The sequence below is a fragment of the Enterobacter sp. JS8-1 genome, from assembly GCF_049187015.1.
Lineage (GTDB): Bacteria > Pseudomonadota > Gammaproteobacteria > Enterobacterales > Enterobacteriaceae > Enterobacter > Enterobacter mori.
In genome coordinates, this window is the sequence record NZ_CP185805.1 from 2108745 (window position 1) to 2164723 (window position 55979).

59 protein-coding genes (1 of these 59 only partly in view) are annotated in these 55979 nt (G+C 55.0%); 24 read left to right on the top strand and 35 right to left on the bottom strand.

Features of this window, described 5'->3' with window-relative positions; genetic code table 11:
• Window positions 1-13: 13 nt before the first annotated feature.
• Window positions 14-1069 carry an SDR family oxidoreductase gene (locus tag ACOQH0_RS10035; protein ID WP_421512145.1) on the top strand — a complete coding sequence of 352 codons (1056 nt, stop codon included), beginning with the start codon at window positions 14-16 and terminating at the stop codon, window positions 1067-1069.
• A gap of 76 nt (window positions 1070-1145) precedes the next feature.
• Window positions 1146-1592: a hypothetical protein gene (locus ACOQH0_RS10040; RefSeq protein ID WP_421512146.1), complete on the top strand. Its 447-nt coding sequence runs from the start codon at window positions 1146-1148 to the stop codon at window positions 1590-1592.
• A gap of 66 nt (window positions 1593-1658) precedes the next feature.
• Here ACOQH0_RS10040 and ACOQH0_RS10045 read toward each other — a convergent pair whose 3' ends face one another.
• Window positions 1659-2639 (bottom strand): NAD(P)H-dependent flavin oxidoreductase, encoded by a 981-nt coding sequence (locus tag ACOQH0_RS10045; RefSeq protein WP_421512147.1) that lies wholly within the window; start codon window positions 2637-2639, stop codon window positions 1659-1661.
• A 135-nt stretch (window positions 2640-2774) separates the two neighbouring features.
• Between ACOQH0_RS10045 and ACOQH0_RS10050 the strand changes: the two genes are divergently transcribed.
• Entirely contained in the window at window positions 2775-3659 is an 885-nt protein-coding gene (locus ACOQH0_RS10050; RefSeq protein ID WP_420986473.1) for a LysR family transcriptional regulator, read from the top strand.
• On the opposite strand, the gene ACOQH0_RS10055 is transcribed toward ACOQH0_RS10050, so the two are convergent.
• Window positions 3631-5085 (bottom strand): PLP-dependent aminotransferase family protein, encoded by a 1455-nt coding sequence (locus ACOQH0_RS10055; protein WP_421512148.1) that lies wholly within the window; start codon window positions 5083-5085, stop codon window positions 3631-3633. The genes ACOQH0_RS10050 and ACOQH0_RS10055 overlap by 29 nt on opposite strands.
• A gap of 96 nt (window positions 5086-5181) precedes the next feature.
• Between ACOQH0_RS10055 and ACOQH0_RS10060 the strand changes: the two genes are divergently transcribed.
• Window positions 5182-5949: an arylamine N-acetyltransferase family protein gene (locus ACOQH0_RS10060; protein ID WP_421512149.1), complete on the top strand. Its 768-nt coding sequence runs from the start codon at window positions 5182-5184 to the stop codon at window positions 5947-5949.
• Window positions 5950-6007: 58 nt separating this feature from the next.
• On the opposite strand, the gene yajD is transcribed toward ACOQH0_RS10060, so the two are convergent.
• Window positions 6008-6355, bottom strand: coding sequence for an HNH nuclease YajD (gene yajD, locus ACOQH0_RS10065; protein WP_006808895.1), 348 nt, complete (start codon window positions 6353-6355; stop codon window positions 6008-6010).
• 178 nt (window positions 6356-6533) lie between these two features.
• Between yajD and ACOQH0_RS10070 the strand changes: the two genes are divergently transcribed.
• Window positions 6534-7556 carry an LLM class flavin-dependent oxidoreductase gene (locus ACOQH0_RS10070; protein WP_010430534.1) on the top strand — a complete coding sequence of 341 codons (1023 nt, stop codon included), beginning with the start codon at window positions 6534-6536 and terminating at the stop codon, window positions 7554-7556.
• A gap of 63 nt (window positions 7557-7619) precedes the next feature.
• Here the strand turns inward: ACOQH0_RS10070 and ACOQH0_RS10075 are convergent, their stop codons facing one another.
• Window positions 7620-8654 (bottom strand): AI-2E family transporter, encoded by a 1035-nt coding sequence (locus tag ACOQH0_RS10075; RefSeq protein WP_100166815.1) that lies wholly within the window; start codon window positions 8652-8654, stop codon window positions 7620-7622.
• 132 nt (window positions 8655-8786) lie between these two features.
• On the opposite strand from ACOQH0_RS10075, the gene ACOQH0_RS10080 reads away from it, so the two are divergent.
• The 3 genes from ACOQH0_RS10080 (at window position 8787) to mdtI (ending at window position 9753) form a co-directional block, all read left to right on the top strand.
• Entirely contained in the window at window positions 8787-8957 is a 171-nt protein-coding gene (locus tag ACOQH0_RS10080) for a hypothetical protein (RefSeq protein WP_085928911.1), read from the top strand.
• 117 nt (window positions 8958-9074) lie between these two features.
• A complete protein-coding gene (gene mdtJ, locus ACOQH0_RS10085; protein WP_010430538.1) occupies window positions 9075-9437 on the top strand; it encodes a multidrug/spermidine efflux SMR transporter subunit MdtJ in 363 nt (120 codons plus the stop codon).
• The gene (mdtI, locus tag ACOQH0_RS10090) at window positions 9424-9753 is read left to right on the top strand and encodes a multidrug/spermidine efflux SMR transporter subunit MdtI (protein ID WP_010430539.1); all 330 of its coding nucleotides are present in this window, start codon (window positions 9424-9426) and stop codon (window positions 9751-9753) included. Before mdtJ ends, mdtI begins: the two co-directional genes overlap by 14 nt.
• Window positions 9754-9799: 46 nt before the next feature.
• On the opposite strand, the gene ACOQH0_RS10095 is transcribed toward mdtI, so the two are convergent.
• From ACOQH0_RS10095 to puuD, 8 genes are all read right to left on the bottom strand, one after another.
• Window positions 9800-10621 carry a trypsin-like serine peptidase gene (locus ACOQH0_RS10095; RefSeq protein ID WP_420986481.1) on the bottom strand — a complete coding sequence of 274 codons (822 nt, stop codon included), beginning with the start codon at window positions 10619-10621 and terminating at the stop codon, window positions 9800-9802.
• Window positions 10622-10895: 274 nt separating this feature from the next.
• Window positions 10896-11216, bottom strand: a complete 321-nt coding sequence (gene asr, locus ACOQH0_RS10100) for an acid resistance repetitive basic protein Asr (RefSeq protein WP_029485059.1) — start codon at window positions 11214-11216, stop codon at window positions 10896-10898.
• A 146-nt stretch (window positions 11217-11362) separates the two neighbouring features.
• Window positions 11363-12850 carry a carboxypeptidase M32 gene (locus ACOQH0_RS10105; protein WP_421512150.1) on the bottom strand — a complete coding sequence of 496 codons (1488 nt, stop codon included), beginning with the start codon at window positions 12848-12850 and terminating at the stop codon, window positions 11363-11365.
• Window positions 12851-13000: 150 nt separating this feature from the next.
• Window positions 13001-14272 carry a 4-aminobutyrate transaminase gene (puuE, locus tag ACOQH0_RS10110; RefSeq protein WP_421512151.1) on the bottom strand — a complete coding sequence of 424 codons (1272 nt, stop codon included), beginning with the start codon at window positions 14270-14272 and terminating at the stop codon, window positions 13001-13003.
• A 25-nt stretch (window positions 14273-14297) separates the two neighbouring features.
• A complete protein-coding gene (locus ACOQH0_RS10115) occupies window positions 14298-15578 on the bottom strand; it encodes an NAD(P)/FAD-dependent oxidoreductase (protein ID WP_421512152.1) in 1281 nt (426 codons plus the stop codon).
• Window positions 15575-17068 (bottom strand): aldehyde dehydrogenase PuuC, encoded by a 1494-nt coding sequence (puuC, locus tag ACOQH0_RS10120; RefSeq protein WP_421512153.1) that lies wholly within the window; start codon window positions 17066-17068, stop codon window positions 15575-15577. Before puuC ends, ACOQH0_RS10115 begins: the two co-directional genes overlap by 4 nt.
• A gap of 157 nt (window positions 17069-17225) precedes the next feature.
• Entirely contained in the window at window positions 17226-17783 is a 558-nt protein-coding gene (gene puuR / locus ACOQH0_RS10125; RefSeq protein WP_013096835.1) for an HTH-type transcriptional regulator PuuR, read from the bottom strand.
• A 25-nt stretch (window positions 17784-17808) separates the two neighbouring features.
• A complete protein-coding gene (gene puuD / locus ACOQH0_RS10130) occupies window positions 17809-18573 on the bottom strand; it encodes a gamma-glutamyl-gamma-aminobutyrate hydrolase (protein WP_215230991.1) in 765 nt (254 codons plus the stop codon).
• A 213-nt stretch (window positions 18574-18786) separates the two neighbouring features.
• On the opposite strand from puuD, the gene ACOQH0_RS10135 reads away from it, so the two are divergent.
• The 3 genes from ACOQH0_RS10135 (at window position 18787) to ACOQH0_RS10145 (ending at window position 21953) form a co-directional block, all read left to right on the top strand.
• Entirely contained in the window at window positions 18787-20205 is a 1419-nt protein-coding gene (locus tag ACOQH0_RS10135; RefSeq protein WP_215230992.1) for a glutamine synthetase family protein, read from the top strand.
• Window positions 20206-20386: 181 nt separating this feature from the next.
• Window positions 20387-20572, top strand: a complete 186-nt coding sequence (locus ACOQH0_RS10140; protein ID WP_421512340.1) for a hypothetical protein — start codon at window positions 20387-20389, stop codon at window positions 20570-20572.
• On the top strand, window positions 20562-21953 hold the full coding sequence (locus ACOQH0_RS10145; RefSeq protein ID WP_421512154.1) for an APC family permease: 1392 nt from the start codon (window positions 20562-20564) through the stop codon (window positions 21951-21953). Before ACOQH0_RS10140 ends, ACOQH0_RS10145 begins: the two co-directional genes overlap by 11 nt.
• A gap of 75 nt (window positions 21954-22028) precedes the next feature.
• On the opposite strand, the gene ACOQH0_RS10150 is transcribed toward ACOQH0_RS10145, so the two are convergent.
• On the bottom strand, window positions 22029-23282 hold the full coding sequence (locus tag ACOQH0_RS10150) for an MFS transporter (protein WP_421512155.1): 1254 nt from the start codon (window positions 23280-23282) through the stop codon (window positions 22029-22031).
• Window positions 23283-23403: 121 nt separating this feature from the next.
• Here ACOQH0_RS10150 and ACOQH0_RS10155 point away from each other — a divergent pair, with 121 nt between their 5' ends.
• The 3 genes from ACOQH0_RS10155 (at window position 23404) to bioD (ending at window position 26477) form a co-directional block, all read left to right on the top strand.
• Window positions 23404-24309 carry a LysR family transcriptional regulator gene (locus ACOQH0_RS10155; protein ID WP_010430552.1) on the top strand — a complete coding sequence of 302 codons (906 nt, stop codon included), beginning with the start codon at window positions 23404-23406 and terminating at the stop codon, window positions 24307-24309.
• A gap of 121 nt (window positions 24310-24430) precedes the next feature.
• Entirely contained in the window at window positions 24431-25651 is a 1221-nt protein-coding gene (gene mlc / locus ACOQH0_RS10160; protein WP_421512156.1) for a sugar metabolism global transcriptional regulator Mlc, read from the top strand.
• 130 nt (window positions 25652-25781) lie between these two features.
• Window positions 25782-26477, top strand: coding sequence for a dethiobiotin synthase (bioD, locus tag ACOQH0_RS10165; protein WP_042714599.1), 696 nt, complete (start codon window positions 25782-25784; stop codon window positions 26475-26477).
• Here the strand turns inward: bioD and clcB are convergent.
• The 9 genes from clcB to ACOQH0_RS10210 all read right to left on the bottom strand — a co-directional run bounded on the left by clcB (window position 26412) and on the right by ACOQH0_RS10210 (window position 35496).
• The gene (gene clcB, locus ACOQH0_RS10170; RefSeq protein ID WP_421512157.1) at window positions 26412-27722 is read right to left on the bottom strand and encodes a voltage-gated ClC-type chloride channel ClcB; all 1311 of its coding nucleotides are present in this window, start codon (window positions 27720-27722) and stop codon (window positions 26412-26414) included. The genes bioD and clcB overlap by 66 nt on opposite strands.
• Window positions 27723-27824: 102 nt before the next feature.
• Entirely contained in the window at window positions 27825-28973 is a 1149-nt protein-coding gene (gene osmV / locus ACOQH0_RS10175; protein ID WP_100166800.1) for an osmoprotectant ABC transporter ATP-binding protein OsmV, read from the bottom strand.
• Window positions 28973-29620 (bottom strand): osmoprotectant ABC transporter permease OsmW, encoded by a 648-nt coding sequence (gene osmW / locus ACOQH0_RS10180; RefSeq protein WP_006808875.1) that lies wholly within the window; start codon window positions 29618-29620, stop codon window positions 28973-28975. The genes osmV and osmW overlap by 1 nt, the downstream gene beginning before the upstream one ends.
• Before the next feature lie 8 nt (window positions 29621-29628).
• Complete coding sequence (gene osmX, locus ACOQH0_RS10185) at window positions 29629-30528, bottom strand: glycine betaine ABC transporter substrate-binding protein (RefSeq protein ID WP_237847686.1); 900 nt, start codon at window positions 30526-30528, stop codon at window positions 29629-29631.
• An 18-nt stretch (window positions 30529-30546) separates the two neighbouring features.
• Window positions 30547-31257, bottom strand: a complete 711-nt coding sequence (gene osmY, locus ACOQH0_RS10190) for an osmoprotectant ABC transporter permease OsmY (RefSeq protein ID WP_042718248.1) — start codon at window positions 31255-31257, stop codon at window positions 30547-30549.
• Between the two features lie 270 nt (window positions 31258-31527).
• Window positions 31528-32271 carry a YoaK family protein gene (locus ACOQH0_RS10195; RefSeq protein WP_214605248.1) on the bottom strand — a complete coding sequence of 248 codons (744 nt, stop codon included), beginning with the start codon at window positions 32269-32271 and terminating at the stop codon, window positions 31528-31530.
• A 155-nt stretch (window positions 32272-32426) separates the two neighbouring features.
• A complete protein-coding gene (locus tag ACOQH0_RS10200; protein WP_148399416.1) occupies window positions 32427-33050 on the bottom strand; it encodes a glutathione S-transferase family protein in 624 nt (207 codons plus the stop codon).
• A gap of 72 nt (window positions 33051-33122) precedes the next feature.
• Entirely contained in the window at window positions 33123-34319 is a 1197-nt protein-coding gene (locus ACOQH0_RS10205; protein WP_421512341.1) for an MFS transporter, read from the bottom strand.
• A 49-nt stretch (window positions 34320-34368) separates the two neighbouring features.
• Window positions 34369-35496, bottom strand: coding sequence for an alpha/beta hydrolase (locus ACOQH0_RS10210; RefSeq protein WP_421512158.1), 1128 nt, complete (start codon window positions 35494-35496; stop codon window positions 34369-34371).
• A gap of 114 nt (window positions 35497-35610) precedes the next feature.
• On the opposite strand from ACOQH0_RS10210, the gene ACOQH0_RS10215 reads away from it, so the two are divergent.
• Window positions 35611-36495 carry a LysR family transcriptional regulator gene (locus ACOQH0_RS10215; RefSeq protein ID WP_421512342.1) on the top strand — a complete coding sequence of 295 codons (885 nt, stop codon included), beginning with the start codon at window positions 35611-35613 and terminating at the stop codon, window positions 36493-36495.
• Between the two features lie 43 nt (window positions 36496-36538).
• On the opposite strand, the gene ACOQH0_RS10220 is transcribed toward ACOQH0_RS10215, so the two are convergent.
• Window positions 36539-36697, bottom strand: a complete 159-nt coding sequence (locus tag ACOQH0_RS10220; protein WP_213329513.1) for a YnfU family zinc-binding protein — start codon at window positions 36695-36697, stop codon at window positions 36539-36541.
• A gap of 207 nt (window positions 36698-36904) precedes the next feature.
• A complete protein-coding gene (gene cspE, locus ACOQH0_RS10225) occupies window positions 36905-37117 on the bottom strand; it encodes a transcription antiterminator/RNA stability regulator CspE (RefSeq protein ID WP_010430585.1) in 213 nt (70 codons plus the stop codon).
• 708 nt (window positions 37118-37825) lie between these two features.
• Here cspE and ACOQH0_RS10230 point away from each other — a divergent pair.
• Complete coding sequence (locus ACOQH0_RS10230; protein ID WP_421512159.1) at window positions 37826-38281, top strand: hypothetical protein; 456 nt, start codon at window positions 37826-37828, stop codon at window positions 38279-38281.
• Window positions 38282-38334: 53 nt separating this feature from the next.
• Here the strand turns inward: ACOQH0_RS10230 and ACOQH0_RS10235 are convergent, their stop codons facing one another.
• From ACOQH0_RS10235 to ACOQH0_RS10255, 5 genes are all read right to left on the bottom strand, one after another.
• Complete coding sequence (locus tag ACOQH0_RS10235) at window positions 38335-38736, bottom strand: YybH family protein (RefSeq protein WP_421512160.1); 402 nt, start codon at window positions 38734-38736, stop codon at window positions 38335-38337.
• Window positions 38737-39042: 306 nt separating this feature from the next.
• The gene (locus tag ACOQH0_RS10240) at window positions 39043-39909 is read right to left on the bottom strand and encodes a DUF2971 domain-containing protein (protein WP_421512161.1); all 867 of its coding nucleotides are present in this window, start codon (window positions 39907-39909) and stop codon (window positions 39043-39045) included.
• Between the two features lie 348 nt (window positions 39910-40257).
• A complete protein-coding gene (locus tag ACOQH0_RS10245; RefSeq protein WP_010430596.1) occupies window positions 40258-40473 on the bottom strand; it encodes a DUF6500 family protein in 216 nt (71 codons plus the stop codon).
• Between the two features lie 95 nt (window positions 40474-40568).
• Window positions 40569-40886 carry a YebG family protein gene (locus ACOQH0_RS10250; RefSeq protein ID WP_421512162.1) on the bottom strand — a complete coding sequence of 106 codons (318 nt, stop codon included), beginning with the start codon at window positions 40884-40886 and terminating at the stop codon, window positions 40569-40571.
• Window positions 40887-40956: 70 nt separating this feature from the next.
• Complete coding sequence (locus ACOQH0_RS10255) at window positions 40957-41310, bottom strand: helix-turn-helix domain-containing protein (RefSeq protein WP_029485062.1); 354 nt, start codon at window positions 41308-41310, stop codon at window positions 40957-40959.
• A 337-nt stretch (window positions 41311-41647) separates the two neighbouring features.
• On the opposite strand from ACOQH0_RS10255, the gene ACOQH0_RS10260 reads away from it, so the two are divergent.
• Both ACOQH0_RS10260 and oqxB read left to right on the top strand, forming a co-directional pair.
• Window positions 41648-42823 carry an efflux RND transporter periplasmic adaptor subunit gene (locus tag ACOQH0_RS10260; RefSeq protein ID WP_421512163.1) on the top strand — a complete coding sequence of 392 codons (1176 nt, stop codon included), beginning with the start codon at window positions 41648-41650 and terminating at the stop codon, window positions 42821-42823.
• 24 nt (window positions 42824-42847) lie between these two features.
• Window positions 42848-46003, top strand: coding sequence for a multidrug efflux RND transporter permease subunit OqxB (gene oqxB / locus ACOQH0_RS10265; RefSeq protein WP_421512164.1), 3156 nt, complete (start codon window positions 42848-42850; stop codon window positions 46001-46003).
• A 64-nt stretch (window positions 46004-46067) separates the two neighbouring features.
• Here oqxB and ACOQH0_RS10270 read toward each other — a convergent pair whose 3' ends face one another.
• From ACOQH0_RS10270 to ACOQH0_RS10280, 3 genes are all read right to left on the bottom strand, one after another.
• Window positions 46068-46547, bottom strand: a complete 480-nt coding sequence (locus ACOQH0_RS10270) for an RrF2 family transcriptional regulator (RefSeq protein WP_010430601.1) — start codon at window positions 46545-46547, stop codon at window positions 46068-46070.
• A 137-nt stretch (window positions 46548-46684) separates the two neighbouring features.
• Window positions 46685-48073: a sensor histidine kinase gene (locus ACOQH0_RS10275; protein WP_421512165.1), complete on the bottom strand. Its 1389-nt coding sequence runs from the start codon at window positions 48071-48073 to the stop codon at window positions 46685-46687.
• Window positions 48073-48750 carry a response regulator gene (locus ACOQH0_RS10280; protein WP_421512166.1) on the bottom strand — a complete coding sequence of 226 codons (678 nt, stop codon included), beginning with the start codon at window positions 48748-48750 and terminating at the stop codon, window positions 48073-48075. Before ACOQH0_RS10280 ends, ACOQH0_RS10275 begins: the two co-directional genes overlap by 1 nt.
• A 202-nt stretch (window positions 48751-48952) precedes the next feature.
• Between ACOQH0_RS10280 and ACOQH0_RS10285 the strand changes: the two genes are divergently transcribed.
• Entirely contained in the window at window positions 48953-49789 is an 837-nt protein-coding gene (locus tag ACOQH0_RS10285) for a MipA/OmpV family protein (protein WP_421512167.1), read from the top strand.
• A gap of 355 nt (window positions 49790-50144) precedes the next feature.
• Here ACOQH0_RS10285 and ACOQH0_RS10290 read toward each other — a convergent pair whose 3' ends face one another.
• Together ACOQH0_RS10290 and ACOQH0_RS10295 are read right to left on the bottom strand one after the other, a co-directional pair.
• The gene (locus tag ACOQH0_RS10290) at window positions 50145-50738 is read right to left on the bottom strand and encodes a lysogenic conversion protein (protein ID WP_421512168.1); all 594 of its coding nucleotides are present in this window, start codon (window positions 50736-50738) and stop codon (window positions 50145-50147) included.
• Between the two features lie 396 nt (window positions 50739-51134).
• The gene (locus ACOQH0_RS10295; RefSeq protein WP_421512169.1) at window positions 51135-51725 is read right to left on the bottom strand and encodes a TetR/AcrR family transcriptional regulator; all 591 of its coding nucleotides are present in this window, start codon (window positions 51723-51725) and stop codon (window positions 51135-51137) included.
• A 140-nt stretch (window positions 51726-51865) separates the two neighbouring features.
• Here ACOQH0_RS10295 and ACOQH0_RS10300 point away from each other — a divergent pair, with 140 nt between their 5' ends.
• From ACOQH0_RS10300 to ACOQH0_RS10320, 5 genes are all read left to right on the top strand, one after another.
• Window positions 51866-52261, top strand: coding sequence for a RidA family protein (locus ACOQH0_RS10300; protein WP_010430630.1), 396 nt, complete (start codon window positions 51866-51868; stop codon window positions 52259-52261).
• A gap of 525 nt (window positions 52262-52786) precedes the next feature.
• The gene (locus ACOQH0_RS10305) at window positions 52787-53371 is read left to right on the top strand and encodes a TetR/AcrR family transcriptional regulator (protein ID WP_348556228.1); all 585 of its coding nucleotides are present in this window, start codon (window positions 52787-52789) and stop codon (window positions 53369-53371) included.
• A 190-nt stretch (window positions 53372-53561) separates the two neighbouring features.
• Window positions 53562-54134 (top strand): DUF308 domain-containing protein, encoded by a 573-nt coding sequence (locus tag ACOQH0_RS10310; RefSeq protein ID WP_421512170.1) that lies wholly within the window; start codon window positions 53562-53564, stop codon window positions 54132-54134.
• A 72-nt stretch (window positions 54135-54206) separates the two neighbouring features.
• Window positions 54207-55262 (top strand): catalase family peroxidase, encoded by a 1056-nt coding sequence (locus ACOQH0_RS10315; RefSeq protein ID WP_421512171.1) that lies wholly within the window; start codon window positions 54207-54209, stop codon window positions 55260-55262.
• Window positions 55259-55798: a cytochrome b gene (locus tag ACOQH0_RS10320; protein ID WP_330751750.1), complete on the top strand. Its 540-nt coding sequence runs from the start codon at window positions 55259-55261 to the stop codon at window positions 55796-55798. The genes ACOQH0_RS10315 and ACOQH0_RS10320 overlap by 4 nt, the downstream gene beginning before the upstream one ends.
• Before the next feature lie 2 nt (window positions 55799-55800).
• On the opposite strand, the gene ACOQH0_RS10325 is transcribed toward ACOQH0_RS10320, so the two are convergent.
• Window positions 55801-55979, bottom strand: the 3' portion of a protein-coding gene (locus ACOQH0_RS10325) for a LysR family transcriptional regulator (RefSeq protein ID WP_042714671.1). Its footprint extends 691 nt past the window's final position; only the last 179 of its 870 coding nucleotides appear in the window; the start codon falls outside the window, past its right edge — the gene reads right to left on this strand; the stop codon is at window positions 55801-55803.

A 55979-nucleotide genomic window follows, 5' to 3' on the forward strand; every position in this document is an offset into this window, starting at 1 on the left:
CCGGAGAAACACCATGAATAAGATGCAGGAACACAATGTCGCCCTGGTCGCGGGTGCCAGCGGCATTGTCGGCAGACAGCTGGTCAACACGCTTCTGCACCATCAGTGGAAGGTGATCGGCCTTAGCCGCCATGCCGAGTCTCATCCTGACGGCATCCCCCTGGTGAACGTCGATTTACTGGATGCGCAGGACACTGCACGGGCGCTGCACGCCCTGAACGGTGTCACCCACATTTTTTACAGCGCCTGGGCGAACGCGGCGAACTGGACAGACATGGTTGAGCCGAACGTCACCATGCTGCGTAATCTGGTCAACACCCTCGAAAAAACGGCACCGCTACAGACGGTAAGCCTGATGCAGGGGTACAAAGTCTATGGTGCGCATCTTGGGCCGTTTAAAACCCCGGCGCGGGAAAGCGATCCCGGCGTACCGGGTGCCGAATTTAACGCCGCGCAGCTCACGTGGCTCAGCCAGTTTCAGCGGGGAAAACGCTGGCACTGGAATGCCATCAGGCCGGGCGTGGTGGGGAGTGCGGTACCGGGCAATGCCATGAATCTTGCGCTGAGCATCGCCCTCTACGCCTCCCTGTGCAAGGCGCTGGATTTACCGCTGCGTTTTCCCGGTTCGGAACAGACCTGGCACAGCATCGTTGATCATACCGACGCCGGGCTGCTGGCCGAGGTAACGCTGTGGGCCGCCACGTCACCCGAGGCACAGAATCAGGCATTCAACGTGAACAATGGCGATATCTGGCGCTGGAGCGAGCTGTGGCCGCGTATCGCACGCTGGTTTGAACTGGACTCTGCGCCGCCGGTAAGATTGTCATTTCATCAGCTGTTTAACGATTATCGCGGCGTATGGCGCGAGCTTGCCGGAGAGCGGCTGGTGGAAGCGGATATTATGCAACTGAGCGACGGACAGTTTGCCGATTTTGTCTTTAGCTGGAATTACGACATGTTTGGGGACGGGAGCAAGCTGCGCAGGGCGGGCTTTACGCAAATGCAGGCGACCGATGAGATGTTTTTCCGCCTGTTCGCGCAGCTGAGAGCCGCGCGGATTATTCCCTGACTGTAAGGGTTGTTGTCATCAACGATCGGCGCGTTATACTCACGCGTTGATAAAAAAATATGGCGGGGGCAGGGATATGCACGAGAGTTTAAAAATACTATCAGTCGCGCTGCCCCTCATTGCGTTTTTCATTCTGTTAAGCTTTTTTGTCAGACGCATTCGCCAGGCAAAACGGATCATTTCAGATCGTAACGGGATGAAAAAGATTTCTGCCAACCCCTCACTATTTGGCGGTAATGCAGGTAAAACCTGGTTTTATGATGACCTGTTTTTATATGAAGTTAAAAAAAACGCCACCCGTAAGATCGCACTGGCTGATATCATTAAAATCGGGCCGGGAAATACCGAGATAAATAGCAGAAGGGTCTGGATTGTTATTTACCGTGATGGTGCTAATGAAAAGCAGGTGCAATTTTATAACAATCTCACCCTCTGGAATCACAACTTCACGGCTTTTCTGGCTGCGGTGAAAACTGCCAATCCTGACGCTGTCGTTAAAGAACGCGCAATCCTCAATTTGTGAAAAACAACCGCAGACGGTGTGCGGACGCCGCTCTTGTGCAGCGTCCATAGCATCAGAGTTAAGGGCTTACTCAACCGTTAACGCATTGACAATCTCGGCCACGCTTTTCACGCTGCGGATGTTACCAATCCCCGTGCCGAGCGCGATATAGCCTTCATCGGTATTGCCTTCGAGCATGCCAAGACGCAGGCCCCGTAATCCACCCATCGCCTTGCCCAGCGTTTCGTTGCTTGCGCCTGCTTTATCCATCGCCGCCAGTTTTTCCGCCAGCTTGCCGGGCAGAGAGCGGTAGTAATGGGGTACGGTGCGAAAAAGCAGCAAGTCGAGACCGTTGGCGGCAACAATTTTCTCTTTGACGCTCTGCGGCACGCGGCTTTCTTCCGTGCTGATAAAGACCGAACCGGCAAACACGCCTTCCGCACCCAATGCATGCGCCGCTCTGGCGGTGCGATTATCGGTAATGCCGCCCGCGGCCATCACCGGGATGTGCTTCACGGCATCGGCAATCAGCGGCACGATGGAAAAGGTGCCAAGCGCTGTTGCGGGTAAGGTCCCGCCCTCATCAAAACCGGTGGCGACAATAATGTCTGCTCCCGCATCTTCTGCGAGGCGGGTGTTCTCCGGCGTGGGGTTGATATCGCGATAGATAATGGCGATACCCGCCTCTTTTAACTCGCTGAACAGCGCCGGAATAATGCTGCCTTCCCCATAGCCCGTATACACCACAACCCTGACGCCTTCTTCTTTCACCACCTGAAGGATCGGCCCTGTCCAGACGTCGTTAACGGCGGTGGGGATCAGGTTCACGCCAAAGGGTTTCTCGGTCAGCCGTTTGGTTTTACGAATCTCCTCGCGCATTTTTTCGGCGGTCTCTTCCGGCGTGGAAACTGCGGTGTCCGCGGTTAAACCGGCATTGGGTCCCAGCACGCCGAGCCCGCCAGCATTGCTGACTGCGGCAACTAAACGGGCATCAGTGAGCCAGGATAACGGCCCCTGAATAACAGGTTTTTCGATCCCCAGGATCTGACAGATACGATTATTTTTCATAGCGGGTTCTCCCTCTCGTTTGAATGGAGGAGAGTGTAGGGCGAAGAATTGTTAGGAAAAATAGCCAAAAAGATTCATCACTGTTATAAAATTAATAACAATAATTTTATCCTGCTCGCGGCAAGAGCGTCCCTTATGAACATAAACCTCTTTGAATCTATTCGAATTTTTATTGAAATTGTCGAGTCGGGGAGCTTGTCCAGGGCTGCGGAAAATCTGCAGATCCATCGGCCGGCGGTCACCAAAGCGTTACAGCTTCTGGAGCAGCACAGCGGCACGCGTTTGCTGCAGCGAACAACGCGTCGGATTAGCCTGACGCCGGATGGCGATGCGTTTTATCGCCGGAGTAAACCCCTGCTGGCGCAGGCGGACGAATTGCTGGAGTCGTTTGGCGCTGACCGGGCAATACACGGCCAGCTGCGTGTGGATATGCCCATCGCTTTTGCGGTGCTGAAGGTGATACCGAACCTGCCTGATTTTTATCGGCAGCATCCTGAGATCGACATCATTCTGAGCAGCTCCGATCGCCGCCGGGATATGCTGCGGGACGGTCTTGACTGCGTGCTGCGGGTGGGCGAACTGGACGACGGCGACTATATCGCACGAAAAGTGGGGAACATCAAAATTACGACCTGTGCCAGTCCGGCCTGGCTGGCACAACACGGCACGCCAGAAACGCTGGATGATTTACACCAACATCAGGCCATCAACTGGGTGAATAACAACAGCAGACAAATCCATCCGTGGACGTTTACGACGCCAGAAGGCATCGCGGAGATCACTCTACCCGGTAAGCTTGTCGTGGATAACTCCGAGGCCTACATCGCAGCAGGTCTGGCCGGGCTGGGGTTAATGCAGGGGATGAATCTCTTTCTCCAGCCTTACATTGACCGCGGTCTTCTGGTTGAAGTTCTACCAGAGCATCGCTCTCCGGACCGCAAACTGTCGCTTCTCTACCCGCACCGCCACCTCTCCCGCAAGGTGCGGGTCTTTACCGAGTGGCTGGAGAGTCTGGTGTGAAAGCAGCCAGTTCATGACACAGCGCGCCAATCTGTTCCACGGCGTTCAGCAGGCGGGGCGAGGGGTCGTTTGCGCAGTTCAGCCGCAGAAAGTGCGTTAACTCTGCGCCAGGGGAAAACAGGGGGCCAGGGCTGACGCCAATGCCCAGCGCCAGCGCGCGACGATGCACCTCCAGCGTGTTGACCTGCTGAGGCAACTCTACCCATAGCAGGAAGCCGGCAGCGGGTACGCTAACGCGCGTACCGGGAGGGAAGCTGGCTTTGACTCGTGCGACGACGGCTAAAACACCCTCTGCGACCCGGCGCTTTAGCCGCCGCAGGTGGCGATCGTAGTCGCCGCTTGCCAGCATCTCGCTCGCCGCGGCTTCCAGCAGCGGGGCACCCGCCCAGTCTCCGGCCATGCGGGCCTGTAAAACCTGCAAATGGTAGCGTCCTGGCGCAATCCAGCCGATTCGCCAGCCCGGCGCAAGCGTTTTAGACAGCGAGCTGCAGTAAATCACATTCCCGCTCTGGTCGAATGCCTTACAGGCCGGAGGTCGCTGCCCGTCACCGACCAGATCACCGTAAACATCGTCCTCAATTAAAGGAATTTCTGCCTCTTCAAGCAGGGCAACCAGTTCCTGCTTGCGCGCGACGGGCATGCTGGCACCCAGCGGGTTTTGCACAGTGGGCGAGGCCAGAACGGCTGCGGGCCGGTGGCAGCGAATGGCGTCCGCCAGCGGTTCCAGCAGCAGACCTTCGACAGGATCGGTGGGGATCGCTAAAGCCTTCAGGCCTAAATCCTCCAGCAGCAGGAGCGTGCCAAAATAAGCGGGCTGCTCAATCGCCACGACATCACCCGGCTGACACACGGCCCGAAGGGCCAGACGCAGCGCCTGCGTTGCGCCTGCGGTGATAATGAGATCGTCTGCGCCGAAACGGGCTCCCCATTGCGCAGAACGCGCGGCAATCCTGGTGCGCAAATCAACCCTTCCCGGAGGCAGGCTATAGCTCTGCCCATGCGCGTCCAGACGACGACTCGCAGAGTGCAACGCCCGCTGTAGCGCATCTCCTGGCAGCCACGCGGGATCGGGCAGGGCGGCGCCCAGCGGAACCAGACGGGCTTCTGCACTGCTGAACAGCGACCGGGCCACGGCCGACAGGGTGACAGGCACCGGACCTGGCGGGAAACGGGAAGTCTCCACGCGCGGAGGGAGGCTGGTCTGGCGGATGTAATAACCTGAACGCGGACGCGCAACGATCAGCCCTTCAGCCTCCAGGCAGCGAAGGGCCTCCAGCGCCGTCGGAAGGCTAACGTGCTCGCGTTCGGCCAGTTTACGCGCGGAGATCATCCTGTCACCGGCGCGCAGCGCGCCAGACGTCAGCGTGAGGCGCAGCATCTCGGCAATTCGACGATAGTGTGGGGACGACTGGGACGGGGCAGACATGGGTATCTGTTCAGGCTAATTTTCGATAAAACTGACTATACAGCCAATGATGTGCGCCATCTATAGTGTCCGACATGTTCAGGACAAGGAGGCATTATGCACAGCGAAAACTTCAACATTTCCACCTATTTCAAACGCATAAACTATACCGGACCGGCGGGTGCCGATACGGTCACTCTGCATGCTCTTATGCGTCATCAGCTCTTTTCAGTCCCGTTTGAAAATCTGGATGTACAGGCGGGCAAAGTTGTCTCTCTGGTGCCAGACGACATTGCCGATAAGGTGCTAACGCAGGGGCGCGGCGGCTACTGCTATGAGGTGAACGGGCTTTTTGCCATGGCGCTGGAGGCGTTAGGGATACCTTACCGTTTTGTGGCGGCGCGCCCGATGTTCTACCCCGCGCGGCGGCCGAAAACCCATATGGCGCTCATCGCTGAGGTGGAGAGCCGACAGTGGCTTTGCGACCTCGGGTTCGGCAGCTACGGCATTCGCGCGCCGATGGCGCTGGACACGCTTGATGTGGAAATCACGCAGGATTTCGACACGTTCCGACTGAGCCGCAGCGCGGAGGGCGAGTACCTGCTTCAGGCGAAGGTGGAGGGGGAATGGGCTAATCAATACGGCTTTGATCTCACGCCTCAGGAATGGATTGATTTCGTCCCGTCCAACTACCTTAACTCCACGCACCCGGAGGCGATCTTTGTGCAGAAGCGGGTGGTGGTGCAGCACAGCCCCGAAGGACGCCAGATTTTACTGGGCGATATGCTGAAAACCATCACGGCGAACGGCACTGAAACGCGGCAGCTGGCGGAGGAGGAAATCCGCCATGTCCTGAAAGACCGTTTTGCGCTGAAAGTCGCGTAAAACAGAAGGGGGTCTGTGCCCCCTGAGTCACGCGAACGACAGGTATGGCAGCGAAGCGTTACTTCTTCTTGTTCATCATCGCTTTTAAATCGGCAAACGGGTTAAACGTGGCGACGCCCACGTCTTTTTGCGCGTCTTCACCGGCCACGACGGTAGTACCGTACTGATCCGCTTCGGTGTATTTTGAGTGCTCATGGTCATGGCAAAACAGGCACAACAGCTCCCAGTTGCTGCCATCTTCCGGGTTATTAGTATGGTCGTGATCGATATGGTGAACCGTCAGTTCTCGCAGGTTGGAATAGACAAACTCGCGCGAGCAGCGTCCGCAGACCCATGGGTAGATTTTTAAAGCTTTTTCGCGATAGCCGCTTTCCAGCCGCGCGTAGTTTTTGGGGATCAAAGCCATTGCTGGTTTTACCTGCCATGAAAAGAGAGGGAAATATTATATCCCATTATGGCGCGTAATGACGCACTGCTCAATTCTGTCAATTTATTTGAATCACTCCGTTAAATAAACGCCATTTATTCTCACCTGGTAATGCGTAAAGTAGGTACAACGCAAAGCATTATCAGGACACAGAGTCATGAAAAAGATCGGGTTTTTATCCTTTGGTCACTGGACGCCGTCGCCGCAGTCCGGTACGCGCTCGGCGGCAGACACGCTGCTGCAGTCGATCGATTTGGCCGTGGCGGCCGAAGAGCTGGGAGCAGACGGTGCCTATTTCCGCGTACACCACTTTGCCCGCCAGCTGAGCTCACCGTTCCCCTTACTGGCGGCGATAGGTGCAAAAACCAAACGTATTGAAATCGGTACGGGCGTGATCGACATGCGCTATGAGAACCCGATGTATATGGCGGAGGACGCGGGGGCAGCGGATCTCATTTCCGGCGGTCGTTTACAGCTTGGCATCAGCCGCGGTTCCCCGGAGCAGGTCATTGATGGCTGGCGTCATTTTGGCTATGTCCCGCAGGAAGGGGAAGACGAATCGGATATGGCGCGCCGTCATACCGAGGTGCTGCTCGAGGTGCTGCGCGGAGAAGGATTTGCAAAACCGAATCCACAACCGATGTTCCCAAACCCGCCAGGGTTATTGCGTCTGGAGCCGCATTCCGAAGGCTTGCGGGACCGTATCTGGTGGGGCGCGGGGTCGAATGCGACCGCGGTATGGGCCGCTACCCTCGGAATGAATTTGCAAAGCTCCACGCTGAAAGACGATGAAACCGGCGAGCCGTTTCATATTCAGCAGGCAAAACAGATCCGCGCGTATCGGCAGGCCTGGGCCGACGCGGGGCATACCCGTCAGCCACGCGTGTCGGTCAGCCGCAGCATTTTTGCCCTGATGGATGACCGCGATCGGATGTATTTCGGTTCAAGCCGCAATGAGAGCGATAGTGTCGGTTATCTTGATGAAAAAACGCGCGCTATTTTTGGTCGCAGCTATGCCGCAGAGCCTGACGCGCTGATCGAACAGTTGAAAAAGGATGAGGCCATCGCCGAGGCGGATACGCTCTTGCTGACCGTGCCGAACCAGCTGGGCGTGGACTATAACGCACATGTTATTGAGTCCATTCTGAAGCATGTCGCACCGGAAATGGGCTGGAGATGATGTCCCGGGCACTCTGGATCGCCGATTCGGCGATCCAGAGTCTGGTGCAGGGCGATGGAGGGGCTAGCGATGATCCATATCGCTTAGCAGCACGGCGATGCTTTGCCCGCCCGCCGTTTGCTCCAGCCCAATCTTCACGATGATCGTCAGTGGAACAGAAAGCAGCATACCCACGGGACCCAGCAGCCAGCCCCAGAATATCAGGGACAGGAACACCACCAGCGTGGAAAGCCCCAGCCCGCGGCCCATCATGCGTGGTTCAAGAATGTTCCCGAACACCAGGTTGATCGCCAGATAACCCGCTAACAGAACCAGCGCATCATAAAGCCCACTGAACACCAGCGCCTGAAGAATAGGGGGGATCGCCGCCAGCACGGAACCAATGTTAGGAATGTAGTTGAGGGCAAAAGCCAGCAATCCCCAGACGAAAGCAAAGCGGACATCCAGCGCGACGAGCATCCCCCAGACCACCAGGCCAGTCACCAGGCTGATGGCGGTTTTCAGCACCAGATAGCGTGAAACGCTGTCCAGCGCGCGCTGAATCGCCCCCATACCTTCTACCGGACGAACCATGATTTGCTGCAGCTTTGCGGGCAGTTGCGGCACTTCCAGCAGCATAAACACGACCGTCAAAAACAGCAGGAAAATGGATGTCATAGCGTTAGAGAGTTGCGCCAGCAGGCTGGTAACGAGGGTCATGGCGGCATTCGGATCGATATACTTCAGCAGTTCCTCAACCGAGACCTCAATACCTGCCCGCTGCAGCCAGGGCTCGAGTTGCAGGAGCGGGATCGCCAGCGACGAACGGTATTTTGGTAGCGTACGCGCCAGCTCGTTCAACGATGTCCCGAGATAGGCTACCAGTAGCACCATGACAACGATGATAATGCTGATGAGCAGCGTGATCGCCAGCACGCGGGGAACGCGTAGCCGCACCAGGCGCTGTACCAGCGGGTTCAGGATCACCGCAATAAAAAGCGCCAGAATAAATGGCACAATGATGTCGGCTGCAAAACGAACGCCGGTCAATATGATTACCAGCATGCCCAGCATAATGACAATCTTCAGCCCGTTCAGGGTAATGATGGGTTTAGCCATGGAAGTTCCTGAATAATGTTTTATTTATAATAGATGCATTATCCGAGTAAAAAAACTAACCAAAATCAAACGGAATGGGTAAAGAAATGAAAAGACTTTGAGTAAAACCCTGGCTTATGGTACAAATCTAGCGTGTTCAACTACCGAGGACAATTTTCATCCGCAAAGACGAGAAGCAACAACGCGGATAATTGTAATTTTATGGACAATTTGTTCAGGACGTATTTTTCAACAAACACCGCTGTATTCTCCACTTCCTTCTGCCTTCTGTCTGGTGAGCAACACTGGCGCAACGCGCTGTAGTCACGTCTTCTGCCTGAGCTGGCGCCCTGCGCTTAGCTGTCTGATCTCATTTAATATTTTTTGGTTTGCTGTCCAACGCGAGCCACGATGGATTATATTCTCAAGCAGGAGAAGAACATGTTTTACTGGATTTTATTAGCCCTGGCTATTATCGCTGAAATTACCGGCACCCTGTCGATGAAATGGGCAAGCGTGAGCGATGGTAATACCGGTTTTATTTTAATGCTGGTGATGATTACCCTTTCCTATATTTTCCTCTCATTTGCGGTAAAAAAAATCGCGCTGGGTGTCGCGTATGCCCTGTGGGAAGGTATCGGTATTTTATTGATCACGCTGTTCAGCGTCATGATATTTGACGAAACCTTGTCGACAATGAAAATTGCCGGATTAACCACGCTGGTGGTAGGTATCGTGCTGATTAAATCGGGTACACGTAAACCGACGAAACAGCAGAAGGAGCAGGCTCATGCAGCAGTTTGAATGGATCCACGCGGCCTGGCTGGCGCTGGCCATCGTGCTGGAAATCGTGGCTAACGTCTTTTTGAAATTCTCTGACGGTTTTCGCCGTAAGTTTTATGGCCTGATGTCCATTGCCGCCGTGCTGGGGGCATTTAGCGCCCTGTCGCAGGCGGTAAAAGGGATCGACCTTTCTGTGGCCTATGCGCTGTGGGGTGGCTTCGGTATCGCCGCCACCCTGGCAGCAGGCTGGATCCTGTTCGGTCAGCGTTTGAATCACAAAGGCTGGATCGGCCTAGTTCTGCTGCTCGCAGGCATGATTATGATAAAACTCGCCTGATGTCAGTTTCGACATCCTCTTCAGGCAGCGATATTCGCTGCCTTTTTTATTGCTGCGCGAGCGCTTCCAGCTTGTCGCGAAAACCGGTAACCGACAGGGCACGGTTATCGGCGCGCCATCTGTCTTTGGCGGATGGGGCAGAGCTTTGAACACCGATCAACTGCCAGCCATTTTCGGTTTTCAACATCAGCGGTGACCCGCTGTCACCCGGTAGCGTATCGCACTGATGCGAGAGCACGCTGCTTTGCGCCCAGCCAGTGACCGTGCAGTCTGTATGTGTGTAGAGAGAATCAAGATGATCGACCGGGTAGCCGGATTGCGTCACTTTTCGGTCGACGGCTTTCAGTGCCGCCGTCAGCGCGGCTTTGTCACCGTCGAATAAGGGCAGGGGTGTGATACCCGATGGCGGATAACGCAGAACAATTAGCCCAAAATCCCAGGATGCGGCGGCAGGGGGAACAATCCAGCCCTCACCATCCGGTTTTAAGCGTTTACCCAGAGAGGGATCAACCCGTCCTTCAATGCCGTGGATCTCATAGCGCCAGACCCCTTTTTGCGACACAAAGCGCAGGGCGATAGCTTTATCCGGTTTACCGGCTGGCGGCATGAGAAGGCAATGACCGGCCGTCAGTGCCAGTTGAGGCGTAATTAATGTTGCGGTACATAAGTTACCGCTGGCCGTTTCCAGTTGTCCTATGGCATCCCAGGGGGCCTGCGTCGGATCTGTAACCCGCGTGCGGTCATCATGACCAAAAAAAAGGGTCTTGACCTCTTTGGCGCTGATAGCGTCTTCATCACCATCGTCCGCATGTAAGAATCCTGAAAAAAGACCAAACGTTCCCAGTAACAACACAACAGATTTACGCATATCACACTCTGGTGGGTAATTATGATTATTAAAAGTGAACCCTATGAAAATACTATAGACGGGACAGCGCGAAAGTGGGAGTAAAATCAGCGTGCTACAATCAGGAAAGATAAAACTGGCTTGCGATGAGCGCGCATAAAATAAGCAAGATAAGAATGAGCTCAAACCGATAGCGCCGCAGCATACGCCCTCCGGATAAAAAAACGGCGCGGAACTGGTCGGTTCAGCGCCGGTTTACCAACGTGCCCCGAAGGGCACGGTTTAGCTTGTACTCTTACGCAGCTGGCTGTGCAGCTGGTTTAGCAGCTTCGTGTTTTACTGCTTTTTTGTGATGCTTTTTAGCCGCCTGCGCTTTCTGCTCTACAGCAGGTTTAGTCGCTTTTTTGTGGTGCTTTTTAGCGGCCTGGGCTTTCTGCTCTGCAGCAGGTTTTGCTGCTTTGTGATGTTTCTTATGGTGAACCGCTTTGGCTGGCGCAGCGGTGGTGGTTGCAGCTGGAGCCGCAGCAGGTGTTGCGGTCGCGGTAGTTTCAGCAGCAAATGCAGCAGAAGACAGACCCATAGCAGCGGCAACAACCAGAGCTAATACTTTTTTCATTTTCATACCCTCGAATTTGGTTTTTCATTTAACCCCACTGCGGGGCCGTTGAAAGAACTATATCCCTGTAAACTCGGGGTTTCCGTGAGTGATTGGTATCGGCGTGTAACCGTTTGTACATTGCCGGGGTTCCCCGGCAATGTCGATTACAAATAGCGTGACGTCAGGTGCTCGCGGAAGTAGCGGATATTCAGATCTTCCCCCGTCGCCTGGGTAATCAGCTGAGAGGTGCTAAACCGGCTGCCGTGCTGCCAGACGTTCTGGCGTAGCCAGTCGAACAGCGCTGAGAAATCGCCGTTAGCAATAGACGCTTGCAGACCCGGAAGCGCCGTTTTCGCGGCGTGGAAGAGCTGCGCAGCGTACATCGCACCCAGCGTGTACGACGGGAAATACCCAAAGCCGCCGTCGGTCCAGTGGATATCCTGCATACAACCGTTACGATAGTTATCTTTGGTCGATAGCCCAAGCCAGGCCTGCATTTTCTCATCCCACAGCGCCGGAATGTCGTCTACCTCAATGTCGCCGTTGATCAACGCGCGTTCAATTTCATAGCGCAGCACCACGTGCGCCGGGTAGCTCACTTCGTCCGCATCCACGCGGATATAGCCCGGCTTCACGCGCTGGTTCCAGGCGATAAAGTTCTCTTCGCTGAACGCAGCCTGACTGCCAAAGCGGGCGTGAACGGCAGGGAGTAGATGCTTCAGGAAGGCCTCGCTACGCCCGAGCTGCATCTCAAAGAACAGGCTCTGAGATTCGTGGATTGCCGTTGAGCGCGCCAGCGCCACGGGCTGTCCGGCCCAGGCGCGCGGCAGGTTTTGTTCGTAGCGCGCATGTCCGGTTTCGTGGATCACGCCAAACAGCGCGCTCAGCAGCTCGTCCTCGTCGTAGCGCGTGGTGATACGCACGTCTTCTGGCACGCCGCCGCAGAACGGGTGGGCGCTCACGTCCAGACGACCGCCGTTAAAATCGAAGCCGAGCATCTTCATGGCTTCCAGACCCAGCTCACGCTGTGTCGCTGTCGGGGAAGGGCCCTGCGGCGGAACGAACGACCGCTGAGCCTGTTTTTCCACGACGTTTGCCAGGAGGTCCGGCAGCCAGGATTTCATGTCGCCGAACAGCACGTCCAGACGCGCGCTCGTCATGTCGGGTTCAAAAATATCGAGCAGCGCGTCGTAGGGCGAACACCCTTTGGCGTCGGCGCGCAGGCGGGCCTCTTCGCGGCTCAGTTTCACCACCTCTTTCAGGTTGGCGGAAAACCCTTCCCAGTCGTTGGCGGGGCGCTGAGTACGCCACGCGTGCTCGCATTTGCTGCCTGCCAGCGATTTGGCTTCCACCAGCGATTCAGGCAGCAATGTTGCTTGTTGATAATGGCGCGTCATTTCACGCAGGTTGGCCTGTTCGACATCATTCAGGTCTTCGCTTGCCGCGGCAGCCAGCCAGTCACCCACTTTTTTATCGGTCAGGATCTGGTGTTGCAGGACGCTCATCTCCGCCAGCGCTTCACCGCGCGCGGCGCTGCCGCCCGGCGGCATCATGGTGAACATGTCCCAGCTGGCGATGGAGGAGAGGTGGGAGAAGCGGGAGAGACGCTGGAAGGTTTTCACAAGTGACTGATAGGCTGATGTTTTTTGCAATTCTTATTTCCTCTTGCCAGGGATGTGTTTCAGGGAGCATACAATGAAACAGACCAAATTCCCCAACATTTCCCACGCGGAGGAAATCTATGCAGACCTCCACCGTTGAAACCGTCGCCGGCATTCCGGCAGACGGTTTTCAGAGGGCGCTTAGGCCTTATCGCGCATAACCTGTTGCAGGATCGCCAGCGCCTGAGTGAACTGGGCATCCGGAATGGTCAGCGGATAAAGGAAGCGGATCACGTTGCCGTACTGGCCGCAGATCAACAACAGCAGGCCCCGGGCGAGCGCCTTTTGCTGGATCGCCTGCGCGATGGCGGCCGAAGGTTCGCGGCTCTCGGGATCAAAAAACTCCGCTGCAATCATCGATCCTCTTCCCCTTATCGCCACGAGCGCAGGAAAACTGCCCTGAATCTCCTCCAGCGCGGCTGTCAGTCGTTCGCCCAGATGACGGGCGCGCGCGCACAGTGACTCGTTGTCGATAATATTCAGCACCGCGTGCGCGGCGGCCACCGCAAGCGGGTTACCTGCATAGGTTCCCCCCAGACCGCCGGGAGCCGGCGCGTCCATGATCCCGGCGCGGCCTACCACGCCGGACAGCGGCATTCCGCCTGCCAGGCTTTTAGCCATCGTCATCAGGTCGGGCTTGTCCGCGTAGTGTTCCATGGCAAACAGTTTACCCGTACGGGCGAAGCCGCTCTGGACTTCGTCGGCAATCATCACGATCCCGTGCTCATCGCAGATACGGCGGATGGCGGCCACCAGCTCTGGCGGGGCGACGTTGAATCCACCTTCACCCTGAATGGGTTCAAAAATAATCGCCGCCACCTGTTTCGCCTCAATATCAGCTTTGAACAGGCGCTCAATCGCCGTGATGGCGTCCTGCGTTGTGATGCCGTGCAGCTCGGAGGGATACGGCACGTGATACACCGATCCCGGGAAGGGACCAAATCCCAGCTTATAGGGCGCGACCTTGCCGGTTAACGCCATGGTCATATAGGTTCGGCCGTGAAAGCCTCCCCCGAAGGCGATCACACCCGGTCTGCCGGTGTGGGCACGGGCGATTTTAAGGGCATTTTCCACCGCTTCCGCGCCCGTTGTGAAGAACGCCGTTTTGGCCGGGCTCTGCACCGGGGCCAGCTCGTTAAGCTTTTCGGCTAATGAAACGTAGCTTTCATACGGCACAATCTGGTAGGCCGTGTGGGTGAACTGGTGAAGCTGTTTTTCCACTGCGGCCACCAGTTCAGGATGACGATGGCCGGTATTCAGTACCGCGATCCCGGCGGCGAAATCAATATAGTCGTTGCCTTCCACGTCGGTAAGCGTGGCATTCTCCGCCGTGCGGGCAAAGAAATCACACATTACGCCTACGCCGCGCGGGGTGGCAGAAAGTCTGCGCTGATGAAATTCCTGGTTACTCATGTCAGATACCCTTTTGTCGAAACGATCATACGCCAAGACGATCGCGCAGGCTGTAATACGCCGCGCCCATCGCCGTGAATGGAATCCGCAGGCTGCGACCGCCCGGGAAGGGGTAGTGCGGGAGTTTGGCAAACGCATCAAAGCGCTCAGCGTCACCGCGCAACAGTTCAGAGATCAGCCGTCCGGCCAGGTGGGTGCAGGTCACGCCGTGGCCGCTGTAGCCCTGCATGTAATAGATGTTTTTATCCAGACGACCAAACTGTGGCATACGCGACAGGGTCAGCAGGAAGTTGCCCGTCCAGCGGTAGTCGATTTTGACGCCTGCCAGCTGAGGGAAGGTTTGCAGCAGCTTTGGCATCACCAGGCGCTCGACATCGTCCGGATCGCGCGCGCCGTAGACTACGCCACCGCCGTACAGCAGGCGGTTGTCGGCGGTGAGACGGTAGTAATCCAGCAGGTAGTTACAATCTTCCACGCAGTAGTTATTGGGGATCAGCGAGCGGGCTACCTCCTCCGGCAGCGGGGCGGTGGTCACCACCTGGGTGCCGCAGGGCATGCTGCGTTTTGCCAGGTCCGGTTCTATCTTGTCGCCCAGATAGGCATTCCCGGCGACGATCACGTAGCGGGCCGTCACCTGGCCATGCTGCGTGCTCACCACGGCCGGGCTGGTGTGCTGAATGGCGGTCACCGGGGACTGTTCATACACCCGCCCGCCGTTCAGGCGAATGGCGTCCGCTTCGCCGATTGCCAGGTTCAGCGGATGAATGTGCCCCCCGCTGCGGTCCAGCAGCGCGCCGGTATAGCGATCGCTGTCGACTTCCCGGCGGATGGCATTGGCGTCCAGCAGCTCCAGCTGCGTGTTGCCGTAGCGTTCCCAGTTGGCTTTTTGCTCCTCCAGCGTCTCCAGCTGCTTATGGTTTAACGCCACAAACAGCCCGCCGGGGCGATAGTCGCACTGGATCTGATAGCGCTGGATACGCTCCCGGATGATTTCCCCGCCTTCAAACATCATGCTCCCGAGGACTCTGGCAGCGTCGGGTCCGTAGTTTTTCTCAATCACATCGATATCGCGGCTGTAGGAGTTAACCAGCTGGCCGCCGTTGCGTCCGCTGGCGCCGAAACCGATGCGCGCCCCTTCAAGGAGCACCACATCGTAGCCCATTTCGGCGAGATGCAGCGCGGATGAGAGGCCGGTATAGCCGCCGCCCACCACGCACACGTCACAGCTGATCGACTCGTTAAGCGTCGGGAAAGGTTCATAAGCGTTCGCGCTGGCCGCGTAGTAGCTGGTGGTATGTTCGGTCATGATTGAGGCTCCAGGGCAATCCAGATGGTTTTCAGTTCAGTAAATTTTTCCAGCGCGTGCAGGGACTTATCTCGGCCGTTACCGCTCTGCTTATAGCCGCCAAAGGGTACGGTCATATCACCGTCGTTATAGTTATTGACGAAGACCGAGCCTGCTTTCAGGCGGCGGCTCATGCGGTGCGCGCGGGAGAGATCGCGTGTCCATACCGCTGCGCCAAGCCCATATTCACTGTCGTTGGCCAGCGTTAAGGCTTCCTCTTCGGTTTTAAAGCGGGTGACGACCAGCACCGGGCCGAAAATCTCCTCCCGGCACAGCGGGGAGGCTGGGTCGATGTCGACAAAAATGGTTGGACCGACTGCGGAAGGCCATAGCTGTTCCCGCCCGTCCAGCAGCAGCGTACCTTTCCGGGTTCCCTCGCGAATGAACGTGTGGACGGTATCGGCGTGCGCAGCGTCGATGAGCATTCCCATCGTGCTGTCGGGGTCGAGCGGATCGCCCGGCTGCCATTGACGGGCCTGCGCTTTCAGCTTTGCCAGGACGTCATCGGCGATGCTGTCTTCGAGCAGCAGGCGGGTACCGGCGATACAGACTTGCCCCTGGTTATAGAAAATCCCGGCGGCGGTCGCGCTCACGGCCTTGTCCAGGTCCGGACAGTCGGCAAAGATAATGTTGGCGCTTTTGCCGCCTGCCTCCAGCCAGACGCGCTTCATGTTGCTTTCACCCGCGTCCTTCAACAGCTGCTTGCCGGTACGGGTAGAGCCGGTAAACGTCAGCACCTCGACCTCCGGATGCAGTGCCAGCGCCTGGCCCGCTTCGTGGCCGTAACCGCTTATCACATTCAGCACGCCGTCCGGCAGGCCCGCCTCTTTCGCCAGCCCGGCCAGCCGCAGGGCGGTGAGCGGCGATTTCTCCGACGGTTTCAATACCACGCTATTGCCCGCGATCAGCGCCGGGCCCAGCTTCCAGCAGGCCAGCAGCAGTGGGAAGTTCCAGGGGACGATGGCCGCGACAACCCCGATCGGCTCGCGCACGATCATTGCCAGCTCGTCCGGACCCGTAGGCGCCACTTCGCCGTAGACTTTATCCGCCGCTTCGGCGTACCAGCGAATGGCGCGCGCCGCGCCGGGAATATCGTCGCGCAGGCTGTGGCGGATGGGTTTACCGGTGTCCAGCGTTTCCAGTAAGGCCAGCTCTTCGACGTGGCGTTCCATCAAATCGGCGAGCTTATTTAGCACGGCCTTGCGCTGCGCCGGAGACGCCTGCGACCAGTCACCGCGCTCAAATACCTCACGCGCGGCCTGAACCGCACGGTCCACGTCCGCCTGCTTGCCCCGGGCCACGTTCGCCAGCGTCTGTTGGGTTGCGGGATTGACGGTTTCAAACGTGGCATTATCGGCGGCGTTACAATAGGCACCGTTAATAAATAGCCGGGTCTCAATGGCGCTGTTTTTTGCTTTATCCTGCCAGTAAGTCAGGTGCTGAAAATGCATATTCACTCCTTTCTTTCGCAATCAGATAAATAAAGGCATGGCCGTTTCAGGCAATACGAAGCCGTGAGGCATCCCGGGAATTAACCCGTTGAATGCCGACATTGATCGTTTTTATTTGTCCCGGCGTAAGCGCGCTTACGCCGGGACCGAGTGGTAATTAGAACGTGGTAGGGGTGTGGGCACTGATAATGCGGCAGATGCCTGCCGAGGTGTTGCTGAAGCTGTGCGGTATGCCGGTATTGATGGCATAGCTCTGCCCCGCAACCAGGTGATAAGGCTGGCCATTAATGGTCAGCACTATTTCACCTTCCAGTATCGTACCTATCTCCTCACCTTGGTGTTTGATCCTCTCTCCGGTCGTGGTTCCAGGCTGGTAAGTTTCAAAAATCATCGCCAGCGTACGGTTCGGATTTCCGTTATGAACCAGCTTCATCGAAACCCCCTGACTGCCTATTTCGATAAGGTCTTCCTGATTAATAACCACCTGCGGTTCATCAGGTTTTTCCGGTTCCGAAAAGAATTCCGAGAGCGACAGCCCATAGACTTTCAGCAGCTTTTGCAGCGTACTGATGGCAGGACTGACTTTGTCCTGTTCAATGGTGCTGATGGCACTGTGTGTTAACCCAGACAGTTCGGCGGCACGCCGCTGCGAGAGACCCAGTTGCTGGCGGATCTCAGACAGACGTTTCCCTGGCGCCAGTCCGTCATCGCTCATAGTTGCATTTCCTTTACGGTAGTGGTCAAAGCCGTTGCTTCTCGGCAACGTGGCTTTGACAGGCGGTGATAAAACCTTCAAACAACATACGTGACAGGGCGTACTCGCTGCTGTTCCATTCGGGGTGCCATTGCACGCCGAGGGCGAAAGGGTGGTCATGAACGCTGACCGCTTCGACCAGCCCGTCCGTCGAACGGGCCTCCACGCGGAGCCGTGGTCCTAACGTTCGTGCACCTTGCCCGTGTAACGAGTTTACCCAAAATGTGTTACAGCCTGGTATTAATTGAGACAGCAGTCCTCCCTCCTGAACCTGAACCTCATGAGACGGGGCGTATTGTAGCTCAACCGGCAGTTCAGGATCTTCCCGGTGCTCAAGCAGGTCGTTCTGCTCGAACAGGCGACGATACAGCGTCCCTCCCGTTGCAACAACCAGTTCCTGCAGCCCCCGGCAGATGGCGAAAATGGGGATGCGCCTTTCGAGCGCGGCGGCAATCAGCGCCATGCTCAGAAGATCTCGCCCGGGATCGGCGTTAGGCTCATCGCCGTTTTCACCATACAGGTGCGGCTGCACGTTACTTGGGCTGCCCGGCAGGTAAATCCCGTCCAGGGTTGGCAGCAGAGCGGTAAGTAGCTCTGGCTCTGCCACCGCATGCGGTAAGGCAATAGGTAAGCCCCCCGCGTTAACAATGGCATTCAGGTACTTTTCTTGCAGGGTCTGGGTCTCATGACCCTTAAGCCTGTTTCTACACATCACCACGCCAATAACTGGCTTGTTCATTATATTTTCCATGATCGCCCTCACAAAGTGGACTAAATTTAGGCCATTCTCGCCTGTTAAACGGCCTTTTCGTTCAATATTTTCTCAATCTAGCAACGGGATCTGCCTTTTGCAAACTTAATTTAACATTTGACAAACAATTTGTTTGCATACAGATTCGATAGGGTGGACATTATATTTTACAGTCCAGAGCAGCGAACGCAAATCCAAAAACGGTGGTAAATCATGGAAACCAATATCGTAGAAGTTGAGAACTTTGTGCAGCACACGGATGAGAGGCGGGGCAGCGCCTTTACGCAGGAAGTGAAGCGCTATTTAGAAAAGTATCCTGACACCCAGTTTATTGATGTCCTCCTGACCGACCTGAACGGCTGTTTTCGCGGCAAACGCATCCCGGTTGCCGGACTGAACAAGCTTGAAAAAGGCTGCTATTTCCCGGCATCGGTTTTCGCCATGGACATTTTGGGTAACGTAGTGGAAGAGGCGGGCCTGGGGCAGGAGCTCGGCGAGCCGGATTGTATCTGCGTGCCGGTGCCGGGCACCCTGACGCCGTCCGCCGCCGACCCGGAATACATTGGTCAGGTGCAGCTCACCATGGTCGATGAAGATGGCGCTCCCTTTGACGTTGAGCCGCGGAACGTACTCAACCGACTCTGGCAGCAGCTACGCCAGCGCGGTCTGTTCCCCGTGGTAGCGGTAGAGCTGGAGTTCTATTTACTTGACCGTAAACGCGATGCCGAAGGCTATCTGCAGCCACCCTGCGCGCCGGGCACAGACGTTCGTAACACGCAGAGTCAGGTCTACTCGGTTGATAACCTGAACCATTTTGCTGACGTACTGAATGACATTGACGAGCTGGCGCAGCTGCAGTTGATCCCCGCAGACGGGGCAGTGGCTGAGGCCTCCCCGGGCCAGTTTGAGATTAACCTGCACCATACGGAAAACGTGCTTGATGCCTGCGATGATGCGCTGGCGCTAAAACGTCTCGTCAGGCAGATGGCGGAAAAACATAAGATGCACGCCACGTTTATGGCAAAGCCGTATGAAGAGCATGCGGGCAGCGGGATGCATATCCACATCAGCATGCAAAACAACAGAGGCGAAAACGTGCTCGCAGACGCCAGCGGCGAGGATTCCGCGCTGCTGAAACGCGCGTTGGCCGGGATGATCGATCTGATGCCGGCGTCCATGGCGCTGCTGGCACCGAACGTTAACTCCTACCGCCGTTTCCAGCCGGGGATGTACGTGCCGACGCAAGCGTCATGGGGACACAATAATCGCACGGTTGCCCTGCGTATCCCCTGCGGCGATCGCCATAACCATCGGGTCGAGTACCGGGTGGCGGGAGCAGACGCGAATCCGTATCTGGTGATGGCGGCGATTTTTGCCGGCATTTTACATGGGCTGGATAACGATTTACCCCTGCAGGAAGAAGTGGAAGGCAATGGTCTGGAGCAGGATGGACTGCCATTCCCGATTCGCCAGAGCGATGCGCTGTGGGAATTTATGCAAAACGATCATCTTCGCGAGCGGCTGGGCGAGCGTTTCTGCCACGTCTATCACGCCTGCAAACATGATGAATTACTGCAGTTTGAACGCCTGATTACCGAAACTGAAATTGAGTGGATGCTGAAAAACGCCTGATAACGTGCCCCGGTAAGGGGCCGCTTTGTTTCATCGCATACGTATCACCCAACGGCCTGCGCGGAGCCTGGCCTAACTGTTCGCTGGCATGCCAGCTATCTCCCGGGAGTCGCGTTATGGAGCGCAGGCGGCACAGGGATTTTCTTAACGACACTGTGTGACGAGGTAGGAAATGATGCAGATGTTCAACTATCCGCAGGGCGAAGGGGGCCAGTCAGGCTCCTGCTGTGAGTGCGAGCCAGAGACGGTGCACTGGTACGAAAGCGTGTGTTCTTTACAACTTCCCCCTTTGCTAAGCAGGTTTGCGTTAAGGTCAACGCAAGTGCAAACCACGGTAAGCATGGGGGGGACGGTTTATGGCGACTAACACCTCTCTTGACTCGCCGGGCATGGCCGGAAGAACCCGGCTGCGCAGCTCCCTCAAGCTCTGGCAGGTCGTTATGATGGGGTTGGCTTACCTCACCCCCATGACCGTGTTTGATACCTTCGGCATTGTGTCCGGTATCAGCAATGGCCACGTGCCCGCCTCGTATCTCCTGGCGCTGGCTGGCGTCATGTTTACCGCCATTAGCTACGGCAAACTGGTGCGACAGTTCCCGGAAGCGGGCTCTGCATACACCTACACGCAGAAATCGATCGGACCCCACCTGGGTTTTATGGTCGGCTGGTCATCGCTGCTGGACTATCTCTTCCTGCCGATGATCAACGTGCTGCTGGCGAAGATCTACCTTTCCGCGTTGTTCCCTGAAGTCCCGCCGTGGGTCTGGGTGGTGGGGTTTGTGACGATCATGACGCTGGCGAACCTGAAGAGTGTTAACCTCGTCGCCAACTTTAACACCCTGTTTGTGCTGGTGCAGGTCGCCATCATGGTGGTGTTTGTCATACTCGTGGTGCATGGCCTGCACAAGGGGGAGGGCGTCGGCACGGTTTGGTCGCTCCAGCCGTTTATCAGCGAGAACGCACACCTGCTCCCTATTATTACCGGCGCGACTATCGTTTGCTTCTCTTTCCTCGGCTTTGACGCGGTCACCACGCTGTCGGAAGAGACGCCAAACGCGGCGCGAGTTATTCCCAAAGCCATTTTCCTGACCGCACTGTATGGCGGGCTGATATTCATTGTTGCCTCGTTTTTCATGCAGCTCTTTTTCCCGACAATCGCGCGCTTTAAGAACCCGGACGCCGCGCTGCCGGAAATTGCGCTGTACGTGGGCGGCAAACTCTTCCAGTCGGTGTTTCTGTGTACCACGTTTGTGAATACGCTCGCTTCAGGCCTGGCCTCGCACGCCAGCGTCTCACGCTTGTTGTATGTGATGGGGCGTGACAACGTCTTTCCGGAGCGGGTGTTTGGCTACGTGCATCCGAAATGGCGTACTCCGGCCCTGAATGTCATTATGGTAGGGATAGTGGCGCTGTCGGCCCTGTACTTTGATCTCGTGACCGCGACGGCGTTGATCAACTTTGGCGCGCTGGTGGCGTTTACGTTTGTTAATCTCTCGGTGTACAACCATTTTTGGCGGCGTAAGGGGTTGAACAAAACGTGGAAAGATCGGCTCCACTATTTCCTGCTGCCAATCATTGGTGCCGTAACGGTCGGCGTGCTGTGGATAAATCTCGAAGCGACGTCCCTGACGCTTGGCCTCATCTGGGCAGCGCTGGGGATCCTTTACCTGACATGGCTAACGCGCCGTTTCCGAAAACCGCCTCCGCAGTTTAAAGCCGGTAAGATAGAGCAGGCCTGGGATTCCTGAACGTGAAACGGCACCAGTACGCTGGTGCCGTTTATCTGGAGCGCTCGTCTTACCGGGCATCAGCCCGCAAGCTTATTATCTCAAACGCTTGTGAAGACTTGCCCCCACCAGCAGCGCCGCGCACAGCATCAGCGCGATAAACCCGCCCACGCCGTTCCAGCCGTAGTTGTGCCAGAACACGCCGCCGAGCGTCCCGGCAATGCTTGATCCCAGGTAATAGCTAAACAGATACAGCGACGACGCCTGGCCCTTTGCACGACGGGCGCGCGGGCCAATCCAGCTGCTGGCGACCGAGTGGGCGGCGAAAAAGCCTGCAGAGAAGAGCAGCATTCCGGCAAAAATCAGCCACAGAGAGGAGAAGAGCGTCAGCAGAAGGCCGACCAGCATCACCGTCGTGAAGAACAACATCACCGGGCCACGACCGTAGCGTGCGGTCATCGCTCCGGCTTTTGGCGAACTCCAGGTACCGGTGAGGTATGCCACGGAAAGCAGGCCGACCACCGCCTGGCTGAGATGCCACGGAGAAAGCATCAGGCGATAGCCAATGTAGTTAAACAGCGTGACAAACGAACCCATCAGCAGAAAACCCATCAGGAACAGGCGCGGCAGCCCTTTATCACGCCAGTGCAGGCGGAAGTTGATAAACAGCGTTTTGGGGCGCAGGGACGCCGGGCGGAAGTGACGTGATTCCGGCAGAATTTTCCAGAACATCAGCGCAGAGGCGAGCGCAAAGCAACCAATCACCGCCAGCGCAATGCGCCAGTTAAAGAAATCCGTAAACACCCCGCTCAGCAGGCGTCCGCTCATCCCACCGATGGAGTTCCCGCTGATGTACAGCCCCATAGAGAAAGCGACAAAGCTCGGGTGGATCTCCTCGCTGAGATAGGTCATCCCGACCGCAGCCACGCCGCTCAGCGATAACCCGATCAGCGCACGCATTATCAGGATACCGTGCCAGCTGGTCATCATCGTCGAAAGCAGCGTACAGACGGAGGCCAGCATCAGTGCGGTGACCATGACCTGCTTGCGACCAATCGCATCTGAGAGCGGCCCGGTGAACAGCAGACCGACCGCCAGCATCCCGGTGGAGAGAGAAAGCGAAATACTGCTGCTGGCAGGCGACACGCCAAACTCGTGGGACAGCACGGGCAGGATCGGCTGAACGCAATAGAGCAGGGCAAAGGTTGCGAGACCCGCTGAGAAAAGCGCCAGCGTGACGCGCATAAACTGAGGGGTACCACGTTTAATAAACTGCACCGGCTGAGATGCTGCAGGTAAATCATCAATATCATTTGCCGGAGTGATATCAATGGTAGTTGTACGGCTCACACATGTTCCTTGCTTAAACATCCCCGTGATTTCTGGTGACGGGTATGACCACAAGATCAGAGTAGGAAAATGTAAATATTCTGTCTAATATATTAATAATCTCAAATGATACTTTAAAAATATGAATATCGAACTGCGTCATTTACGCTACTTCGTGGCGGTAGCGGAGGAGCTGCATTTTGGCCGCGCGGCGGCGAGGCTGAACATCTCTCAGCCACCGCTCAGCCAGCAAATTCAGATCCTCGAACAGCAGGTTGGGGCGCGTCTGCTGGCACGTACGAACCGTAGCGTGAGCCTGACCGCCGCGGGCAAGCAGTTCCTGGCCGACAGCAGGCAAATTCTGAGCATGGTGGATGACGCCGCTGCCAGGGCGGAGCGGCTGTATCTGGGGGAGACCGGCGAACTGCGGATCGGCTTTACCTCGTCGGCGCCCTTTATCAGCGCTGTCTCAGAAACCCTCTCATCGTTCCGCCGCCATTTTCCGGACGTGCATATTCAGACCCGCGAAATAAACACCCGCGAGCAAATTTCGCCGCTCAACGAGGGGGCGCTCGACCTGGGGCTGATGCGTAATACCGCACTACCGGATACGCTGGCGTGGCAGGTGATCCTGCGCGAACCCCTGATGGCGATGATCCCGCAGGATCACCCTCTGGCGTCGCAAGCTTCCGTGACGCTGGCAGAGCTGGCAAAAGAGCCCTTTGTCTTTTTTGACCCTCAGGTCGGCACCGGTCTGTATGACGATATTTTGGGCCTGATGCGTCGCCACGATCTCGCCCCGGTTATTACTCAGGAAGTGGGAGAGGCCATGACTATTATTGGTCTGGTTGCCGCCGGGCTTGGGGTTTCTATTCTCCCGGCGTCCTTTAAGCGGGTACAATTGCAGGAAATGCGCTGGGTGGCCATTGCCGAAAAAGAGGCGGTTTCCGAGATGTGGCTGGTCTGGTCAAAACATCGCGAACAGAGTCAGGCGGCGCAGCGGTTTAAAAAGCAGCTCATTACAGCCTCGGCAGGGCGATATTTATAGGGAAACTGGGGTAAAAATGTGCGGTAAATCACATGGCTAAGTAAATATTTGACGACGCCTGGTGAAGTGCTTCACCATAGCCAACAGTTTATTTCGAAGCTCGAAAATAAGGGAGTACGAGGTGGTTGCTGATAGCCAGCCAGGGCATATTGATCAGATTAAGCAGACCAATGCAGGCGCAGTGTATCGCCTGATTGATCAGCTCGGTCCGGTTTCGCGTATCGATCTTTCGCGCCTGGCACAACTGGCACCCGCCAGTATCACCAAGATAGTCCGCGAAATGCTGGAAGCCCACCTGGTCCAGGAGACGGAAATACAGGAGCCGGGCAGCCGTGGACGTCCTGCTGTCGGGCTGGTGGTAGAAACGGAAGCATGGCACTACCTGTCACTGCGCATCAGCCGGGGGGAGATCTTCCTTGCGCTGCGCGATCTCAGCAGCAAGCTGGTGGTGGAAGACCGGCTGGAGCTCCCGCTCGATGCGGAACAACCGCTTCTTGACGCCATTCTGGCCCATATCGATCACTTCTTTATTCGTCATCAGCAGCGGCTTGAACGGTTAACGGCGATTGCTATCACCATGCCGGGTATCATTGATACCGAGAATGGCATCGTGCACCGCATGCCGTTTTATGACAATGTCAAAGAGATGCCGCTGGGTGAGGTGCTGAAAAACCATACCGGCGTGCCCGTCTATATTCAGCATGATATCAGCGCCTGGACCATGGCGGAGGCGCTGTTTGGCGCATCTCGCGGCGCGCGCGACGTTATTCAGGTGGTGATTGATCACAACGTGGGGGCGGGGGTGATTACCGACGGTCGCCTGCTGCACGCCGGAAGCAGCAGCCTGGTGGAAATCGGTCACACGCAGGTCGACCCGTACGGTAAACGCTGCTACTGCGGTAACCACGGCTGCCTGGAGACCATTGCCAGCGTCGAAAGCGTGCTGGAGCTGGCGCAGGTGAGGCTCAGCCAGTCGATGAGCTCTTCGCTTCACGGCCAGCCGCTTACCGTGGATTCTCTCTGCGCTGCAGCCCGACAGGGGGATTTACTGGCGAAAGATATCATCACGGGCGTCGGTAACAACGTGGGCCGCATTCTCGCCATTATGGTCAATCTGTTTAACCCACAAAAAATTCTGATTGGTTCACCGCTCAGCCAGGCGGCGGATATTCTCTTTCCGGCGATTTCTGCCTGCATCAACCAGCAGTCGCTTCCTGCATACAGCAAAAACATCGTGGTCGAAAGCACCCAGTTTTCGAACCAGGGAACCATGGCCGGTGCCGCGCTGGTGAAAGATGCGATGTATAACGGCTCTTTACTGATCCGTTTGTTGCAGGGTTAACTCTTTTCCATAGATGTAAGAAATATTGCGCTATCTCAAGCCGGGTAGCGCACGCATCCCGTAGACTTCCCCCACTGAATTATTTACCTGGTTTATATTTTCGAAGCATACCCAAGAGGTGGAATGAGTCATGCTTAAGCGTTTCTTTGTTACTGGTACTGATACCTCTGTCGGCAAGACTGTCGTATCCCGCGCATTGCTGCAGTCTCTGGCAGCCAGCGGTAAACGCGTGGCAGGGTACAAACCGGTCGCAAAAGGCAGTAAAGAGACGCCAGACGGATTGCGTAATAAAGACGCCCTGGTGCTGCAAAGCGTTTCGTCCATTGAATTACCTTATCACGCGGTAAATCCTATCGCGCTGAGCGAGGATGAGAGCAGCGTGGCGCACAGCGGCCTGATCAACTACAGCCTGCTTTCCGACGGTCTGGCGAGCCTGAGCGAGAAAGTTGACCACGTTGTGGTTGAAGGTACCGGCGGCTGGCGCAGCCTGATGAATGATTTACGCCCGCTTTCCGAGTGGGTGGTGCAGGAACAGCTGCCCGTGGTGATGGTGGTCGGCATTCAGGAAGGGTGCATCAACCATGCCCTCCTGACGGCACAGGCCATTGCCAATGACGGCCTGCCGCTGGTGGGCTGGGTGGCTAACCGTATTAATCCGGGGCTTGCGCACTACGCTGAAATCATTGATGTGCTGAGCAAAAAACTCCCCGGGCCTTTAGTGGGTGAATTGCCCTACCTGCCGCGCGCCGAGCAGCGCGAATTAGCGCAGTACATCGACCTCTCTGCTTTCAGCAGTATGGGGTCCGTAGACAGAGTCGTGGCGTAACGTCCTCGACAGTACCGACGCGACGACGCACGCGACCAGCAAGCCGGGCAGTAAAAAATACTGCCCGGTCATTTCACAGACCATCAGTGCCGACATAATCGGCGCATGCGTCGTGGCAGCCAGCAGCGTTGCCATACCTGCCAGCCCCAGCAAAATTGCCGTCTCAGCGCCTGGAAACCACAGCGCGGATAGCTGCGCAAACAGCATTCCTGTCGCCATGCCGACAAATAACGTCGGTGTGAACACCCCGCCGGGCGCGCCCGAGCCGCTGCTTGCCAGTACCGCCAGCAATTTACAGATAAACACGCCTGCAATCACCGACAGCAACGGCGGGGCGAGAAGAAAAGCCTGAACCACACTGTAGCCATTCCCCCACACCTTCGGCGTCAGCAGCGACAGCAGCCCGACGATCAGCCCGCCCAGCGCCAGCTGCCACGGCGGCGAAAGCTTAAGGCGCAGAAACAGAGCGTGGCTGTAGGACATCAGCCACATCAGCAGCGGACCGCACAGCCCGGCCAGCAGTCCCATGCCGACAATCAGGGAATAATCCACAGCCGTAAGGCTCTCGCTGAGGTGGACCTGATAAAGGGTGTTTGCGCTGGGGCTGAGCAGGCGGGTCGTAAGCAGCGCGACCACTGCAGCAATCACCACCGGGCCGAGCGAGGCCAGCATCAGCGTGCCAAACAGGATCTCAGCGATGAACAGGCTTCCGGCTAAGGGGGCGTGGTAGGCGCTGGCCATCCCGGCGGCGGCCCCGCAGGCAATCCACAATTTCCATTCTGATTTAGGGGTAAAGCGCCGGGCGAACAGGGAAGCCGCGAGGGCGGCAAGCAGGATCATCGCCCCTTCACGCCCGATGGCGCTGCCGCTGGCGACCACCAGCAAAGAAGCGAGTGATTTCACCAGGCTGGCACCGTAATCAAACTGTCCGTCTTCAGTTTCCAGCGCTTCCATATAATCGGTTGGCGCGTGAGGCCGTTGCGCGGTAAACCGTTGCCATCCCCAGAGCAGCAGCCCAGCAGCCAGACCGCCCAGCGCGGGCGTCAGCACCCGTCGCCAGGGCGATAATGCGGCGGCGGCGTTCACCAGGCTGCCGCTGTCGTTGCTTAGAAACAGCCACTCCAGCAGATACATGCTGTGGCGGAATACCGCAACGGCCAGCGCGGCCAACACGCCGGTGACGGTGGCAATCAGTAATCGGCGAAACATCGCGCGAATGTCGGGGTAGGCGTGAAGACGTTGCATGGGTCGCGAGTCAACGGGAAAGATACAATATTGTGGCGGGAAATCGTGGGGTTAGCAAAAGGTATGCGTGCGAAAAAGCCGGGCGATGCCCGGCCTGAAAGATTAACTCTCACTATGAATATTCAGCGCCCGGCGCGTACGCCCTGAACTCAGGTACTCGGCAATATAGTCCTGAGAAATCTCGCCGTTGTAGCGCCCGTCCTCATCCACAATCGGCATCCAGCTGGTATTGCTCTCATACAGACGTGAAAGCACCACGCGCAGGTTGTCTTCCGCTTTGCCGGTCATGCGGAACGGATGCAGGATGTCGCCGCAGGTACCGCTGGCGTTACGCGCTTCTCGACGCTTCACAAAGCCCAGCGGTTTGCCGTGCTCATCGACCACGGTAATCGCGCGAATGTCATTATCATCCATGGTTGAAAAGGCTTCGGGAAGCGGGGTAGAACCCCGCACCGTAATGGTCGGCTGCTGGTCGGTCACGTCTCCTGCGGATACCAGCAGCAGACGCTTCAGCGTACGGTCCTGACCGACAAACGAGCCGACAAACTCATTCGCCGGTTTCGCCAGCAGTTCATCCGGGCTGGCGCACTGCACGATTTTCCCCTGACGGAACACCGCAATGCGGTCACCGAGCTTCAGGGCTTCGTCGATATCGTGGCTCACCAGCATGACGGTTTTTTTCAGCTTGCGCTGCATCTCCAGGAACTGGTTCTGGATCACCTCGCGGTTGATCGGGTCCACCGCGCCGAAGGGTTCATCCATCAGCAGCACCGGAGGATCAGCCGCCAGGGCGCGGATCACGCCGATACGCTGCTGCTGGCCGCCGGACATCTCGCGCGGGTAGCGGTTGAGGAACTTATGCGGATCCATCGCCACCATATCCATCAGCTCTTCGGCGCGGGTTTTGCAGCGCGCTTTATCCCAGCCCAGCATGCGCGGCACGACGGTGATGTTCTCTTCGATGGTCATGTTCGGAAACAGGCCAATCTGCTGGATCACGTAGCCAATGTTGCGGCGCAGGGTGACGGTGTCCATCCCGCTGGTGTCTTCACCGTTGATCAGGATTGTCCCGCTGCTCGGGGTAATAAGGCGGTTAATCATCTTCAGCGTGGTGGTTTTCCCACAGCCGGAAGGGCCGAGCAGGACGCACATTTCCCCTTCGGGCACGTTCAGGTTTACGTTATCAACGGCCTTAAAGGTCTGGCCGTGCTTCTGTGAAAATTGTTTGGTGAGGTTTTCCAGTTTTATCATTATCGAATCCCCTTTGGAGTCAGAACCACCTGCAGACGGTGCAGCAGCCAGTCGAGCACAATCGCTAAAAGACAAATCATCAGCGCGCCCGCGATCAACATGCGAATATCACTTCCGCCGATGCCGTTGAGCAGCAGCAGCCCCAGACCGCCCGCGCCGATCACGGCGGCAATCGCCATCACGCCAATGTTCATCACCACGGCGGTGCGGATCCCGCCGAAAATCACCGGCAGCGCCATCGGGATCTCAACCCAGCGCAGGCGCTGCCAGAAGGTCATGCCGATGCCGCGCCCGGCTTCGCGCAGGCCAGGCGGCAGGCTGTCGAGCGCCGTATGGGTGTTACGCACAATCGGCAGCAATGAGTAGAGAAAAACAGCGGTGATTGCAGGCAGGGCACCGATACCCTGACCGATCAGCGAAAACAGCGGGATCATCAGGCCAAACAGAGCGATGGACGGAATGGTCAGCACGATGGTGGCTATCCCCAGCACCGGCGTTGCCAGCCACTTGTGGCGGACAATCAGAATGCCCAGCGGTACGCCAATAATGATGGCTAAACCTACGGCCAGCGCCACCAGCCACAGATGCTGCAGCGTCAGGGTTAAGAGGTAATCCCAGTTGTCCAGAATGTAGTGAATCGTCTCCATAGCGCCTCCTACAGCAGCTGTTTGCTACGCAGGAAATCTCGGGCGACCTGCTGCGGTGACTGATGGTCGATATCCACCTTCTTATTCAGTTCGGTGATAGCGTCGTTGTTGAGCTGGGCAGAGAGGGTGTTGAGCGCCTCTTCCAGTCCTGGGTTGGCCTCCAGCGTGTCTTTACGCACCACCGGCGTCACCGCGTAGCTCGGGAAGAAGCCTTTATCGTCTTCCAGCACCTTGAGGTCGAAGCCTTTCACGCGCCCGTCGGTGGTGTAAATCAGTCCGGCATCGACAAACCCGTCGCGTACGGCGTTGTATACCAGGCCCGGGTCCATCTGGCGGATCTGTGGGCGATCCAGCGCCATGTTGTAGGCCGCCTGAAGCGGCTTCATGCCGTCGCTGCGTCCGGCAAACTCCAGGTCTAAGCCCAGCAGCCAGTTTTTGTCCGGGTTGGTTTTACGGATCTGCTCAATCTTCGCCACCATCTCCGACATGGTGTTGATATGTTCCGCCTCGGCGCGCTTGCGCTGCATGGCAAAGGCATAGGTATTGTTCATGTCGGCGGGCTTGAGCCAGACCAGACCGTGCTTCGCGTCCAGGCGTTTCACCGTCTCGTAAGACTCCTGGGGCGACATGCGCTTGTTGATGTGGTTAAAGATGATCAGCGACGTGCCGGTGTACTCCCAGGTCATGTCAATCTGCTTGTTGATCATCGCGTTGCGGGAGATCACCGTGGCAATGTTGGTTTGCGGCTGTACCTGAAAACCTTTCTTTTGCAGGTACTGCACGGTCATCGCCGAGAGAATGTGCTGCTCGGTAAAGCTCTTGGTCGCCAGAATCAGCGGGGCCGCCATCGCCTGGCTGGTGAACAGCGCCGCGGCACACAGCGCCGTCAGGCTGGAAAACAGTCTCATAAAAGCTCCTTATTATTGTTATCGAGCGAGATGGGGACTCATCGCGCGACCCAGCGCCGCCAGCAGGGTATCGAGGATCAGGGCGAACAGGGCGGTTGCCGCCGCGCCGAGGATCAGGGTCGGGAAATCGTTTAAGTAAATACCGGGGAAAATCAGCTCGCCGTAGCTGCTGGCACCAATCAGGAACGCCAGCGGCGCGGTCCCGACGTTGATGGCGGTGGCAATGCGGATCCCCGAGAGCATGACCGGCCAGGCGGCTGGCAGCTCAACCTGACGCAGACGCTGCCATTTGGTCATTCCGATGCCGTTTGCCGCTTCCAGCAGCGACGGCGGGACCGAGCACAGCCCGGCGTAGGTGTTACGCACTATCGGCAGCAGCGAGGCGAGGAACAGGGCGATGATGGCGGGCGTATCGCCAATGCCAATCACCACCATCGCCAGCGCCAGAACGGCCAGCGGCGGCAGCGTGTTGCCGACGTTGAAGATTTGCATGACGTATTCGGCGATACCTCGCGCCGCAGGGCGGCTCAGCAGGATCCCGCTCGGAATACCGACCAGCAGGGCAAAAAACATCGACGAGAAAACCAGAATCATGTGCTGTTGCCCGAGATAGACCAGGTCAACCTGGCGCGCCCTGATCGTCTCCAGCCCAATGCCCCAGACGAGGAGGGCGAGAACCACGATAATGGCGCCGACAAACAGCAGCGAACGTTTGAGTAATGGGTGCATTGCGGTGTGTCTCCCTGTGCGCATGCGTTATAGCAACCACCGGTTGCCTGTTGTTATGCCATGTTTCGGCAGGGGTATTTCACCTATAGCAAGCGTTTGGGAAGGGTTCCAGCGAAGGGGTAAAATCAGTAACCCTATGAAAACAGTGACAACCTCGGGTTAAGCCTTATGGCGTAAGGGCTGATAGAGGTGCAGACAGAATAGTCCTAAAGCGCTTTTTTAAAAGTGACACCGTCACATTAAAAAAGCGCTTACACCGAATATCGATCATCATCTGCATTGAGAAGCACGAACCCGTCGAACCCGCGTCGAGACGGTGATAATTGAAACGATAGCGACCACGGCGAGCATCAACCCGAGCGCCAGCATGGCGTTAAACCCGATCCACCTGAACAGCAGCAGTCCCGCGATACCGCCCGTAATAAACGAGAAAAGGGTGGTTAAGTGGGTTTTCAACTGGCTTTTTTGTGCCGCCGTATCTTTGGAGTAATCTCTGCGGAGCATTGCCACCAGTACGGAGGCCAGGGATATTCCCGCGTCTGTCAGCGTCCCGGTAATGTGCGTCGATCTCACCCGTCCGCTGGACAGCTGCGTGGAAGTGGAATTATGAATGCCCATCAGGCCGCACAGAAAAAGAATAATTTCGCGGTTGCTCGTGAGGGTATGAAAAAACATTTCGTAGAAGGAGACGCCGGTCAGCAATATCCCTTCGACAAACAGGATCTGGCAAAAAACCAGCCGGACGTTATGGATAATGCCCCATATCACGATCGTGCGCGCAATAATGGCGCCTGCGACAAAGGAGAGAATAATCGACCCAAAGAAAATCATATCGCTCAGGTCGGTGGAAGAGACTTCGCTGGATAATTGTGAGGTGTTGCCGGTCATGTGTGAGGGGAAAAAACCAAATGCGCCGAGGGCGATGGCATTCAGTAAACCTGCCGAGGTCGCCAGCCAGAGAGCAAGCCGGCGATCCTCCTTATGCGTTCGTTCTTTCTTGAGTCTAATCAGCAAGAATACCTCCAGGTTGAGCGTTGCCTGAATTGTCAGGCTAGCAAAGCAGTGCAATGGGCTGTCCAGGATATGACTTAATTATTATTCCCTCTGATACGTTTCAGGGTTTAGTAATTAAATAAAATATCCTTGCTCAACATGGGGGCGTAAATACTTTACATCATGCCGTTATTGCCGTGACGCAAAAACGCCGGGCGCTGGTTGAGACGTTCAAACCAGGCCTCAATCGCGGGCACGTCGGGCTTATCAAACGGCGTCATCTTCCAGCGATTCACCGACAGCCCAAGCACCACGTCCGCAAGGGTAAACGTCTCGCCCGCTGCAAAGGCTCCGGTGCGCTGCAGCTGGTTTTCCAGAATGGTGATGCAGTGGTTCCACTCTTTTATTCCCGCCGCAATGCGCCGAGGGTCGTTAAAGTCCGGGTTTTTACGCCCCAGCGCCGGGAAGACATAGCGCCAGGCGTTATTGAATTCGGTTGCCTGCCAGTCCATCCAGCGCTCAACGTTGGCGCAGGCCTGCGGCTCTGCGGGCAGCAGGGTATGACGTCCGGCCTTGCGCACCAGATAACGGCAGATGGCGTTGGACTCCCACAGCACGAAATCACCGTCAATCAGTACCGGCACCATGGCGTTGGGGTTCAGCGCGCGGAAGGCATCCGTTTCCGTTGAGGCAAAACCGCTGCCGTAGTCTTCCTGCTGATACTCGAGGCCTGCTTCCTCGCAGGTCCAGAGCACTTTACGAACATTGATAGAGGTGGTTTTGCCGAGGATGTTAATCATGTCGCCGCTTCTCTTCAAAGTGATGAATCGTTTAAAAACAATACACCAGCGGTGAAGAAAAGCGTCAACAAATCATCCGGCGAGTGATTTGTGAAGACGCGAAAGCAGAAGCGTCAACACAACCGCGCCCAGGAGCAATATTCCGCTCAATGCAAACGTGCTCTGCCAGCCGCTATGATCAAACACCATACCGCCCGCCGTTGAGCCGAGCGCAATGGCGAGCTGGATCACTGCGACCATTAACCCGCCACCGGCTTCGGCATCTTGCGGCAGCGTTCGCGCAATCCATGTCCACCATCCCGTGGGGGCCGCCGTCGCCAGCATCCCCCAGAAGCTTAACAGCAGGGCAACGATCCACAGGCTGTGACCGGTCAGTATCAACACGCTGGCAATGACGGCCATCAGCAGGGGAATGGCGATTAACGTCGGGTAAAATGCCGCGTTCAGAACCATGGCAACGAGCAGTGTGCCAACAAAACCCGCGACGCCAATGGTGAGTAAAATCAGCGATAAGCCAGAGGGACTGACCTGCGTGACGGTTTCAAGAAACGGCCGCACATAGGTAAAGAGCGCAAACTGCCCCATAAAGAAAAGGCCGCAGGCCAGCAGACCCACAGAGACCGCTCGCTGACGGAACAAACGAAAAACGCTTCCACGCGAGGCATCGTACTGATTCCCTTTCATACCCGGCAGGCTAAAACACTGCCAGATGAAGGCGACTATCGCTACAGGAACCAGGCACAGGAAGGCACCGCGCCAGCCAATGGTGGCGCCGAGATAGCTCCCCAGTGGGGCTGCCACCACTGTCGCCAGCGCGTTCCCTCCGTTGAATATCGCCAGCGCGCGCGATACCTGATGCTGCGGAACAAGGCGAATGGCCGTTGCGGCAGACATGGACCAGAACCCACCTATTGCGATACCGATCAGCGCGCGGCCTGTCATGTAAACCAGATAGTTTGGGGCGAAAGCGATAATCATCCCCGAGAGCGCCATCAGGATCGTCATGCCCAGCAGAAGGTGTTTGCGGTTCATATTCCCGGCAAGCCGGGAAAGGAAGAGACTGGTCAGAACCGCCAGCGCGCCGGAAATTGCGATCCCCTGGCCAGCGAGCCCCTCTGTAACGCCCAAATCTCTGGCAAGGGGCGTGAGCAGGCTGACGGGCATAAATTCCGAGGCAATCAGGACAAATACGCACAGGGTCATGGCAAAAATACCGCCCCAGTGCGCGCGTTTCTCATTCTGTAAGGTGGTAGGGTTCAGAGTGGACATAGTCATCTTTCACGAAGCACCGCCCGCTCAACACGGGCGGCGGAGAGGTTTATTTCAGGCTGGTTTTGAAGAACTGCTCAAACTGGCCGAACGGGATCTTCCCGGCAACGTTGTCGTAGAGGTCGACATGGTTTGCGCCCGGAACAATCACCAGTTCCTTCTGCTTGCTGCCGACCGCTTTAAACGCATCTTCCGCAAAGTAGCGGGAGTGTGCCTTTTCACCGGTTACGATAAGCGTCGGGATAGTAATTTCCCCGGCATAGCTCAGCAGCGGCATATTCATAAAGGATAATGGTGTGGTCGCGGTCCACGCGCCGGTGGAGTTGACGGAGCGCGCGTGGAAGCCGCGCGGCATGCGGTAGTAGTCATAGAACTCCTTCAGTACCGGGTGCGGGTCTGCTGGCAACGCCTCTGGCAGAATACGTTCAGCCGCCGTCACCTTGCCGTTCTCATCGACATAAATGTCGTGGCCGCCGTGCGCGAAGGTCCCGTTCTCAGCATCTTTCCAGCGCTGTGCGTTCAGATACTGCAGAACGGCACGGCGGTCAGACGTTGAATAGCGATCTTTCCCGTCGCCCACGCCGTAGCCCATCGCCCGGCTCATGTCGTACATCACGCTGGTGGCGACCGCTTTCACGCGGGTGTCCATGGAGGCCGCATTCAGCGCCATACCGCCCCAGCCGCAGATGCCGAGAATACCAATGCGGTTACGATCAACCTCTTTCTGCAACCCCAGGAAGTCCACCGCCGCGCTAAAGTCTTCGGTGTTGATATCCGGAGACGCGACGTTGCGCGGCTGGCCACCGCTTTCGCCCGTATAGGACGGATCGAACGCCAGGGTCACAAACCCATTTTCTGCCAGGGTTTGCGCATACAGGCCGCTGGACTGCTCTTTGACCGCGCCAAACGGCCCACTGACCGCAATCGCCGCCAGCTTGCGGTCGCCGCGGTTTTTGGGAAGATACAGGTCGCCCACCAGGGTGATCCCGTATCGGTTCTGGAAGGACACCTTACGGTGATCGACTTTGTCACTTTCGGCGAAGGTTTTATCCCATGTGCTCACCATCGAAACAGGTGCGTTTGGGTTGGTGGTTTCTGCATAACTCATTGTTGTCACTCCACTTAATGATGCACATAGCAGCATCGCAACGGACAGTTTTTGGGTAAATATTTTCATGGAAATGAACCCTGGGTTGTTGTGTTGCGGTCATTATAGTTAGCAGAAATAGTGCTGATTAGAGGGCGAAAGCTGCTAGGATTCATATCATATTGTTATAAATAGGTAGGCATGATGGCAAAACGGGAAAACTATAATGAGCTGTACCTGTTCATGCAGGTGGTACGGGAGGGGAGCTTCACGGCGGCCGCGCTTCGGCTTGGGCTGGCGCAATCCGGGATAAGCCGCTCGGTTCGCGAGCTGGAAGAGCGATTAGGCGTTCAACTTCTGGTCCGCACCACGCGCAAGCTCTCGCTCACCCATGCCGGGGAACAGCTTTATCAGACCGCCGAGTCTGCATTCGATACGCTCGATACGGGTCTGGCGACCCTGGCACACTATCGTCAGACGCCGTCCGGCACGGTGCGTATTAATGCCAGCCAGCACGCTATCGATAAATGTCTGCTGCCAAAGCTCGCCATTTTTAAACAGCGTTACCCGGACATCAGGCTGGAACTGATGAATGAAAGCCGCTTCGTCGACATTATCGCCGAGCGGTTCGATGCGGGTGTCAGACTGGGGCCGGAAGTGGGGCAGGGAATGATTGCCGTGCGTATCACGCCTGATATGGAAATGGCCGCAGTGGCTGCCCCGGAACACTTCAGACGCTACGGTTTTCCGCAGACGCCAGCCGATTTAGCGGCTCATCCCTGCATTGCCTACCAGTTTGCCGACGGTAGTGACTATCAGTGGGAACTGGTGCAGGACGGGAAAAAAATCACCCATCGGCCAGAGGGGCAATGGGCGCTGTCTGACAGCTACATGGAAGCCGAAGCCGCCCGGCTGGGGCTTGGGCTGGCCTATGTTCCGGTGGAGCTGGTGGCTGACGATCTGGAGCGCGGAACGCTGATCCGGGTGTTGCAGCGCTATAGCCTGCGCATGGACGGGTTGTATCTCTATTATCCGCACCGCAACGTGTCGCCTGCCCTGAGGGTGGTGATCGACACGCTGAAAATATAGCTTTATTTCAGGGATAAAGAGAATGGCAGGAACACGCCTTCATTCATTTGGAAGATTTAAAGAGGGTATTGCAAGACGGACAGACAAGTTGAGAGCCTTTCTGAACGCGGCTAAAGCTGTGTTCTGAATCTTTTGCACAGCCTGGACATGTGCATTTCACTAAATAATTACGATGAGTTTGTGTTTTTTTACGTACTGACATAGGGAGCTCCTGCTATAAGGGGACAAAAACAATACACGATTAAAATGATGATGACTTATTATTTAACAATATTTGAAGAGATGAAGACGTCAGGAAGTATAAATAAAAAACCCGCTCGGGGCGGGTTCATTTTATTATCAGTAGCACATAACTGCTCAGGCCAACGCCTTCATCGCTATCGTAAGCGCCACTGATAATGAGCACCTGTTACAGTGCAGTGACGTTACCGGCCGCAGGGCCTTTAGCGCCATTTTCAATGGTGAAGGACACTTTCTGACCTTCATCCAGAGTTTTGAAGTTATCGCCCTGGATTGCAGAGAAATGCACGAATACATCTTTGCTGCCGTCGTCAGGAGTGATAAAGCCAAAACCTTTATCTGCGTTGAACCATTTTACTAAACCAGTCATTTTATTAGACATAGATAATTCCTTAATTTATGAGCCACATAGTGCGGCGATGATGGCCTGTATTGAGAGAGTTACTTATTTGGCACTTAGGAGAAGGCTCATGAAGAAGGGGATATCTAAGGATAACACCTGAACTGAGGACTGCTTTACTAAAACTGCTTTCATAAGGTCTGTTTTCCAAACCGATGACGCTATTAAGACATAGAATATTTATTACCGCAATGTAAATATTATTTTATTTTAACCATTTAAACACCCGGATGGCTGAATGGCTAATAATATCCTGAATACCCTATTAGCTGCCGCGGCCTGGCGACAACCCAATATCCGCACCGTAGCGTGTCGTGTCGCCTGCGCCTGGAGCGGTGATTGATACGCTTAAAATATAGGGCAGCGTTGTCATTCTGGAAGGCGCCTCGCAAACCGCAAAGTAACCTTATGAAATTAAGTGTTATGTCTTTTCCTCAACGGGTCGCGGTCGTAAAGTGCCTGCGTTGCGGCACATCCGCAATCGGGCGTAGGAACCCGCATCTACAGAGCGATATTTATATGTCGCGACAGCGCCGATCTCGTTAAAATTGCGGTGGCGCTGACGGAGCAGCCGCAAGGCTGGCCGTTTTCTCTGTGGGCGGTATTCCTACCTCTGTCAGCGCTACCCCCTCGAGCGTAGGAACTCATCGGGTGGTTCACCCAATTTTTATACACTGAGGATGCCTTACGATGGCTACTATCCCAACCCTGACTTATCTTCCGTCTGACGAAAACGTCATTCTGCAACTTATCTCCCGACCACTACCGGCTGATGCCGATCTATTTGACGTCGCCGACAACTGCGCCGCGCTGGTGAGCGTGCTGGTCGAAACCGATGATCTCACGAGCCGTACTGCGCTGTGCGAGCGTCTTCTTCAGGCCCTGCACAGGCTGCGTAAACTCTGCGATGTCGATCTTCCTCCCCACCTGATAGAACAGTTGATCATGGGTGAGAAACTGAACTCCTGCGTACCGGACTGCTGGCAGGACACCCTGACTCAGGTGGACTATGTTCTGGCGCTGACGCAAGCGGTGATGGGGGGCACGCTGCCCGCTCACGTAGCGAAAGAGCTAACGGGCCTGCTGCACGATATGGTGTGGCTGCTGGCTGAGTTTGTGAAGGAGCCGCGCATTACTGCGCATTAAGGACGCTAACGGGCAGGGGCGGCAGCGCCCCTTTGAAGCCATGATTAACGTGATCAGTTCCCGGTATCCAGAAGCGACGTACCGTAGGAGTTGTCGATAGTACAAAGCCAGCGACCGTCGCTTTCCTGCCGGAAAACATATGTCGCGCGACGCGACATTTCTGTTGTCCCTCCCTGACCATCAGGAAAACGCAGTACGGTTTCCATGATAACGAGGGCATTGCCGCCACCTTCGATTACCTGCATCTCCCCTTGTTCGACAATCAGCTGGCCCTGAAAATAATCCGAGATGGCAATAAACGCGCTGCGGATATTGTCTTTGCCTTTCACGGTCATGCCGGGCTTGACCACCAGAGCCGCGTCGTCGGCGTAGTACTCCATCAGGGCGTCATAGTTTTTGGTGGTGATGGCGTGGTCACAGGATTCAATGATCTTGCGTAGCGGATGTGGGGTCATGCGCGTTTCCTCGTTATGGAGTAAACAGGTATTAACGTAACAGCCTGGTACGTTTGTATAGCTACCAGGTTTTATGGCTGGTAGCGTTGGGGGAGGTAACGTTAGGTCTGCTAAGAGCAAGGAGCGGACATTAATTTAACTATGTGATGCAAATTCTCCTCATGAACTTTTTCGCGAAATTATATATATTTCTCCATTGCAAAAAAAACGTTACCACTTGATAAATCATCACAATTAAATTGTATTACCCCGAAAAAAATATCACATCCAAAACCCAATTAAATATATTATGTTACAGTCAAAGTGTTAAATGATACTTTCAAATTTAACTTTGTATTTAGCCTTATCAGGATAAGCAACAAACATTGAAAGATTATTCTTTCTGCAAAACTTCAGGACCATCCTTGCATTATGACAAGGCATCTTACCCCCAACTATTATTGCTTTAATAGCCGATTTTGGGAATGATACTAGCTGTCCATTAAGTCTTTTATTGGGATCAACTATATTTCTTATTTCACCTTCATACTTCCAGCTTATATGCTTTTGGAATAAATACTTTTGGGATTTTAATCTAACCAACCGCCCTTCAGATAAAATATGCTCTGAGTTTTTAAAATCAAAAGATTTGAATTCATTGATTACAGGAATGGTTTTTAGATCATCGTGATTGAACTCAATAGGATGAGTATTGTAAACCACTGGTTTTAAATTAAAATTTTCGTGATTCTCAAAGGACTTTCTGCTATATGCAATGCATACTCCTCTCATTCCATCTGCATAATGTGACCACATGAGAGGTGATTCCATGTTTTCACTAAAACAACAGACTAACAAAGTATTTACATAGTCATTTAAGGCTATAGTTGAGCGTTCTAGATTTTCCATTATTACCCTGTGAATACCCTGTACACCATAATTTTTTTCGTCCATGAGCATTATAAACAACTCATCTTCATTTAATATTTTATATTTCAAAGCGTAATTGATTAAAAGAGACTTATCTTTGCTGTGTAATTTATCCCAACTAACTATAATAGGGAATTCGAAAGGGTCGTTCAATCCCTCGATATTTGAATGCCATATTTCAAAATTGACTACTTCTCTTTTTGTATTTTTGTTAAAATTCCTATATCTGAAAATACAGGTTTCTTTTAGCTCTGTTAAAGTCATTTTTCTCTCATTATAAGAAAATCAGCCACATACTAATTTTAAGATATTTGCATAGCATAAATGGTTAATCTAATCTAGTAAATAACTTAGAGCACACTACTGACAAGCTCCCGGCTGAATGATTCACCGTGAATCTAACAATGTCCGCTTCTGGCACAAAGCGGACCGCACCACGAACAAAATTACGCTGTTAGCGCCAACGTCAAAGAAACAGCGGATACTGCACAACGCGCGATCAGAAGCAGGCTTACGTGCGCAGCGGCCATTGACAGACTGGTCTCAGAGGAGTTATGCGACGGCTAGAGCGATGAAATTCCGCAATGTTACCGGCCATCTCGTTTTAGCGTGTTACAGGGCTAAGACAAGGTTTCTGATCTTTTCAGCCTTTTCAAAATGGTCCAGTTTCATCTCCATAATCCACCAGTGCGCCACTTCCATAAGCAGTTCAGGATCGTCATTTTTATTAGCAAAAAAAGCATAAAACGAAAGCCCAACATGGCTTCCCTTCGAGGCAATTTTTGAATCACAGATCCGGATGATTTTTTCCTTCATTCCTTGCCGCACGTCATCTCCTTTACTCTTTTCATGTTCGGGCTAAAAAAAGCCGCAAGCAGATGGCTGCTTGCGGCTACAGGATCGTTGATGACGCATTCTGAGAATCAGGCCGCTTTTACAGCCCTGATCTTTTTCGTGTCAGCCGCATCGGATTCAGTTTTATCCGTTGCAGTTGGGGCAGTGAGATCGGGAAGTTTGCTGGTACGTAGAATATGCTGCACGGTCTCTTTCTGCTCGGCGAGATACAGGCCAAGATTTTCAGCCTGCGTTTCATCCATCTGCATTCCGCTTTGCAACAGCCAGTCGGTGAACGCGTCTGCCATATCGAGCAGCTTGTCGTGAGCGTCAGCTTCTTTCTTACTGGCAAAAGTCATTTTCTCTTCACCTTTTCTTACGACAACAAATTTTGTTTCAACAGCCATCGTGCACCTCGCTATACTGTATTTATATACAGTATAGCAGCTACAGATCGAAGTTGCAGCAAAATATGCATTACTGGCGAAGCTGTTGCGTTTCCGGGCCACCCATACTCCGCCGCCATGCCCCAGGCGCCTGACCATATTGACGCTTAAAGCTGCGGTTGAAGGACTGCTGGGAGTCAAAGCCCAGCGCGATCGCCACGTTCAAAATCGGCTCGTCGCTGTGGGTTAAGCGCTCAACCGATTTTTGCAGCTTTTGCGCGCGAATATACCCGGCGAGGGGATAGCCAGTATGTTCCTTAAACAGACGCTGAAGGTGCCATTTTGAGTAGCCGGAACGCCTGGCAACGGACTCAATATCCAGACGGCTATCCAGGTTGTTGTCGATCCAGTCGAGTAAATCGTGCATAAATGCGCCAGTGTTCATCTGGTTATCCTCATGCTGCCTGTATAAAGGTATCTTTATCTGTTGCATTTAAAGGTGGCGCGTTTTTATGTTAATTGCAAGTTTTATTATTGCATTTAAATCCCTGAGCGAAACGGGTGTTTTAACATCGACTCAAATAGCACATAAAGTGCAACAATTATTCTTGCACTTAATTAAGCGCCTTCCTACAATCGCCGGGAATAGTGTATTCGCAACTGTTACAGTTTTGTGGCGATGAACGACACAAATGGCCTTAAGCCAGCCACCGGACAAAGGAAGTGGCGCAGCGCCTCCCGCTGCGTCTTGCCCGGCGGCTACAATTACCGGAATAAAAATAATGAGCCTGCAAAAAACCTGGGGTAACTTTCATCTGAGCGCGCTGGGGGCGATGTTCGCCTCCGTGCTGCTCGTCGGGTGTGATAACAGCGTCGCGCAAAACGCCGCGCCACCTGCGCCCGCCGTCAGTGCCGCTAACGTGGTCGTGAAATCCATCAGCCAGTGGGATAGCTTTAACGGCCGGATCGAAGCGGTGGAGAGCGTTCAGCTACGCCCGCGCGTTTCCGGCTACATCGATAAAGTGAATTACACCGACGGCCAGGAAGTGAAGAAGGGCGAGGTGCTGTTCACCATTGATGACCGAACCTATCGCGCCGCGCTGGAACAGGCGCAGGCGAACCTGGCGAGAGCCAAAACGCAGGCCAGCCTGGCGCAAAGTGAGGCTAACCGTACCGATAAGCTGATCAACACTCACCTGGTCTCACGGGAAGAGTGGGAACAGCGTCGCTCGGCCGCCGTTCAGGCGCAGGCCGACATTCGCGCCGCGCAGGCGGCGGTTGACGCGGCTCAGCTCAACCTGGACTTCACCAAAGTGACCGCGCCTATCGATGGTCGTGCCAGCCGGGCGCTGATCACCAGCGGGAACCTGGTAACCGCGGGTGACACCGCCAGCGTCCTCACCACGCTGGTCTCGCAGAAGACGGTGTACGTTTACTTTGACGTGGACGAGTCAACCTACCTTCACTATCAAAATCTGGCCCGCAGCGGGCAGGGGGCGTCCAGCAATCACACGGCGCTACCGGTTGAGATTGGCCTGACGGGCGAGGAGGGGTATCCCCATCAGGGCAAAGTGGATTTTCTGGATAATCAGCTAACGCCGAGTACCGGCACCATCCGCATGCGTGCGCTGCTGGATAACGCGCAGCGTCAGTTCACGCCGGGACTCTTTGCCCGCGTACGCCTGCCGGGCAGCGCGGAATTCAAAGCCACGCTTATCGACGACAAAGCGGTGCTGACCGATCAGGATCGCAAGTATGTTTACGTGGTTGATAAAGAGGGCAAAGCACAGCGTCGCGATATCACACCGGGACGTCTGGCAGACGGGCTACGCATCGTGCAGCAGGGGCTGAACCCTGGCGATAAAGTTATCGTCGAGGGTTTACAAAAAGTGTTTATGCCGGGTATGCCGGTTAACGCCAAAACCGTTGCCATGACCGCCACCAGCGCCCTCAACTGATCCCTTGACCTGAGAATCCAACCCATGGACTTTTCCCGTTTTTTCATCGACAGGCCGATTTTTGCCGCGGTGCTGTCGATTCTGATTTTTATCACAGGGTTAATCGCCATCCCGCTGCTGCCGGTGAGCGAATATCCTGACGTCGTGCCGCCAAGCGTGCAGGTGCGCGCGGAGTACCCGGGCGCCAACCCGAAAGTGATTGCTGAGACCGTGGCGACGCCGCTGGAAGAAGCAATCAACGGCGTTGAAAACATGATGTACATGAAGTCCGTCGCGGGTTCCGACGGCGTGCTGGTGACCACCGTGACCTTCCGTCCGGGGACTGATCCCGATCAGGCGCAGGTTCAGGTGCAAAACCGCGTCGCGCAGGCCGAAGCGCGTCTGCCGGAAGACGTGCGGCGTTTGGGCATTACCACCCAGAAACAATCCCCGACGCTGACGCTGGTGGTGCATCTGTTTTCGCCCAACGGTAAGTACGACTCCCTGTATATGCGTAACTACGCCACGCTGAAGGTGAAGGACGAGCTGGCACGCCTGCCCGGCGTTGGTCAGATCCAGATTTTCGGCTCGGGTGAATACGCGATGCGCGTCTGGCTGGATCCCAACAAGGTGGCGGCCCGCGGGCTGACCGCTTCGGATGTGGTCACGGCGATGCAGGAGCAGAACGTGCAGGTATCCGCCGGGCAGCTTGGTGCCGAGCCGCTGCCGAAAGAGAGCGATTTCCTGATCTCCATTAACGCCCAGGGCCGTCTGCATACCGAAGAAGAGTTCGGCAATATTGTCCTGAAAACGACGCAGGACGGTACGGTCGTTCGCCTGCGCGACGTGGCGCGTATCGAAATGGGGTCCGGCAGCTATGCGTTACGTTCTCAGTTGAACAACAAAGACGCGGTCGGGATTGGTATCTTCCAGTCTCCAGGGGCGAACGCCATCGATCTGTCTAACGCGGTGCGCGCGAAAATGGACGAACTGTCGACCCGTTTCCCGGAAGATATGAAGTGGGCGGCACCTTACGATCCGACCGTTTTCGTGCGCGACTCCATCCGCGCGGTGGTGCAAACGCTGCTGGAAGCGGTGGTGCTGGTGGTGCTGGTGGTGATCCTGTTCCTGCAAACCTGGCGCGCGTCGATCATACCGCTGATCGCGGTGCCGGTTTCGGTGGTGGGGACCTTCAGCATTCTCTATCTGCTGGGCTTCTCGCTGAATACCCTGAGTTTGTTCGGGCTGGTATTAGCCATTGGTATCGTGGTGGACGACGCCATCGTGGTGGTGGAAAACGTCGAGCGAAACATTGAAGAGGGGCTTGCTCCGCTCGCGGCGGCGCATCAGGCGATGCGTGAAGTGTCCGGGCCGATTATCGCGATTGCGCTGGTGTTGTGCGCAGTGTTTGTGCCGATGGCGTTCCTCTCGGGCGTTACCGGGCAGTTCTATAAGCAGTTTGCGGTGACGATCGCGATTTCCACGGTCATCTCCGCCATTAACTCGCTGACGCTCTCTCCGGCGCTGGCGGCACTGCTGTTAAAACCGCACGGCGCGCCGAAAGATTTCCCGACCCGGCTTATCGATCGTCTGTTCGGCTGGATTTTCCGTCCGTTTAACCGCTTTTTCCACCGTAGCTCGAACGGCTATCAGGGGCTGGTGGGCAAAACGCTCGGCCGACGCGGCTCGGTATTTGTGGTGTATCTGCTGCTGCTCTGTGCCGCAGGCGTCATGTTTAAAGCGGTTCCCGGCGGGTTTATTCCGACGCAGGATAAACTGTACCTGATTGGCGGCGTGAAGATGCCGGAAGGTTCATCGCTGGCGCGCACCGATGCGGTGATCCGCAAAATGAGCGAAATCGGGATGAATACCGAAGGCGTGGATTACGCGGTCGCGTTTCCGGGGCTGAATGCGCTGCAGTTCACCAACACGCCGAATACCGGGACGGTCTTCTTTGGACTGAAGCCGTTCGACCAGCGTAAACATACTGCGGCGGAAATAAACGCGGAGATTAACGCGAAAATCGCGCAAATCCAGCAGGGCTTTGGCTTCTCCATCCTGCCGCCGCCGATTTTAGGGCTGGGTCAGGGGTCGGGGTATTCCCTGTACATTCAGGATCGCGGTGGTCTGGGTTATGGCGCGCTGCAAAACGCGGTAAACACCATGTCCGGTGCGATTATGCAGACGCCGGGGATGCATTTCCCGATCTCGACCTACCAGGCTAACGTACCGCAGCTGGACGTGCAGGTTGACCGCGATAAGGCGAAAGCACAGGGTGTGTCGCTGACCGATCTTTTCGGTACGCTGCAAACCTATCTGGGCTCGTCGTACGTGAATGACTTCAACCAGTTCGGGCGTACCTGGCGCGTGATGGCGCAGGCCGACGGGCAGTTCCGCGACAGCGTGGAAGACATTGCGAATCTGCGCACCCGCAATAGCCAGGGTGAAATGGTGCCGATTGGCAGTATGGTGAATATCACGACCACCTACGGCCCGGACCCGGTGATTCGTTACAATGGCTATCCGGCGGCGGATCTGATTGGCGATGCCGACCCTCGCGTACTTTCGTCCTCGCAGGCGATGGCGCAGCTGGACGGAATGTCGAAGCAGATCCTGCCGAACGGGATGAACATTGAATGGACGGACCTGAGCTTCCAGCAGGCGACGCAGGGCAATACGGCGCTGATCGTCTTCCCGGTCGCGGTGCTGCTAGCGTTCCTGGTGCTGGCGGCGCTGTATGAAAGCTGGACGCTGCCGCTGGCGGTGATCCTCATCGTGCCGATGACCCTGCTCTCCGCGCTGTTTGGCGTCTGGCTGACCGGTGGCGATAACAACGTGTTCGTGCAGGTAGGGCTGGTGGTGCTGATGGGGCTGGCGTGTAAAAACGCGATTCTTATCGTGGAGTTTGCCCGCGAGCTGGAAATGCAGGGCAAAGGCATTATGGAAGCCGCGCTGGAGGCGTGCCGCCTGCGTTTACGCCCGATTGTGATGACCTCCATCGCCTTTATTGCCGGGACCATTCCGCTGATCCTCGGCCACGGTGCGGGCGCAGAAGTGCGCGGCGTTACCGGGATCACAGTCTTTTCCGGGATGCTGGGGGTGACGCTGTTTGGTCTGTTCCTGACGCCGGTGTTTTACGTGACGCTGCGTAAGTTCGTGACGCGCGGCAAAAAAGCGGAAAGGGATGTTCTGCCCGCGTAGGGATGTTGCAGATAATAAAAAACCGCCTTCATAGCAAGGCGGTTTTTTTTGCACTCGAGGAAAGTTAAAGGGCTTCTTTATACTTGGCGATAAGTTCAGGCACCGGATCGCAGCCGCTGGTATCGGCTTTTTTCACTTCTTCCAGCGCGCTTGCCACGGTGTGGCGCGCCAGTACCTGTAACGAAGCCTGCTCCGCTTCTTCGGAGATAGACTTGAAGTACCAGCAGGCGTTAGCGCTGACTACGCAGCGGGCCGGTACGTCAGGACGTGATGCCCACAGCTTTTTATCTTCGATGACGGAAAGGTAGATATCGCGCAGGGTGATCTCTTCCGCCGGGCGTCCAAGATGAATAGAGCCGTTACGGCCAAGCGTGGAGACGATAATACCGTCACGCGTGAGGGGAACCATCAGTTTGCGGATGAAGCTCGGGTTTGCTTCCAGACCGTAGGCCAGAATCGCACTCGTCGAACGTTCACCCAATTGCTCCGCCATTGCTACGCTGAGAACCATCTGCAAAGCTGTCGGGAAGCGGTAATCTAACATTTTTGTATCCTGGGTTGCGGTGAATCTTGTTCTTTTTGGCACCGCAGAGGTGAATAAGCAATAAACAACAATATAACAAATACGGTAATTTTTTTGAAGCAATCTGCGGCATTTGCGATCGAACACCCTGTTCCTGTTTAGCTATACGTGCGGTTCGGGAAGTCAACCGTCACCATCAGGCCAGCTTCTGCGGAAGTACTCAGGTTTACGCTGCTGTTGTGCTGCTGCGCCACCGCTTTAACGATGGCAAGCCCCAGTCCGCTCCCGCTTTGCAGTTGACTGGGATCGCGGAAAAATCGGTCGAACACGCGCTCGCGCAATTCAACCGGAATACCGGGCCCTGCATCGGAAACGCGTAGCCGCGCGGAGCCCTCTAATGTGCAGACATCGACCTGAATCCGCCCGCCTTCAGGACTGTACTTCACGGCGTTCTCAATGAGATTATCAATGAGCGACACCAGGCGCTCCCTTACGCCTGAGATCCAGATTTCATCCTCGGCGAAAAATTCCAGCTCAATCCTGCGCGCAGACGCCAGCGGTTCCAGCTCGGCCATTCGCTCTTGAATGAGCGTCGTTAGCGGCACGGGCTCCAGGTCCGTATCAAGGCGTGCTTCACTGTGCATCATCAGCAGCAACTGATTGACGAGACGCGCAGCACGACTGTTGCTGCGAACAATCCCCGCAAGCAATTCCTGTTGGCTCTCGCTGAGTACATACGATTGCAACGCTTCCACGTTGATTCGCATCGCCGCCAGCGGCGTTCGCAGTTCGTGAGCCGCATCGGCAATAAAAACCCGCTCCCTTTCCGCGCTTTCTCGTACCCTGGCAAGAAAGTCGTTAATCGCGTCGACCATCTGGCGAAGCTCCCTGTGTTTTGGTACGGCTTTTAAGGGGGAGAGATCGTCTGGCGAGCGCAATGCAATTTCATTGACCACCTTGTTCCAGGGTCGCATGGCAATGCGGATTGACAGCCACGCGGGGAACAGAAGAAAAGGGAAACAGACCAGCAGCGGCATGACGTAGTAACCGCGCGAGTTAAGGTAGATAAAGAAGTTCCAGCCACCGGCCGGGGTGAAAAGGGTGACTTCCACATCGGAATGAGCGGATTTAAGGGTTCGGCTGGTCCAGGTACGACCGTCGCTCTGAACACGCTGCATTTCCCCAAACCGGGTGTTGGTTACCCCCGTTGGTGCATCAGGCGATGAAAAAATAACCGCGTTATTTCTGCGCACGATGACGTTGATTGACAGGGCGGGGTCTTCGCCGCCGCCATAGCCCTCTCGTAACGCTTTGCTGAAGGCTGCCAGCACGGCGGTACGATCCTGCGGGTGTTCGTCCATCCGCTCGACCAGCGTAAAAAGCGTTTCATAGGTATGACTGCCCGTGAGGATGGGAGGGCTGCGCAGGTCCTCCCACAGAATGAAGGTTAAAAAGAGACACCACAGCAGGGTAAGCAGCAGCAACTGGGCGATGATAATTCGGCGTACCAGCGTCGGGCGCCTCAGGTGATACCACAGGTTTCGCATTACGTCGTCACCTTCTGAACAGCAACGGTATCAATAACATACCCGACGCCACGCACCGTTCGCACATAGCCGTCGCCAATTTTTTTTCGCAAATTTCCCATATGCACGTCGAGCGCATTACTGAGGTTCTCTTTGTTGCCGAATATCCGTTCTTCCAGAAACCGTCGCGTAATCACGCGGTCCGCACGCAGCATCAGCGTTTCAAGCAGCGCGTATTCACTGGCCGTCAGTTCGACGTGACGCGCGTTTACCGTCACGCGACGCGTCGGCATATGAAGGAATAAGCCTCGAATTTCTATCGCCTCATTCTCGAAACCGTAACTGCGCCGTGCAAGGGCTCTTACCCGCGCCAGCAGTTCGGCGAGGACAAAAGGTTTAACGAGATAGTCGTCAGCACCTGCATCCAGCCCGCACAGGCGATCCTGCAGCGTGCCTCGCGCCGTCAGGATGATGACCGGGATCCCCTTAAGCTGCTGGCGTAAGCGCGTCATGAGGCTCATGCCGTCGCCGTCGGGCAGCCCCAGGTCGAGCAAAATAAGTTCTGGCACGCAGACGTCAAGCTGATGCAGCGCATCCTCTTTACGGCGAACCCATATAACGTCAAATCCTTGATCGGCAAGGGCGATACGTACGCCATTGCCCAGATCCAGGTCGTCTTCGATGAGTAGAATTTTCACACTGGTAACTGTATCAACCGTGAATGAAGAACATCTTAAGAAAAAACGGTATCAGGAAATCTGTCCGGTTTACAGCACCCGCGCGCGCTTCAGTGTTTCTTCATTTTCGGCTCATAAGAACCTTAGGGTCAGTATTCAAAATGGGCGTTCTGGCGTTTAACCGCTTGCATCGTCACCATTTGAATCCAGAAGGACTTCTTTAATGAGAAACATCGAACTGCGTCATACGTCCCCACACTTGCTCTCGGGCCGCAGCCTGAAAAACATCGTGCCGGGCGTCGTTCTGGCGTTACTGACCACGCCAGTACTGGCGGCAGAGCAAAGCCAGGGTAACGTTTTAACCCTGGGGGGCGGCGTGGACGTCGCGCCACGCTACTCGGGTTCGGATAAAAGCCGCGTCAGTGCGGCGCAGGTGGTGGATTACGCCATGGCAAACGGCTTCTTTATCAGCACCACGCGGGGCGTCGGTTACGGCAACAACATCGGCAACCTGGATTACAGCGCCGCTGTGAGCTATCGAACAGGCCGTAAAGATAAAGACGTGAGCAGCGATTCGATCAGCTCCGGCAGCGACTACCTACGGGGTATGGGCGACATCAAAGGCTCGGCCATCGTTGTGCCTGGGCTGGGCTATAAGGTGGCCGACTGGCTTCATCTGCAGCTGCAGGCTGAGGTTCCGGTTTCTGAAAGGGACAACGGTGAGGCGGTGCATTTCGGTATTATCAGCCCGCTCTATACCTCACCAAAAAATGAGGTGACGCTGGCGCTGGCCAGCAGTTGGGGATCCGACAAGTATATGCAAACGTACTATGGCGTCAGCGCCGCCCAGACGGCCGCATCGGGGTTCGCCCGACATGACGCCGCAGCCGGAATTTATGCGTACTCGCTGAATCTTGACTGGACACACAGGCTCACCTCGCGCTGGAGCGTGCTTGCCTCAGCGGGCGCAACGCAGCTGACGGGAGATGCGGCCGATAGCCCCATTGTGCAACGCAAGACGTCGCCCACGGGGAGTTTGAAGGTGACGTACAGTTTTTGATGGTTGGTTACTTATGGAGATGAGCGCGCAATAGCGACGAATTCGAGCCGCCCCGGGAAGATGATGGGGCGGCAGTGTTTGATGCAAGGAATAATTATGGGCTATCAAAATTCACTGCGCTGAAGAGGGTCAGTTGATCCTTCACGGATGTATTTAGAACTCCTTTGTTAGTTAGCCGGGTAAGGTTTTGCGGGAAGATGGCGGACGGGGGGCGTAGGTCCGCTGTGAGCGAGGAGCGGACATTAGCCTTACAGACTACCTAAAACGCTCTCTGGAAATGTTCTAAAAGCAATAGCTCGGTTAAGCGGGATGAATACAACGCGTAGTCAGCCCGTAAGTAAATATTTATAGTTCGTTAATTCTGGAATTCTTTCATTTCAGGCTCTTTCGGATGCTCGGCTAATAAGTGGCTATAGCGTTTGAGTAAAATATTTGAAAGGTTGAGTTCATTAAGGAAGTGGCGCTCTAATGAGTAACCTTCAATTTCAAGATCAAGTCTTTTAGTATCTTTCATATTCTTTAGCGTAGCCTTTATAGCTTCCATTAGAATACTTTGCTCATGATAATAGTCCATTAGAAGTGTGATATCCTCCTTGTCAAGCTTGCTTAGCTCACTGAAGTAAGCCTTGAAAACTTTATCGCTCTGATTCGATGCGATTGTTAAGCGAGGCCCTCCTAATGATTTGAGATTAATAGCGAAAGGCTCGCCAGTAATATGCTCCGCATTTTTGTCAAAACCGATATTGCGAGTTTCATCAAGAAAGCTGAGTGTGCGATGGTTATTATATATTTCATAGGCAAGCATTGTAAGAATATTGCTTTTCTCAGACTCAACCTTCATTCCATCTTGGTAACGTGAGTAAATTATATTTCCAATGAAAAGTATCATGGCAAGAATAACTGAACTTGCTTCCCAATTAATATTTCTTAAAATATTCCTAATCAACACACTGCTCCTTAATTATCAAAATAAGTTTAGGATAATATTACGCTCACTCAAAGTCTCGTTAACTATGGCTATCTAACAATGCTATATGGTTAGTCTGGACTAAGTCGCTAATGGTCATAGAGTATCATATATGTAAAATATATTAACTAGAGTTAACTGTCTTGATGATTGATAAAACTAAATATTACCAATGTCCGCTCTTGGCACAAAGCGGGTAGATTCGGCAGATCGGTAACAATTGTCCAACAAAAATGCCAGCAATCCGTTGCCCTGAAAAGTAATCCGATAACATCCGCTCCTTCGGATAAAGAAAATATCTGCTACCGATTCACTTCTTGCTTTTCCTCCGCAGCTAAGCTTGCTCTCAGCACGAGATAACCGGGTGGGGCAGTGCGGTCACTGCTGCAACACGCCACTGACCAACAGGGTGAAAACCTCAATCGCTTTGGGCAATGCCTGCTTCGGATCGTCACTCGCGGCCACCCACTGGGCGGCATTCAGTGCGGCACCATTTAATAACCAGGCGGTGGCATCAACGTCTACCGGTTTGATGACGCCACGTTCAATCAGGTCTGAAAGGCTTTCGCGAGTGGCGTCGAGGCAGGTATTCTGACTTGGCCATTTTGTCGGATCCCCAAGAAAAGCTGGGCCATCAAGCAGAACGATACGCCGGACTTCTTCATCCAGCGCCATCTTGATATAAGCTATCCCTTCGGCCAGAAGCTTTTGCTGTTCATCACCGGATTGCGCCGCTGCATGTTTGGCGCCTTGCGCCATTTCAGAATCAATCTGGGTCACCACCGCGGCAAGTAACCCTTTTTTATCCCCAAAATTATGGTAGAGGGCGCCACGCGTCAGGCCGACGCTGGCGGTCAAATCATCCATCGAAGCTGCCGCAAACCCTTTTTCAGCGAAGGCTTTTCGTGCAGCCGCAATCAACTTTGTGCGGGTTTCTTCCATCGTTTCGGCGCGGCGTTTGGCTGCCATACGGGCTCCTTATCCTGTACGCCGCGCATGATGTTTGACATACGCGGCGTATGTGTGATTAAGTTGACATACGCCGCGTATCTTAATTCATTTATGGATGCCACGCATCCGCTGTTGCACATCCAAAGAAAGGATATGTTATGAACCAACCGAAACCTGTTTTCCCTGCAAATCGCCACGCACTCTATGAACAGCATGGTTATTCCGCAGCGATCCGCTCTGGTGATTTACTGTTTGTTTCCGGACAGGTGGGAAGCCGGGAGGACGGTACACCCGAGCCCGACTTTACTACGCAGGTAGAGCGTGCTTTTGAGAATCTCAAGGCTACGCTTGCCGCCGCGGGATGCACGTTTGACGATCTTATCGATGTGACCACCTTTCATACCGATCCGGAGAATCAATTTCCAGCCATTATGCAGGTGAAAAGCAGCATTTTCCCGAAGCCCCCGTATCCGAACTGGACAGCCGTGGGGGTTAACTGGCTTGCAGGATTTGATTTTGAGATAAAGGTTATCGCCCGCATTCCTGAACATTAAGAAGGCAAACGATGCACAGAGATATCAAGAGAAACCATATCTCACCGATCCGGAATGGCTACTCTTAACTGTTTTTGGATTCAGTCATTAGCAGCCTGACAATTCTGTCTATCATAAAAGGCGCAGCCTGATTAAGTTCCCGATCGCTTAATAGCTTCGCGGCAACGCTTAATGCGAAACGGCGAACGTCATCATTGTTCTCTACGCACGCCGTGCGGCCGCGATCTTCATTCGCGTGAATGACGTTGGATAATTCGCGAATGTTACGCACTGGGGCCGCTGGGCTGTGCCTGTCCGGAAAAGGGATAACTGCCATACACTCTCCACTACAGGGATATGTTTTGAAGTAAAACCATCCTAGTAGTAGGATGGGGTGGTGTCAATAATATCAGGCGGCTTTTTCCCGTTGGCCCTTTGCGGGTCCGGCTAATTGACATTCCTGTTGCCGCTCAGTAGGTTGTCCCGGCGGGACGCGCCTGTCACAGACAGCACATTTTTTCACTGGATTGAACACTGGAGCGTGAAATGATCGAACGTTCGCCGAAAGCGCGCGAAATTATGGCAAATACGAGGCAGTTGCTCACAACGGGTGGGTACAAAAGCTTTAGCTATGCCGATCTTGCGGAGCGCGTGGGTATCCGCAAAGCCAGTATCCACCATCATTTTCCGGGCAAAGAAGATTTAGTCAAAGCTGTAGTGCAGGAATACCGCGCAGAAGCACGGAGTGGCATGGAAGCGATGGATCGGCAAACCAACGATCCTCTGATCAAAGTGAAAGGCTATGCTGATTTCTGGTCGGCCTGCATTAAAGAGGGGGCTTCACCATTTTGTATCTGTGTGATGCTGGCCGTTGAACTTCCGACCTTACCTGCAGATATTGCCGCAGAAGTGACCGGCCATTTTAACGATCTCTCTGACTGGCTGACCGCATTACTGAGTGCTGGCGAAGCGCAAGGCGTTTTCACTCTCACTGAAAGTGCCGAAGTCGAAGCCAGGGCTCTCATGGCGGGCATGCATGGTGCCATGCTGGCAGCGCGGGCGTTTAATAATCCGCACGTCTTTGAGCAGATTGCCTATCCACTGATCGATAAGGTTCTCACCGCAGCCTGAAGGACGCCCGGTTATTGACCGGGCTGTGCCTGTTTTCAACACGTCTTTCACTTTCCCGCGCCTTGACGATCCTTTTGTAACGGTTAGCGTAAAACATATTGATCTTTTATCTACCTACTAGTAGGTTTGTTGTCGGGTGAGGCATGCTACGCTGCTTCGTTTGTTAAATATGCCAGGTTAAGAGGTCTATATGTCCGACACTATCCACCACGGGAATCATCAGAACTGGCTACAACAGTATTATTTTATCCGGACGGCTTTCTCCGTTTTATGGGTTATTGCCGTGTTCACCGCTGGCCTGTCTTCGCCTGTTGGCGCATCGATTTTGCTCATTCTTTACCCCGCATGGGATGCAATGGCGAATTATATTGATGCAAGAAAAAGCGGGGGATTTGGCCGCAACCGGATGCAGACCGTTAATATTATCGTTAGCGTTATAACAACGCTGGCCGTCGTGTTGGCTCTTAAAAGCAATATAAATGATGTCATTCGGGTATTCGGCTGCTGGGCGATATTATCCGGTCTGCTGCAGCTGGGCGCGGCAACACAGCGCTGGAAACATTATGGTGCGCAATGGAGCATGATATTAAGTGGCGCACAGTCTGCACTTGCAGGCGCATTTTTTATCTATCAGGCCCGGACGCCTGAGCCACCGTCAATAGCAAATATCGCGGGGTATGCTGCGTTTGGTGCCGTCTATTTTTGCCTGTCAGCCCTGACGTTAACATTCCGACAAAAAAGAGAAGCGAAACGGTCATGCTGATTTCAGGCACGACGCGTCATCTCCCCCTGCACGTTTCGTTTTGAAAAATCGTGAGCAGAATGAGTTAACACTATGAACAGTAAAGTACATTTAAACAGACAAACGGTTGTACGTCTGGCGCTGGTCGGAATTATTCCCCTGATCCTTTTTTTATTATTCCTGTGGACTGGCGGTTGGCTGACGCCTCAACGTCTGACGTCGGATAAGCTCGTTGATGTATTACAGCAGTCGGGTGGAGTACATAAAGGCTATCGCCGTAATCATGCTAAAGGCATGTGTGTGCTGGGCTCGTTTATCTCAAACGGGAATGCCAGTGTGCTTTCACGTGCCTCCCTGTTCAGCAAAGGTGAAACCTCTGTCACAGGACGTTTTGCCATTGCGGGCGGGGATCCGGCTGCACCGGATTATGCCGTGCCCGTTCGGAGTATGGCGCTTTCCTTTCAGCAGTCGAATGGTGAGCAGTGGCGCACCGGTATGAACGCCATGCCATTTTTCCCCGTCAGTTCCGTTGAGAGTTTCTATGAACTCCAGACGGCCACCCTGCCGGATGCCGCAACCGGAAAACCGAACCCGGAAAAATTACGTTCCTTTGTCATGAACCATCCGGAAATAAAACCGTTCTTTGCGTGGGCAAAGCAATACACACCCTCCTCAAGCTGGGCCAGCGATCGCTTTAACAGCCTGAATGCTTTTCGCCTGATTGATAAGGCAGGCCATGAACAACTTGTACGCTGGAGCATGGTGCCTCATGCCGGATTTACTCCCATAAGCGACGCCGATAAACAGAACAGCGATTTCCTGCAACAGGATCTTCAGCATCGTCTGGAACAGGGCGCGCTGAAATGGGATTTAGTGTTCACGCTTGCTCAGGCAGGTGATAAAGGCGACGACGCCACCAGGGCATGGCCAGCCGACAGGAAAACGATTAATGCCGGAACGTTAGTCTTAAACAAGGCTATCCCTCAACAGCAGGGACCCTGCAATGACATCAACTATGACCCGTTGATTTTACCCGACGGTATGGCACCGTCCGCTGACCCGATACTTAACGCACGCTCATCGGCTTATGCCAAATCCTATAACCTGCGCACCCATGAACAGGCGCAACAGAAGGGAGAGACGTTATGAAACAGGCCGTCTATTTTCATCCGGCTCTGCGCGTCCTGCACTGGCTGATGGCCGCAGCCATTCTCATGATGTTGTTTATCGGTGTTGCGATGGTCTCGACCGTCTCCTCCGCGCACAGCCTGCTGGTGTCGATCCACAAGCCACTCGGGGTGATGATATTGCTTCTGGTCATCGTGCGATTATGGCTGCGATTCACGACGGCCAAGCCCGCGTTGCCAGCGTCCATTCCGGCCTGGCAGCGCGGTATGGCCCATCTCTCGCATTGGATGCTCTATCTGATGATGGTGGCCCAGCCGCTGATAGGCTGGGCAATGCTCTCAGCAGCAGGGTATCCCGTCACGCTGGGTAACGGCATCGTTCTGCCGCCGATCATGGACATCAATAATGATCGGTATGCGATACTGCGGCCGCTTCATACCTGGGTTGCCCTGGCGTTATTCGCGATGATAATGCTTCACCTTGCCGCTGCGCTGCTTCACGCTTTCGTGCTGCGAGACGGTGTCTTCAGCAGTATGACTGGCCACCGTAAACCCTAGGCTCATGCTGTCGCCGTGGCGGGATCGGCAAGCATCGTATCGGCGATATCCATCATGACCCGCAGGCGATCCATATGCCGGAGATCGGAGTGATACCCTACCCAGATATCTTTGGACGGCGGTGGCTCCGGCATGCTGATGGCCTGCAACCCGGTGATGGCATCACCCAATGGACGCGGTA

Coding starts and splice junctions, on each gene's coding strand:
- ACOQH0_RS10035 (WP_421512145.1), top strand. CDS start 14: ATGAATAAGATGCAGGAACACAATGTCGCCCTGGTCGCGGGTGCCAGC.
- ACOQH0_RS10040 (WP_421512146.1), top strand. CDS start 1,146: ATGCACGAGAGTTTAAAAATACTATCAGTCGCGCTGCCCCTCATTGCG.
- ACOQH0_RS10045 (WP_421512147.1), bottom strand. CDS start 2,639: ATGAAAAATAATCGTATCTGTCAGATCCTGGGGATCGAAAAACCTGTT.
- ACOQH0_RS10050 (WP_420986473.1), top strand. CDS start 2,775: ATGAACATAAACCTCTTTGAATCTATTCGAATTTTTATTGAAATTGTC.
- ACOQH0_RS10055 (WP_421512148.1), bottom strand. CDS start 5,085: ATGTCTGCCCCGTCCCAGTCGTCCCCACACTATCGTCGAATTGCCGAG.
- ACOQH0_RS10060 (WP_421512149.1), top strand. CDS start 5,182: ATGCACAGCGAAAACTTCAACATTTCCACCTATTTCAAACGCATAAAC.
- yajD (WP_006808895.1), bottom strand. CDS start 6,355: ATGGCTTTGATCCCCAAAAACTACGCGCGGCTGGAAAGCGGCTATCGC.
- ACOQH0_RS10070 (WP_010430534.1), top strand. CDS start 6,534: ATGAAAAAGATCGGGTTTTTATCCTTTGGTCACTGGACGCCGTCGCCG.
- ACOQH0_RS10075 (WP_100166815.1), bottom strand. CDS start 8,654: ATGGCTAAACCCATCATTACCCTGAACGGGCTGAAGATTGTCATTATG.
- mdtJ (WP_010430538.1), top strand. CDS start 9,075: ATGTTTTACTGGATTTTATTAGCCCTGGCTATTATCGCTGAAATTACC.
- mdtI (WP_010430539.1), top strand. CDS start 9,424: ATGCAGCAGTTTGAATGGATCCACGCGGCCTGGCTGGCGCTGGCCATC.
- ACOQH0_RS10095 (WP_420986481.1), bottom strand. CDS start 10,621: ATGCGTAAATCTGTTGTGTTGTTACTGGGAACGTTTGGTCTTTTTTCA.
- asr (WP_029485059.1), bottom strand. CDS start 11,216: ATGAAAAAAGTATTAGCTCTGGTTGTTGCCGCTGCTATGGGTCTGTCT.
- puuE (WP_421512151.1), bottom strand. CDS start 14,272: ATGAGTAACCAGGAATTTCATCAGCGCAGACTTTCTGCCACCCCGCGC.
- ACOQH0_RS10115 (WP_421512152.1), bottom strand. CDS start 15,578: ATGACCGAACATACCACCAGCTACTACGCGGCCAGCGCGAACGCTTAT.
- puuC (WP_421512153.1), bottom strand. CDS start 17,068: ATGCATTTTCAGCACCTGACTTACTGGCAGGATAAAGCAAAAAACAGC.
- puuR (WP_013096835.1), bottom strand. CDS start 17,783: ATGAGCGATGACGGACTGGCGCCAGGGAAACGTCTGTCTGAGATCCGC.
- puuD (WP_215230991.1), bottom strand. CDS start 18,573: ATGGAAAATATAATGAACAAGCCAGTTATTGGCGTGGTGATGTGTAGA.
- ACOQH0_RS10135 (WP_215230992.1), top strand. CDS start 18,787: ATGGAAACCAATATCGTAGAAGTTGAGAACTTTGTGCAGCACACGGAT.
- ACOQH0_RS10140 (WP_421512340.1), top strand. CDS start 20,387: ATGTTCAACTATCCGCAGGGCGAAGGGGGCCAGTCAGGCTCCTGCTGT.
- ACOQH0_RS10145 (WP_421512154.1), top strand. CDS start 20,562: ATGGCGACTAACACCTCTCTTGACTCGCCGGGCATGGCCGGAAGAACC.
- ACOQH0_RS10155 (WP_010430552.1), top strand. CDS start 23,404: ATGAATATCGAACTGCGTCATTTACGCTACTTCGTGGCGGTAGCGGAG.
- bioD (WP_042714599.1), top strand. CDS start 25,782: ATGCTTAAGCGTTTCTTTGTTACTGGTACTGATACCTCTGTCGGCAAG.
- clcB (WP_421512157.1), bottom strand. CDS start 27,722: ATGCAACGTCTTCACGCCTACCCCGACATTCGCGCGATGTTTCGCCGA.
- osmV (WP_100166800.1), bottom strand. CDS start 28,973: ATGATAAAACTGGAAAACCTCACCAAACAATTTTCACAGAAGCACGGC.
- osmW (WP_006808875.1), bottom strand. CDS start 29,620: ATGGAGACGATTCACTACATTCTGGACAACTGGGATTACCTCTTAACC.
- osmX (WP_237847686.1), bottom strand. CDS start 30,528: ATGAGACTGTTTTCCAGCCTGACGGCGCTGTGTGCCGCGGCGCTGTTC.
- osmY (WP_042718248.1), bottom strand. CDS start 31,257: ATGCACCCATTACTCAAACGTTCGCTGCTGTTTGTCGGCGCCATTATC.
- ACOQH0_RS10200 (WP_148399416.1), bottom strand. CDS start 33,050: ATGATTAACATCCTCGGCAAAACCACCTCTATCAATGTTCGTAAAGTG.
- ACOQH0_RS10205 (WP_421512341.1), bottom strand. CDS start 34,319: ATGTCCACTCTGAACCCTACCACCTTACAGAATGAGAAACGCGCGCAC.
- ACOQH0_RS10210 (WP_421512158.1), bottom strand. CDS start 35,496: ATGAAAATATTTACCCAAAAACTGTCCGTTGCGATGCTGCTATGTGCA.
- ACOQH0_RS10215 (WP_421512342.1), top strand. CDS start 35,611: ATGGCAAAACGGGAAAACTATAATGAGCTGTACCTGTTCATGCAGGTG.
- ACOQH0_RS10220 (WP_213329513.1), bottom strand. CDS start 36,697: ATGTCAGTACGTAAAAAAACACAAACTCATCGTAATTATTTAGTGAAA.
- cspE (WP_010430585.1), bottom strand. CDS start 37,117: ATGTCTAATAAAATGACTGGTTTAGTAAAATGGTTCAACGCAGATAAA.
- ACOQH0_RS10230 (WP_421512159.1), top strand. CDS start 37,826: ATGGCTACTATCCCAACCCTGACTTATCTTCCGTCTGACGAAAACGTC.
- ACOQH0_RS10235 (WP_421512160.1), bottom strand. CDS start 38,736: ATGACCCCACATCCGCTACGCAAGATCATTGAATCCTGTGACCACGCC.
- ACOQH0_RS10240 (WP_421512161.1), bottom strand. CDS start 39,909: ATGACTTTAACAGAGCTAAAAGAAACCTGTATTTTCAGATATAGGAAT.
- ACOQH0_RS10250 (WP_421512162.1), bottom strand. CDS start 40,886: ATGGCTGTTGAAACAAAATTTGTTGTCGTAAGAAAAGGTGAAGAGAAA.
- ACOQH0_RS10255 (WP_029485062.1), bottom strand. CDS start 41,310: ATGAACACTGGCGCATTTATGCACGATTTACTCGACTGGATCGACAAC.
- ACOQH0_RS10260 (WP_421512163.1), top strand. CDS start 41,648: ATGAGCCTGCAAAAAACCTGGGGTAACTTTCATCTGAGCGCGCTGGGG.
- oqxB (WP_421512164.1), top strand. CDS start 42,848: ATGGACTTTTCCCGTTTTTTCATCGACAGGCCGATTTTTGCCGCGGTG.
- ACOQH0_RS10270 (WP_010430601.1), bottom strand. CDS start 46,547: ATGTTAGATTACCGCTTCCCGACAGCTTTGCAGATGGTTCTCAGCGTA.
- ACOQH0_RS10275 (WP_421512165.1), bottom strand. CDS start 48,073: ATGCGAAACCTGTGGTATCACCTGAGGCGCCCGACGCTGGTACGCCGA.
- ACOQH0_RS10285 (WP_421512167.1), top strand. CDS start 48,953: ATGAGAAACATCGAACTGCGTCATACGTCCCCACACTTGCTCTCGGGC.
- ACOQH0_RS10295 (WP_421512169.1), bottom strand. CDS start 51,725: ATGGCAGCCAAACGCCGCGCCGAAACGATGGAAGAAACCCGCACAAAG.
- ACOQH0_RS10300 (WP_010430630.1), top strand. CDS start 51,866: ATGAACCAACCGAAACCTGTTTTCCCTGCAAATCGCCACGCACTCTAT.
- ACOQH0_RS10305 (WP_348556228.1), top strand. CDS start 52,787: ATGATCGAACGTTCGCCGAAAGCGCGCGAAATTATGGCAAATACGAGG.
- ACOQH0_RS10310 (WP_421512170.1), top strand. CDS start 53,562: ATGTCCGACACTATCCACCACGGGAATCATCAGAACTGGCTACAACAG.
- ACOQH0_RS10315 (WP_421512171.1), top strand. CDS start 54,207: ATGAACAGTAAAGTACATTTAAACAGACAAACGGTTGTACGTCTGGCG.
- ACOQH0_RS10320 (WP_330751750.1), top strand. CDS start 55,259: ATGAAACAGGCCGTCTATTTTCATCCGGCTCTGCGCGTCCTGCACTGG.